The organism is Loigolactobacillus zhaoyuanensis (assembly GCF_003946385.1).
In the GTDB taxonomy this organism is placed as follows: Bacteria; Bacillota; Bacilli; order Lactobacillales; family Lactobacillaceae; genus Loigolactobacillus; species Loigolactobacillus zhaoyuanensis.
This window is the reverse complement of sequence record NZ_RHOE01000018.1, coordinates 1-43700: the sequence shown is the minus strand read 5'-3', so window position 1 is coordinate 43700 and position 43700 is coordinate 1. Positions and strand designations below refer to the sequence as shown.

At 46.2% G+C, this 43700-nt stretch carries 48 protein-coding genes and 1 other annotated feature; of the genes, 6 read left to right on the top strand and 42 right to left on the bottom strand.

What is annotated here, in order from left to right:
- Positions 1-102 precede the first annotated feature (102 nt).
- The 5 genes from EKM76_RS05655 to rpsP form a co-directional block, all read right to left on the bottom strand.
- Positions 103-972 (bottom strand): alpha/beta hydrolase, encoded by an 870-nt coding sequence (locus tag EKM76_RS05655; RefSeq protein ID WP_125549727.1) that lies wholly within the window; start codon positions 970-972, stop codon positions 103-105.
- A gap of 30 nt (positions 973-1002) precedes the next feature.
- Positions 1003-1740, bottom strand: a complete 738-nt coding sequence (gene trmD, locus EKM76_RS05650) for a tRNA (guanosine(37)-N1)-methyltransferase TrmD (protein ID WP_125549726.1) — start codon at positions 1738-1740, stop codon at positions 1003-1005.
- Positions 1730-2260 carry a ribosome maturation factor RimM gene (gene rimM / locus EKM76_RS05645; RefSeq protein ID WP_125549725.1) on the bottom strand — a complete coding sequence of 177 codons (531 nt, stop codon included), beginning with the start codon at positions 2258-2260 and terminating at the stop codon, positions 1730-1732. Before rimM ends, trmD begins: the two co-directional genes overlap by 11 nt.
- A gap of 219 nt (positions 2261-2479) precedes the next feature.
- Positions 2480-2719: a KH domain-containing protein gene (locus tag EKM76_RS05640; protein ID WP_164507605.1), complete on the bottom strand. Its 240-nt coding sequence runs from the start codon at positions 2717-2719 to the stop codon at positions 2480-2482.
- Positions 2720-2729: 10 nt separating this feature from the next.
- The gene (gene rpsP / locus EKM76_RS05635; protein WP_003680393.1) at positions 2730-3005 is read right to left on the bottom strand and encodes a 30S ribosomal protein S16; all 276 of its coding nucleotides are present in this window, start codon (positions 3003-3005) and stop codon (positions 2730-2732) included.
- A 273-nt stretch (positions 3006-3278) separates the two neighbouring features.
- Between rpsP and EKM76_RS05630 the strand changes: the two genes are divergently transcribed.
- Positions 3279-3482 (top strand): CsbD family protein, encoded by a 204-nt coding sequence (locus EKM76_RS05630; protein ID WP_125549724.1) that lies wholly within the window; start codon positions 3279-3281, stop codon positions 3480-3482.
- 30 nt (positions 3483-3512) lie between these two features.
- Here the strand turns inward: EKM76_RS05630 and ffh are convergent, their stop codons facing one another.
- Together ffh and EKM76_RS05620 are read right to left on the bottom strand one after the other, a co-directional pair.
- Complete coding sequence (ffh, locus tag EKM76_RS05625) at positions 3513-4949, bottom strand: signal recognition particle protein (protein WP_125549723.1); 1437 nt, start codon at positions 4947-4949, stop codon at positions 3513-3515.
- A gap of 33 nt (positions 4950-4982) precedes the next feature.
- Positions 4983-5324, bottom strand: coding sequence for a putative DNA-binding protein (locus EKM76_RS05620; RefSeq protein ID WP_125549722.1), 342 nt, complete (start codon positions 5322-5324; stop codon positions 4983-4985).
- Between the two features lie 207 nt (positions 5325-5531).
- Between EKM76_RS05620 and EKM76_RS05615 the strand changes: the two genes are divergently transcribed.
- Positions 5532-5858 (top strand): hypothetical protein, encoded by a 327-nt coding sequence (locus tag EKM76_RS05615; protein WP_125549721.1) that lies wholly within the window; start codon positions 5532-5534, stop codon positions 5856-5858.
- A gap of 35 nt (positions 5859-5893) precedes the next feature.
- Here EKM76_RS05615 and ftsY read toward each other — a convergent pair whose 3' ends face one another.
- The 9 genes from ftsY to EKM76_RS05570 form a co-directional block, all read right to left on the bottom strand.
- The gene (gene ftsY, locus EKM76_RS05610; RefSeq protein ID WP_125549720.1) at positions 5894-6910 is read right to left on the bottom strand and encodes a signal recognition particle-docking protein FtsY; all 1017 of its coding nucleotides are present in this window, start codon (positions 6908-6910) and stop codon (positions 5894-5896) included.
- Between the two features lie 30 nt (positions 6911-6940).
- Positions 6941-7750 carry a Cof-type HAD-IIB family hydrolase gene (locus EKM76_RS05605; protein ID WP_125549719.1) on the bottom strand — a complete coding sequence of 270 codons (810 nt, stop codon included), beginning with the start codon at positions 7748-7750 and terminating at the stop codon, positions 6941-6943.
- On the bottom strand, positions 7747-11304 hold the full coding sequence (gene smc / locus EKM76_RS05600; protein ID WP_125549718.1) for a chromosome segregation protein SMC: 3558 nt from the start codon (positions 11302-11304) through the stop codon (positions 7747-7749). The genes EKM76_RS05605 and smc overlap by 4 nt, the downstream gene beginning before the upstream one ends.
- A 235-nt stretch (positions 11305-11539) precedes the next feature.
- Positions 11540-12235: a ribonuclease III gene (gene rnc / locus EKM76_RS05595; protein WP_125549717.1), complete on the bottom strand. Its 696-nt coding sequence runs from the start codon at positions 12233-12235 to the stop codon at positions 11540-11542.
- 293 nt (positions 12236-12528) lie between these two features.
- Complete coding sequence (gene acpP / locus EKM76_RS05590; RefSeq protein ID WP_125549716.1) at positions 12529-12768, bottom strand: acyl carrier protein; 240 nt, start codon at positions 12766-12768, stop codon at positions 12529-12531.
- Positions 12769-12987: 219 nt separating this feature from the next.
- Positions 12988-14010 carry a phosphate acyltransferase PlsX gene (gene plsX, locus EKM76_RS05585; protein ID WP_125549715.1) on the bottom strand — a complete coding sequence of 341 codons (1023 nt, stop codon included), beginning with the start codon at positions 14008-14010 and terminating at the stop codon, positions 12988-12990.
- A 23-nt stretch (positions 14011-14033) separates the two neighbouring features.
- Positions 14034-16082: an ATP-dependent DNA helicase RecG gene (gene recG / locus EKM76_RS05580; protein WP_125549714.1), complete on the bottom strand. Its 2049-nt coding sequence runs from the start codon at positions 16080-16082 to the stop codon at positions 14034-14036.
- Between the two features lie 74 nt (positions 16083-16156).
- The gene (locus tag EKM76_RS05575) at positions 16157-17836 is read right to left on the bottom strand and encodes a DAK2 domain-containing protein (protein ID WP_125549713.1); all 1680 of its coding nucleotides are present in this window, start codon (positions 17834-17836) and stop codon (positions 16157-16159) included.
- 432 nt (positions 17837-18268) lie between these two features.
- A complete protein-coding gene (locus EKM76_RS05570; RefSeq protein ID WP_125549712.1) occupies positions 18269-18631 on the bottom strand; it encodes an Asp23/Gls24 family envelope stress response protein in 363 nt (120 codons plus the stop codon).
- A 222-nt stretch (positions 18632-18853) separates the two neighbouring features.
- Here EKM76_RS05570 and EKM76_RS05565 point away from each other — a divergent pair, with 222 nt between their 5' ends.
- Together EKM76_RS05565 and rpmB are read left to right on the top strand one after the other, a co-directional pair.
- Positions 18854-19372 carry a hypothetical protein gene (locus EKM76_RS05565; protein WP_125549711.1) on the top strand — a complete coding sequence of 173 codons (519 nt, stop codon included), beginning with the start codon at positions 18854-18856 and terminating at the stop codon, positions 19370-19372.
- Positions 19373-19580: 208 nt separating this feature from the next.
- The gene (gene rpmB / locus EKM76_RS05560) at positions 19581-19766 is read left to right on the top strand and encodes a 50S ribosomal protein L28 (RefSeq protein WP_125549710.1); all 186 of its coding nucleotides are present in this window, start codon (positions 19581-19583) and stop codon (positions 19764-19766) included.
- A gap of 53 nt (positions 19767-19819) precedes the next feature.
- Here the strand turns inward: rpmB and EKM76_RS05555 are convergent, their stop codons facing one another.
- The 12 genes from EKM76_RS05555 to EKM76_RS05500 form a co-directional block, all read right to left on the bottom strand.
- On the bottom strand, positions 19820-20464 hold the full coding sequence (locus EKM76_RS05555; protein WP_125549709.1) for a thiamine diphosphokinase: 645 nt from the start codon (positions 20462-20464) through the stop codon (positions 19820-19822).
- The gene (rpe, locus tag EKM76_RS05550; protein ID WP_164507604.1) at positions 20457-21116 is read right to left on the bottom strand and encodes a ribulose-phosphate 3-epimerase; all 660 of its coding nucleotides are present in this window, start codon (positions 21114-21116) and stop codon (positions 20457-20459) included. Before rpe ends, EKM76_RS05555 begins: the two co-directional genes overlap by 8 nt.
- Positions 21116-22021, bottom strand: a complete 906-nt coding sequence (gene rsgA / locus EKM76_RS05545; protein WP_125549707.1) for a ribosome small subunit-dependent GTPase A — start codon at positions 22019-22021, stop codon at positions 21116-21118. Before rsgA ends, rpe begins: the two co-directional genes overlap by 1 nt.
- A gap of 44 nt (positions 22022-22065) precedes the next feature.
- The gene (gene pknB / locus EKM76_RS05540; RefSeq protein WP_125549706.1) at positions 22066-23799 is read right to left on the bottom strand and encodes a Stk1 family PASTA domain-containing Ser/Thr kinase; all 1734 of its coding nucleotides are present in this window, start codon (positions 23797-23799) and stop codon (positions 22066-22068) included.
- Positions 23796-24542 carry a Stp1/IreP family PP2C-type Ser/Thr phosphatase gene (locus EKM76_RS05535; protein ID WP_125549705.1) on the bottom strand — a complete coding sequence of 249 codons (747 nt, stop codon included), beginning with the start codon at positions 24540-24542 and terminating at the stop codon, positions 23796-23798. The genes pknB and EKM76_RS05535 overlap by 4 nt, the downstream gene beginning before the upstream one ends.
- 5 nt (positions 24543-24547) lie before the next feature.
- The gene (gene rsmB, locus EKM76_RS05530) at positions 24548-25927 is read right to left on the bottom strand and encodes a 16S rRNA (cytosine(967)-C(5))-methyltransferase RsmB (protein WP_191986907.1); all 1380 of its coding nucleotides are present in this window, start codon (positions 25925-25927) and stop codon (positions 24548-24550) included.
- Complete coding sequence (gene fmt / locus EKM76_RS05525) at positions 25890-26837, bottom strand: methionyl-tRNA formyltransferase (protein ID WP_125549703.1); 948 nt, start codon at positions 26835-26837, stop codon at positions 25890-25892. Before fmt ends, rsmB begins: the two co-directional genes overlap by 38 nt.
- A gap of 112 nt (positions 26838-26949) precedes the next feature.
- Complete coding sequence (gene priA, locus EKM76_RS05520; protein ID WP_125549702.1) at positions 26950-29364, bottom strand: primosomal protein N'; 2415 nt, start codon at positions 29362-29364, stop codon at positions 26950-26952.
- Positions 29365-29507: 143 nt separating this feature from the next.
- Positions 29508-30707 carry a bifunctional phosphopantothenoylcysteine decarboxylase/phosphopantothenate--cysteine ligase CoaBC gene (gene coaBC, locus EKM76_RS05515; RefSeq protein ID WP_125549701.1) on the bottom strand — a complete coding sequence of 400 codons (1200 nt, stop codon included), beginning with the start codon at positions 30705-30707 and terminating at the stop codon, positions 29508-29510.
- 183 nt (positions 30708-30890) lie between these two features.
- Positions 30891-31151 carry a DNA-directed RNA polymerase subunit omega gene (rpoZ, locus tag EKM76_RS05510; protein ID WP_125549700.1) on the bottom strand — a complete coding sequence of 87 codons (261 nt, stop codon included), beginning with the start codon at positions 31149-31151 and terminating at the stop codon, positions 30891-30893.
- A complete protein-coding gene (gmk, locus tag EKM76_RS05505) occupies positions 31148-31768 on the bottom strand; it encodes a guanylate kinase (protein ID WP_125549699.1) in 621 nt (206 codons plus the stop codon). Before gmk ends, rpoZ begins: the two co-directional genes overlap by 4 nt.
- A 157-nt stretch (positions 31769-31925) precedes the next feature.
- A complete protein-coding gene (locus EKM76_RS05500; protein WP_125549698.1) occupies positions 31926-32153 on the bottom strand; it encodes a YdbC family protein in 228 nt (75 codons plus the stop codon).
- 153 nt (positions 32154-32306) lie between these two features.
- On the opposite strand from EKM76_RS05500, the gene EKM76_RS05495 reads away from it, so the two are divergent.
- Positions 32307-32651 carry a hypothetical protein gene (locus tag EKM76_RS05495; protein ID WP_125549697.1) on the top strand — a complete coding sequence of 115 codons (345 nt, stop codon included), beginning with the start codon at positions 32307-32309 and terminating at the stop codon, positions 32649-32651.
- Positions 32652-32687: 36 nt separating this feature from the next.
- Here the strand turns inward: EKM76_RS05495 and recN are convergent, their stop codons facing one another.
- The 14 genes from recN to rplU form a co-directional block, all read right to left on the bottom strand.
- Entirely contained in the window at positions 32688-34403 is a 1716-nt protein-coding gene (gene recN / locus EKM76_RS05490) for a DNA repair protein RecN (protein ID WP_125549696.1), read from the bottom strand.
- 68 nt (positions 34404-34471) lie between these two features.
- Entirely contained in the window at positions 34472-34927 is a 456-nt protein-coding gene (argR, locus tag EKM76_RS05485) for an arginine repressor (RefSeq protein ID WP_125549695.1), read from the bottom strand.
- Positions 34928-35036: 109 nt separating this feature from the next.
- On the bottom strand, positions 35037-35864 hold the full coding sequence (locus tag EKM76_RS05480) for a TlyA family RNA methyltransferase (protein WP_125549694.1): 828 nt from the start codon (positions 35862-35864) through the stop codon (positions 35037-35039).
- Positions 35865-35882: 18 nt separating this feature from the next.
- Positions 35883-36761 carry a polyprenyl synthetase family protein gene (locus tag EKM76_RS05475; RefSeq protein WP_125549693.1) on the bottom strand — a complete coding sequence of 293 codons (879 nt, stop codon included), beginning with the start codon at positions 36759-36761 and terminating at the stop codon, positions 35883-35885.
- Positions 36754-36987: an exodeoxyribonuclease VII small subunit gene (locus EKM76_RS05470; RefSeq protein ID WP_125549692.1), complete on the bottom strand. Its 234-nt coding sequence runs from the start codon at positions 36985-36987 to the stop codon at positions 36754-36756. The genes EKM76_RS05475 and EKM76_RS05470 overlap by 8 nt, the downstream gene beginning before the upstream one ends.
- Positions 36988-37004: 17 nt before the next feature.
- Positions 37005-38360 (bottom strand): exodeoxyribonuclease VII large subunit, encoded by a 1356-nt coding sequence (xseA, locus tag EKM76_RS05465; protein ID WP_125549691.1) that lies wholly within the window; start codon positions 38358-38360, stop codon positions 37005-37007.
- Positions 38353-39204 carry a bifunctional 5,10-methylenetetrahydrofolate dehydrogenase/5,10-methenyltetrahydrofolate cyclohydrolase gene (locus EKM76_RS05460; RefSeq protein ID WP_125549690.1) on the bottom strand — a complete coding sequence of 284 codons (852 nt, stop codon included), beginning with the start codon at positions 39202-39204 and terminating at the stop codon, positions 38353-38355. Before EKM76_RS05460 ends, xseA begins: the two co-directional genes overlap by 8 nt.
- Positions 39205-39285: 81 nt before the next feature.
- Positions 39286-39702 (bottom strand): transcription antitermination factor NusB, encoded by a 417-nt coding sequence (nusB, locus tag EKM76_RS05455; protein WP_125549689.1) that lies wholly within the window; start codon positions 39700-39702, stop codon positions 39286-39288.
- A complete protein-coding gene (locus EKM76_RS05450) occupies positions 39699-40130 on the bottom strand; it encodes an Asp23/Gls24 family envelope stress response protein (RefSeq protein ID WP_125549688.1) in 432 nt (143 codons plus the stop codon). The genes nusB and EKM76_RS05450 overlap by 4 nt, the downstream gene beginning before the upstream one ends.
- A gap of 21 nt (positions 40131-40151) precedes the next feature.
- Positions 40152-40709, bottom strand: a complete 558-nt coding sequence (efp, locus tag EKM76_RS05445; RefSeq protein WP_125549687.1) for an elongation factor P — start codon at positions 40707-40709, stop codon at positions 40152-40154.
- 135 nt (positions 40710-40844) lie between these two features.
- The gene (locus EKM76_RS05440; protein ID WP_125549686.1) at positions 40845-41921 is read right to left on the bottom strand and encodes an aminopeptidase P family protein; all 1077 of its coding nucleotides are present in this window, start codon (positions 41919-41921) and stop codon (positions 40845-40847) included.
- A gap of 140 nt (positions 41922-42061) precedes the next feature.
- Positions 42062-42355 carry a 50S ribosomal protein L27 gene (gene rpmA, locus EKM76_RS05435; protein ID WP_125549685.1) on the bottom strand — a complete coding sequence of 98 codons (294 nt, stop codon included), beginning with the start codon at positions 42353-42355 and terminating at the stop codon, positions 42062-42064.
- Between the two features lie 30 nt (positions 42356-42385).
- A complete protein-coding gene (locus EKM76_RS05430) occupies positions 42386-42718 on the bottom strand; it encodes a ribosomal-processing cysteine protease Prp (RefSeq protein ID WP_125549728.1) in 333 nt (110 codons plus the stop codon).
- A gap of 20 nt (positions 42719-42738) precedes the next feature.
- The gene (gene rplU, locus EKM76_RS05425) at positions 42739-43050 is read right to left on the bottom strand and encodes a 50S ribosomal protein L21 (protein WP_125549684.1); all 312 of its coding nucleotides are present in this window, start codon (positions 43048-43050) and stop codon (positions 42739-42741) included.
- A 10-nt stretch (positions 43051-43060) separates the two neighbouring features.
- Positions 43061-43133: a sequence feature (ribosomal protein L21 leader region), on the bottom strand.
- Positions 43134-43540: 407 nt separating this feature from the next.
- Between rplU and EKM76_RS05415 the strand changes: the two genes are divergently transcribed.
- Positions 43541-43700, top strand: a 160-nt coding sequence (locus EKM76_RS05415; RefSeq protein ID WP_164507603.1) for a helix-turn-helix domain-containing protein, incomplete at its 3' end; no start/stop codon positions are given.

Below are 43700 nucleotides of genomic sequence, written 5' to 3'. Positions count from 1 at the left end.
CGACCGCGGCACTTAACCAACGGCCACGTAAACTATTTGGTTATAAATCAGCCAATGAATTCATGGCTGAGCAGCTACTCGCATGACCACCACCTAGACCACTTATAAGTGAAGTTTAGCAAGTGTTGCACTTGATTTGACAATTCGGGGTGGGTTCTTTTTATCCGGCCATAAAAAATTACCTGCCATCCGTCGAACCTGTGGATTACGACGAACGATCAAATGATGACTGGCTAAAGGCCCGCGGACCAAAACTTGGCGATAAGTCGAGAAGCGATCACCTAAAACCGGTACCAGTGACTTACTTGAAACGTTAGTCACCCGTGAATCAGTGCCGTTGCCGATGTTACCCATAATGCTTAGCACATGTACGCCTGGTGGAAAGTCTTTTTTAGCACGCATCAAATCACGATAGGCACTATGGCGAAATTTAGGGCGTCCATTAGCCAATAGCCGATTTTGTAGCGTATCGCCACGACCTAAAGCACCGTCAGCCGGTACCGAGATCAAAACAGCCCGCTTTAAAATCAGCGGGTGCCGCTGTCCGTATGCGATCAGTAAATCTAGGTTCCCGCGGGAATGAGCAAGTGCGTTAAAACTATCGATATGGTAACGTTGCTTCAGCTGGGTTAACAAATGATTGAGCCAAATCGCATTTTGTTGCCACGACGCCTTATTTTGCGCAAAAACCACCTTGATCATGGGATGTTGTAGATCAGGCCGCCAATCGCCAAAATATTGAATATGATTGGCCTTAATAACTGCGGTTAATGCGTAATGGCCGTCGTCGCGCTGTTCAGCATGATCGATAAAGTGATTATAGGTCCGTTTGCCAGCACCAAACCCGGCAATTAATAATGTTGGCCGCTGATAATGCACCTCAGCCGTCGCTTTATTTTGTGTATCCGTATAGAATAGACCCACCATTAACAACATGATAAGCGCACTAACGTAAGTGATTCGGCGCTGCATACGCTCACCTCCATCCAGTCGTAAAATTGGCTAATTTTCCTCGGCCTTGACCTCGGCGAGTAATTTTTGTTGCTGTTCGGTCAGTGTCACTTGTTGCAATAAATCCGGCCGGCGCAAATAAGTACGCCGCAAAGATTCCTTTTCCTGCCATTGGGCGATCAATTGATGATTGCCGTTAGTCAGTACTGCCGGCACCGCCATGCCGTCAAAATCGGCCGGCCGCGTGTATTGCGGATGCTCCAGTAAGCCATCAGAAAACGAATCATTTTCCGCGGAACTTTCATTGCCTAAAACGCCCGGCAACAAGCGCACCGTCGTATCGATCACCACCATTGCGCCTAGCTCACCGCCAGTTAACACGTAATCACCAAGCGAAATCTCATCGGTGACTAAATTACGGATCCGTTCATCATAACCTTCGTAGTGACCACAAATAAAGACTAAATGCTCGCTGGTCGCCAAATCGGCGGCCACACTTTGATCAAACTTTTTACCAGCCGGATCAAGTAAGATCACTCGTTTAGGACCAGGTTGCTTCTGTTCTAAGGCCTTCATTGCCGCAAAAATCGGCTGCGGCTTTAGCAGCATCCCTTCGCCGCCACCATAGGGATAATCGTCAACGGTGTGGTGTTTAACGTCATCAGAATAAGCACGAAAGTCAGTTACTTCGATATCCAATAAGTGGCGTTCCTGCGCTTTGCCGATGATCGATTGTTCCAATACACCGGTAAACATGCCTGGAAACAAGCTTAGCACATCAATCCGCATCGTCGATCAACCCTTCCGGTAAGTCCACTGTTGCTTGTTGTGTCGCTAGATCAACGTCTAAAACGACTTGCTTAAGGTAAGGTAGCAGCCAATCTTTTTTACCTGGCCGCGCCACCACCCAAACATCATTGGCGCCTGGACTAAGGATTTCCTTAACGGTACCTAAATCAGCGTTAGTGGCTTGATCAACGATCTTTAAGCCAATAATGTCGCGATAATAATAGCCTTCATCAGGTGCTAATTCCTGCCGATCATCACCGGCCACCAAAACGGTTTGCCCTTTTATCGGTTCGACTGCCGTTAAATCAGGCAATTCAACAAACGACAATAAATTGAAATTTTTATGCCGCCGATGGGTTTTGATCGTTAAGGCTTGTAGCTTACCTGCTGGTTGGATGTAAAGTTTACCACCTGGCTGAAACCGTTCAGCGGGAAAATCAGTCGTTGCCATTACCCGGACTTCGCCGCGAATGCCGTGAGTATTGACGATTTTACCGACTGTATAATATTTTTCGCTCATGCGTGATCCTTTCTATTTGAAGCGTGTTTAATTTTTTGGGGTTGGAAACGTGTTTATAAAGACAGCCTTTTCCGCTCAACTACGTTTAAAAAACGAGTCATTACATGACCCTTATTATTAAACTAGGTTGATACTCAAAGCCTAACCGTCTTTATAAACACTCTTCAAAAGAAAAACGCCACATAAAACATTACTGTCTTATTGAGGCGTTTAGCTGTTTTATTCAATAATGTTGAGCCGCACACGTTTGTTACCAGGTACTTTTACACTATAAACGATCGTTCTGATCGCCTGTGCCACTCGCCCTTGTTTACCAATGATGCGACCAATATCTTCATGGTTGACGCGTAGATCGTATTCGCGAAACCGCTCTGTGTCCCGCGTTGTGATCTCGATATCATCAGGATAGGTGACAAGTGGCTGAACAATCGTCATAATTAGTTCTTTCACATCTGTCATCGCTTAATCCTTATTTCTTAGCAAATTTTGCTTCGTGCAACTTTTGCATGATACCATGATTGGATAAAATATTCCGTACTGTATCAGAAGGTTGCGCACCTTTTTGTAACCAATCAAGGATTGTTTCTTCTTCTAATTTAACTTCGGCGGGATTAACTAATGGGTTATATGTGCCGACGGTTTCGATGAAACGGCCATCACGAGGTGAACGTGAGTCTGCCACAACGATACGGTAGAATGGGCGCTTTTTAGAACCCATACGCTTTAAACGAATTTTAACTGCCATTTCTGCACCTCCTTAACTTATTCAACGCTAATAAATATACCAGTTATTTGGACTGTTGTAAAGGTTTTTTTCTTTACAGGCTTAAAATGCTATTATATCAGCTTTTACGCCCAATAAAAGTTCACTTACCACTAAATTTTAGCATTATTATTTTATCAAAATAACATCATAAATACCAATGTAAGCCAAGTAGCTGCATATTAGTCGCACTAAACTGCAGAACTTGCGATAATTAATTTAAGAACAAACCACACACGGAGAGGAGCCTAACTTATGGCAAGTAAACTAGATAAGCTAAAAGGCAAAGTAAAAGAAACAACCGGTAAAATCGTGGACAACGACGAACTGACCGCTAAAGGCCAAAAGCAACAGGATCAGGCCAAAGCCAAAGAAGCCGCAAAGCACCTGGCTGAAGATAAAACCCAAGACAAACGGGCAAAAATTCAAAAAGATGCCATTGATGACGCTAAAAAGTAAAGGAGTTGCCACTGGCAACTCCTTTTTATATTACTTACGGCGTTTGCGTGCTTGTTTAAGTCGTTTTTGTTTATCTTTCTTTTGCTTACGCACCATTGAGCCCATCGCCATTTTACCGAGTTTGCCGGACATGCCTTGACCAAACATTTGATCCATTCCGTCAAAGTTACCGTTGGACATCTTACTCATCATTTTACGCGATTCTTTAAATTGTTTGATCATCCGATTAACTTCTTGGATCGGCCGGCCAGCACCTGCTGCGATCCGGCGACGACGACTTGGATTCAATAAATCTGGATCAGTGCGTTCAGCTGGCGTCATTGAGGAAACGACCGCCTTCATGTGGCCCGTTTCTTTAGGCCCCATTTGAATTTGATCCAAACCAGGAACATTATTCATCCCCGGCATCATTTTCAAAATATCTTGGATCCCACCCATTTTTTGGACTTGATCCAATTGGTCGATAAAATCATTGAAGTCAAAGGTGTTCTCCTGCATTTTTTCGGCTAATTTATTGGCTTTTTCTTCGTCATAGTCAGTTTGAGCTTTTTCGATCAGCGTCAGCATGTCACCCATACCGAGAATTCGATCCGCCATCCGATCTGGATGGAACACATCTAAGTCAGTCAACTTTTCGCCTTGACCAGTGAATTTAATTGGCTTACCGGTAACGGCGCGAATTGAAAGTGCCGCCCCACCACGTGTATCGCCGTCTAATTTAGTTAAAACGACCCCCGTGATATCCAGTTGTTGATTGAAACTTTCAGCCACATTAACCGCATTTTGCCCCGTCATTGCGTCGACAGTCAGTAAAATTTCGCTAGGCTGTGCGAGTTCCTTAATATCAGCCAATTCCTGCATTAATTTCTCATCGATTTGTAAACGGCCGGCGGTATCAATGATCACGTAATCATTTTTATTTTCCACTGCTTGGGCTAATCCTTGGCGAACAATCTCGCGCGGATCAACATCGGTGCCTAATTCAAATACTGGCGCACCGACTTGTTGCGCCACAACTTGTAACTGCTCGATCGCCGCTGGCCGGTAAACATCGGCCGCGATAAATAAGGGCCGCGCTTGGTCATTTTCTTTCAAGCGATAAGCTAATTTGCCGGCGGTCGTCGTTTTACCAGCCCCTTGTAGCCCAACCATCATGATGATCGTCGGAATATGCGGTGACTTGTTGAGTGCCGTGGCTTCTTCGCCCATGACCTTGGTCAGTTCTTCATCAACGATTTTAACGATTTGTTGCGCTGGCGTTAAACTTTCCAGCACTTCTGAACCAATCGCCCGTTCACGCACTGTTTTAACAAAATCCTTAACTACGCCAAAGTTAACATCGGCTTCCAGCAACGCCAAACGAATTTCACGCATGGCTTCGCGAACATCAGTCTCCGAAATTTTACCTTTACGGCGTAATTTGCTCATTGCATTTTGTAAACGTTCAGTTAAACCCTCAAATGCCATTTATTTCACCCTCTAGTTTTTTTAGTGACCTAATTAGTCAGCTTCATCCTGCTCTAATTCATTGATCAACTGCATTAATTGCTGGTCCTGTGCGTAGTGTTGCTGCCCGTAAGCCAGTAAACGATCCGTTGCATTATTACGGACCTGAAAGTTTTGATAGAGCTGCAATTTTTGTTCATAATCTTCTAAAATTTTTTCTGTCCGTTTTATATTATCATAAACAGCCTGCCGACTAACATTGAATTCTTCAGCAATTTCCCCTAATGAATAATCATCGGCGTAATAAAGCTGCAGGTAATGATATTGTTTTTTAGTCAATAACGGCGCATAAAATTCAAATAACGAATTAACTCGATTATTTTTTTCGATTTCCATTTTAAACCTCAGTATTTCATTTTCTGCATACTTATTAAGCGTAACCTAAGCCGATTGTAAAATCAATTATCTTGAGACTGATTTTACTGTTATGTGTAAACATTAACAATTTTCACTGCTTTTTTAGCGATAATCTGCTAAAATAAAATTAATCGTACTACGTGGTTTTTTGGCCTCGTAGTAACGGCTTCAAAGGAGGTTATTTTAATGGTACCTGTTATTATTTATTGGGGCGCCGTTCTGGTATTAGCCATTTGGTTGATCTGGAACGTCGGTTTTTCACTCAAATATTTAGCTAATGGTGAGCGTGGTAATTTATGGGCGTTCATGTTGCTAAATATCTTTGCACTCATTGCTGGTTTATTAGTCGTTTGGGCTTATGGTGATAACGGCTTTATCAGTTGGGCCTTAGGTTCAGCTTCCAGTAAAGTCCCACAAACTGGTTGGCTCGGTATTAACAATTGGATCAACGTCGTTTTGATCGTTGTTCAATTCTTCCTTGGCCGTGTTCGCGCGCCAGAAGCAGCAAAATAGTAAGTAAAAAGATCGTGCCTGCGCACGATCTTTTTTTAATCGGTTTTTTCTGCCGTATCTTCCGGTTGGATCAAATCTTTGAACAAACCGTAAACAAACGCATTGGCGTCAAATGGTTGCAAGTCATCGATCTGTTCACCTAAGCCAACTAATTTAACTGGCACATCCAACTCGCTGCGGATCGCCAGCACGATCCCACCTTTAGCCGTACCGTCTAATTTCGTTAGCACGATCCCCGTTACATCAGTGGTTTCTTTAAACTGTTTAGCTTGGATCAACGCATTTTGGCCAGTGGTCGAATCCAGCACCAACAACACCTCTTGCGGCGCATCAGGAATCTCCCGGGTAATGACCCGCTTGATTTTCTCTAATTCATTCATTAAATTAACTTTATTCTGCAAACGGCCAGCCGTATCAACTAATAGCACGTCATCATGGTCACGCTTGGCCTTTTGTACCGCATCATAAACTACTGCTGCGGGATCACTTTGCGCTTTACCAGCCACAACTGGCACGTCAGCGCGCTCGCCCCAAACTTTCAATTGCTCGATCGCCCCAGCACGGAAAGTATCAGCGGCCGCCAGCACAACTTTTTTGCCTTCTTCTTTGTACTGATGCGCCAGCTTGCCGACCGTGGTGGTTTTACCCACACCGTTAACGCCGACAAATAGGATCACCGTTGGGCCGTCAGTGGCAAAATTAATCGTGTTATCCTCGTCAACGCCTTCAGCTTCGTAAATATTGACCAATTTTTCGACAATGGTCTGCGCCACTTCTTGCTGACTTTTTGCGTTCCGTAATTTAACTTCATCACGTAACTCATCGCTGATCTTGACCGCCATTTCATAGCCGACGTCGGCGCCGATCAAAGTCTCTTCCAGATCATCAAAGAAATCTTCATCCACCGTCCGGAAATTGGCAAATAATGCGTTCAACCGATCGCCAAATGTTTTGCGGCTTTTTTCTAAGCCTTTATCATACTTTTCTTCAGCAGCCGTTTCCTCTGGCTTAGCGCCACCAAATGCCTGCTTAATCTTATCAAATAAACCCATAGTCGCACTCCTCACTCAACAAATTCGGTTTTATAAATTGAAATAGTCTTGTAAAAAACGAGCCACACCATCTTGATCATTATTCACGGTCGTTATCCGTTCAGCGGCGGCCTTGATTTCTGGCACACCGTTGCTCATTGCTACGCCGACTCCGGCTGCTTGCAGCATCGACAGATCATTGAGTTGATCGCCAAACGCCATCAAATTCGCCCGCTGCCAGCCAAAACGCTGTAGCAACACATCTAGCGCAGTCGCCTTAGTTACCGTTGTGGGACTAAATTCCAACAAATTAGTGCGCGATGAAGCGACGTTAAAGGTCGTCGCTAATTGCGCCGGTAACTGTAGTTGGCCTTGCACTAACCGCTCATGGTCAGCGGCAACGACTGCCTTACTATAGTTTAAATCATTCGGTAAGCTAGTGAAAGTCTGGGGGATAAATTTTAAATTCGGATTCATTTGCTGATAGAGTGATGGTGCTAATTCAGTCAGTGGATAGACTTGTTCAAAGTCCAAAACATCCAGCGGCCAATTGACTTGCTGAGCAAACGCCACCAATGGCGTTAAGCTCTGTTTCGTCAAACTGTGCTGCGCCAAAATTTTTTTCGTCGCCACCTGTTGAACCAATGCGCCGTTAAAAGTCACCACGTAATTATTGACACCGGTGAGTTCTAATAGCGCCAGATAACGCCAGATTGCGTTGATCGGCCGGCCAGTACACAACACTAATTGTACATCCCGCGCCGCCAACTGCTGCAAAATCGTTATCGTTGCTGGTGCTAGTTCCTTGGCATCATTTAACAGTGTCCCATCCAGATCAAAAGCAATCATATGAATACTCATGCGTGCGCCTCCTGCTTATCCGTTGCTAATTCCACTGATACCATGTGCGAAACGCCTGATTCTTGCATTGCGACGCCAAACAACACATCCATCGCCATCATTGTCCCTTTGCGGTGCGTGATCACAACGAATTGCGTCTGTTGGTCGTAACGCTGCAAAAAGCGACCAAAGCGCTCGACATTAGCTTCATCCAATGCAGCTTCAACTTCATCTAAAATACATAACGGAACTGGCCGCACGTTAATGATTGCAAACAACAACGTAATCGCGGTCAGCGCCCGTTCACCACCAGATAATAAACTTAATTGTTGTAACTTTTTGCCTGGTGGCTGCGCGGTAATTTCAATGCCAGTGGTCAGTAGGTCAGCGGGGTTGGTTAAACTCAAGCTGGCTTGACCACCGCCAAACATTTGTGGGAAAATTTCTGCAAATGCTTTGGCCGTTGCGTCAAAGGTCGCTTTAAAGCGCAGGCTGACTTCCTGATCCATTTCCGTCATGGTGGTCGTCAATTGCTCACGGGCACTTAATAAGTCGCCTCGCTGCGCTAACAGGAACTCATAGCGTTGGCTGACACGCTCGTACTCGGCAATGGCGCCTAAATTGACCTCGCCTAGATCAGCTAACCCTAATTTAAGTAATTTTTGTTGCTGCTGCAATTTCGCTTGATCAGTGGTCAATGCTGCTACTTTTGCCGCCTCAAAACTCAAACTATAATCACTTTCCAACTGTGCCAAAGCTTGATTCAAACTTTCGTTCAGATTAGTTAGCGTAGTTTCGATTCGTTGTTGCGCGGCAGTTTGTTGTTGATAACCAGTTTGCGCATGCGCCAGTTGCTGCTCCTGCTGTTGCAAAGTAGCGGACAATTGCTCACGGGCAGCTTTGACCGACTTGATCTCAGCATCAATTTGCTTTAATTGCTTGGCCGCTCGTACTAAATCAGCCGCGTTGCTGGCGTGATCTTGCGTTTGCAAACTCAATTGTTGGGTCAATTGAGCGGCTTGCTGCTGATCACGGACAATTGCTGCCTGCAAGGTGCTTTGCTGTTCAACATGCTGTCGATTAGTCTGTTGGCGCTGCTTTTGTTTTTCCTGAGCCACAGCTAAATCAGTTTGCGCTTGTTGCCGCTGAGTGGCCGTAGCAGCCTGATTAGATTGCCAACTAGCCAACTGTGCCTGTTTAGCGGCTAGATCAGCCTGGATTTGTTTAATGGCCGCATCGATTTGTTTGGTTTGCTGCTGATTGGCCGTTTGTTTTTGTTGATGCTCAGCAACGGCATCCGATTGTTGTTGATTATCGAAATTAGCGGCGGTTTGTTCCCGATCTAATTGGGTTTGCTGCCGGGCTAAATCCTTTAAAACAGCCTGATTCTCTAATTCTTGTTGGGTCAGCTTTTTTAATTGTTGCTCAGCCGCCGTCGATTGTTGCGTCGCATCATCGATTTGCTGCTTTAGCGTCTGTAACGCTTGTTCCTTAGTCGCTAATTGTGCCTTCATTTTAGCCAATTGCGCCACTAGATCGCGTTGTTCTTGTTCGCGCACCAGCAAGCCATTTTGCTTGGTTTTACCGCCACCAGTCATTGCGCCCCCTGGATTAAGGATGTCGCCTTCCAAGGTCACAATGCGGACACGATGCTGCAAAATAGCCGCTAACTTGATCGCCGCTGCTAAATCAGTGGCGATAACGATGCGGCCGAGTAAATGGCGCATCACGTTAGCGTGGGCCGGCGCGAATTGAACAAGATCAGCGGCGACGCCAATAAAGCCAGGTTGGTCGGCTAGTTGCTGCTGTTGCATACTGCTTAGTTGTTGCGGCTGCATCACTGCCAATGGTAAAAAGGTGGCGCGGCCTAGATGCTGCTGTTTCAAATAGGCGATACTACGCTTACCCGCCGCTTCATCAGCCACGACCACGGCTTGTAATTGATTGCCTAAAATGGCCTCCAGTGCCTGATTGTATTTTGGCGGCACAGTCAGTAATTCCGCAACGGCACCGACCACGCCAGCTAGTTGGCCCTTGTGCTTGAGAATGCTACGCACACCAGCATAAAAGCCGCTGTAATCGTCCTTCATCTCCGCCAAACTAGCCTGCTTAGCTTCACCTTTTTGCATGATTGCTAATGCTTGGTACCACTGCTGCTGTTGCTGATCATATTGCTGCTGATTTTGTTGCAATTGCGTTTGTAATTTTTGTTGTTGTTGCTGAATTTGTTGCTGCGCTTGATCCAGCTTAGTCGCTGTTGCTTGCGCAGTCGTTCGTTGTTCAGCTAGCTCAGTTATCCGTTGCTTTAGTGCCGCGGCAGCAGCCTGCTGCTTTTGATCTTGTACCTGAGTTTGTTTTTGTTCGCGCTCTAAATAAACGGCCTCATTGTGCAACGTCGTTTGTTGTTGCAGCTGATCAATATATTGTTGGCGTAAGTCTTCCACAGCGCGTTTGATTGTTGCCTCATCGACTTGTTGTGCCTGGGTATAGTTTTTAACCAGCTGCTGTTTTTGCTGTAGATCTGTATCCGCCTGTTGTAGCGCCGTTTTTTCTGTGGCGATCACTTGCTGTAACTCATTTAATTGCTGTTGCTGTTTTTTTAGTTCTGCGGTGAGTTCGGCCAACTTATCTTGTGCCACCTGCCGCCGTTCACCAGCTAATTCAGCTTGGCCGGATAGTTCAGCTTGCTGCTTGGTGATCCGCAGCTGATCTTGCTGCAACGTATCCAGCCGCTGCGTGTTTTTTTGCTGCTGGGCTTTCTGCGCCGTGACTTTAGCTTGAAATTCAGTTTGATTGCGTTGGGCCAACACCACATTTTCTTGTGCAGTTTTTAAAGCTTGTTGCTGGGTCTGTTTTGTTGCCACTTTAGACTCGATCTGTCGCACTAATAATGTTTTGGTGATTTCATCTAACTGTTTCTTTTGCTGTAAGTAATCTTTAGCTAAGCTACTTTGTTCCTTTAACGGCTCAACCTGTTGCGCTAATTCAGCGATAATATCGGAAACACGGTGCAGATTATCGGCGGTGGCCAGTAACTGACTGTCAGCTTCTTTTTTACGTTGTTTATATTTGACGACACCGGCAGCTTCTTCAATTATACCGCGGCGATCCTCCGGTTTACTGTTAAAGATCGCGGCAATTTTTCCCTGTGAAATAATGGAAAAGGATTCTCGCCCAAGGCCAGAATCCATAAATAAATTAACGATATCCTTTAAGCGACAACTTTTTTGATTCAAATAAAAAGCCGAAGTCCCATCACGATACAAAACTCGCGTGACGCTGATCTGATCATAATCTGACTTCAACTGATGATCTTGATTATCAAATTCTAAAGTCACTTCGGCGCGGTTTAGTGGCTTACGCTCACTAGAGCCGGCAAAAATAATATCCGGCATTTTTCCGCCACGAAGGCTTTTAGCCGACTGTTCGCCTAAGGCCCAACGAATGGCCTCGGTAATATTACTTTTCCCGCTACCATTAGGGCCAACGATACCCGTAATCCCGTGATCAAATTTGATCACAGTTTTATCGGCGAAGGATTTGAAACCATTGATTTCTAATGTTTTAAGCTCCACACTGTTAGCTCCTTTTCGTTGATTATGTTATTTTGCTGAAGCAAAATAATTATTCTCAAGACGGATGTCTTTGCTATGCTTTAACTTGGCGAATTTTGCCTTAGTTAAATAGACAACGCCCGTAACCTCTAGCTTATTAGTGTTCTTAGCTAATAAGCTAACATTATTGTGAAGCAGTGCTCGCTACGTTGCAAAGTGCGCAACTAGTCGCACAGGCTCCTTTTCGTTGTTAAGGTTATTTTTGCTGCAGTTTACGCAATGCGACTTCCGCGGCAACTTGCTCGGCGGCTTTTTTCGTGTGGCCAGTCCCTTGACCTAATACTTGATCATGGGCCACCACTTCAACTGTAAACTGGGCATCATTGGCTGGGCCAGCTTCTGCAATTAAGCGATACGTGATCTCGACTTCACCATCTTTTTGCAAAAATTCTTGCAAGTTGGTTTTGTGATCCATCACGTATGAAAAGTCGCCGCGCTCAACTTTAGGAAAAACAACTTGGGCGACAAAACGCTGAACTGCAGCCTTGCCTTGATCTAAATACAACGAGCCAACAAAGCTTTCAAAAATATCACATAATAGCGAATTCCGATCACGGGCACCGTTTTTTTCTTCACCCTTACCAAGTTTGATGTAACGATCAAAGTGGCATTCACGAGCAAAAGCACTAAAACTATCCTCACAGACAATTGCCGCGCGTAACCGGGTCAATTTACCTTCAGGATAATTGGGGTACTTTTTATATAGATATTCGGAAACGGTCAATTCCATTACCGCATCACCGAGAAATTCGATTCGCTGGTAATCCTGCAGCTTTAGATTGGGATGCTCATTAACGTATGACGATTGCGTAAACGCCTCTGATAACAGATCAACGTTTTGGTAGACAATGCCAAATTTGGCACGTAACTCATTTAAAAATTCTTGCTCCACAACGGGGCTCCTTTCAAATTCACAATACAAAAACAGTAAGCAGTCTGGGTTTACGAACACGCGCTCAACTAATAACCGACTCGGTTGGATCTGGAAGTTATCGCTAGCTTAATTTTCACAATTGCGCCAACGTAAATACTTTCCAGGCCATCCCAGTCCCATTTAACACACCTGCGTATTATACAGGTTTTCATCATAAAAGACTAGCACCTGTCACGGCGAAATAAAGGCACATTACGGGTAAAAAAATAGATCAGCGCTATTCAACGGAATAACGCCGATCCATGATCTACTTATTGATGATTTTTAACGTAGTTCACAGCGTCGCCCACTGTGGCTAACTTTTCTGCATCTTCATCCGAAATCTCAGCACCAAATGTATCTTCTAGTTCTAAGATAAATTCGACAATGTCAATTGAGTCAGCGTTTAAATCTTTCTTAAAATCAAGCGTCATGCTGACCTTATCAGCTGATACCTCAAAGCGCTCCTCGATCAATTGCGCGATTTTATCGTAGATCTCCTGCTCAGACATCTAATCCCCCCTTGCTTGGTCGTGGTGACGACCAATAATTTTGCGCCGGACAAATCAAATTCGTCGCTGCTTATTTATTAATACACTTCAAATGTAGATTGCTGGTAGGCTGAATTTAGGCAGCGCTAAAACCGCGCCGCAGCCCTTTTCTGTACTAGTAATCACTTTTAAGGTTCAAATAGTAGTGTAATGGTTTTGTTCGTCGTTGTCTAGCCCAATTTAGTCGTTTTTTTCTGGCCGCTTAGCTAACTCGTTACGACTAAAATAATCAACTACATCTGCGACCACATTTTTTTCAAGCATATCATGAATTTGGCTGATCGTGTAATAGACGGCTTCCGGACTGGCGGTACCGTGCGTTTTCACCACTGGTGCCTTTAAACCGAGCAAAACCGCGCCACCATAGCGTGAATATTCAAATTTATCACGTAGCGAGCCTAAGCTGCCTTTAAGCAGCGCACCACCAAGTTTAGCCTTAATGCCGCCTTCCATGATCGTTTCTTTCAACAAATGCAGAATCGTCATTGAAGTGCCTTCAATGGTTTTTAACGCAGCGTTACCCGTGAAACCATCGGTAATGATCACGTCCGCTCGCCCATTCAACAGCTCGCGGGCCTCAATATTGCCAATAAAATTGAAATCTTTTTCAGCAGCGATCAATTGATAGGCTGCCTTATGCGTCAAATCCCCTTTGTCCGCTTCGGTACCATTATTCAATAAAGCTAGGCGTGGCCGTTCGATGCCGCGCATATTCTTGGCGTAGTAATTACCTAAAACAGCAAATTGATACAAGTTTTCTGGCTTGCTATCGGCATTGGCGCCAATATCCAAAATGTTAAACTGCCCGCCAGTGCGGAAGTCAGGCATTGTTGGCATTAAACCTGGTCGATCAATACCCTTGATACGGCCAATGATAAATAGGCCAGCCGCCAACAGCGCGCCCGTACTACCGGCAGAAAAAATTGCATCAGCTTCACCGGCTTTGACCGCTTGCGCAGCCACCACCATTGAGGCATCTTTTTTACGGCGGACAGCACGCACTGGTTCTTCGTCAGCCAGAATTTCTTCACTGGTTGCCACTACCGTTATCCGCTGTTCGTTTTTGAGTTCAGCCCGAACTTTGGCTTCATCGCCATAGAGCAAAAATTCAATGTCGGGAAATTGGTCGCGCGCTCGTTCAACACCAGCGACGATCGTAGTTGGGCCATTGTCGCCGCCCATGGCATCTACTGCAATTTTCATGACTTATTCCTCCGTTTTCTCGCTTAATCTAAATTCTGATAGTTTTGCTCCTGCGCGTCTAAATAGGCGGCTAGCACTTTATTCGCCGGCTGTTGCTGCCAATCTGCAGTCATGACCAACGTTTGTGCTTCAATTTGTGCAGCTTCTAACGCCCGGTAATCGGCCACTGGATCGGCCACCTTAAATTCAGGCATCCCCGATTGCTTTTCGCCGAGCACATCGCCAGGTCCGCGCAACTCGAGATCTTTCTGCGACACCTGGAAACCGTCATTGGTCGCCACCATCGTTTCCATCCGCTCGATCCCATTTTGATTTTTAGGATCAGCCACCAATATACAAAATGATGCGGCCTGACCACGACCAATACGACCACGCAACTGATGTAACTGCGACAAACCAAAACGATCCGCATCAAAGATCAACATCGCCGTCGCATTCGGCACATCGACACCAACTTCGATCACTGTCGTCGCCACCAAAACTTGAAATTGGTTCGCTTTAAACGCCTGCATCACTTGATCTTTTTCATCGTTCTTCAATTGACCATGCAGTAATCCGACTTGGTAGGTCGGCGCAAAAGCAGCTTGCATTTTTGTGAAAACGGCCTGGGCATTTTTTAGATCCATACTTTCAGATTCCTCGATCAACGGCGTCACAATATACGCCTGGCTGCCTTTAGCCAGTTCCGTTTCGATAAAACTTAGCGCATTCGCCACTTGATTGCTGCGAACCCAGCTGGTTTTGATCGGGATCCGCCCGGCTGGTAACTCATCAATGGTCGATACATCCATTTCACCAAACGCCGTGATCGCCAAAGTCCGTGGAATTGGCGTCGCGGTCATCGCTAAAATATCTGGCCGATAACCCTTTTGCCGCAGCACCCGGCGCTGGTTCACGCCAAAACGGTGCTGTTCGTCGGTGATGGCTAACCCTAGCTTGGCAAAGTCGACGCCCGTTTGGATCAACGCGTGGGTCCCGATGATCATATCGATTTTTCCAGCGGCCAAATCGCTAAGGATCGCTTGGCGCGCTTTGCCTTTGATCGACCCAGTTAATAATGCCACCTGGACATCAAAATCAGCAAATAATTGTTGTAGGTTTTTATAATGCTGCTCGGCTAATATTTCGGTAGGCGCCATCAAAGCAGTTTGATAACCCGCCGTGATCGCCGCGTACATGACCAGCGCCGCGACGATCGTTTTACCACTACCAACGTCACCTTGCAAAAGCCGATTCATGTGCTGCGGGCTTTTTAGATCGCGACAAATTTCGTTGACCACCCGTTTTTGAGCTTTGGTCAATTCAAACGGTAAAGTCTGAATGAAGGCGCGCAATTTTTGATTATCATAATGTATAGCCAAACCTTGTTCTGGCGCCTGCTCACGCTTTTTCAACAGTTGGATCGCCATTTGGAATAAGAAAAATTCTTCAAAAATCGCGGTCCGCCGTGCAGCGTCAGCCTCAGCTTGCGTTTTGGGAAAATGCATCCCGTGGATCACTTGCTGTTCTGTGACCAGCCGATACTTGGTGATCAAAGCTGGCGGTAGCACGTCGACGATCAAATCAGCGTAATCATCATAAGCCGCGCGAATTAATTTAACTAAGGTCGTCTGATGAATACTTTTGGAAACACTATAGATCGAAGCAAACTCAGGACTGACATCGTTTTTGATCGCTAAGACTTTCATGCCGGTCATGCTTTTGCGCTTAGCATCCCATTTGCCATAAACGGCAACTTCAGCGCCGGTGTCAAATTTATCCTTAAGCCATGGTTGATTGAAAAAAGTCACCACAATTGCGGCGTGGTCGATCAATAAGCGCACGTTGAGCCGATTTTTGCCGCGGCCAAAGCGACTCACAACTGGCGGCGCCACCACGATCCCTTTTAAGGTCACTTTTTCTTGATCGATCACTTCATCAAGCGCTTTGACCTTTAAATCGTCGTAGCGAAACGGGAAATAATGCAATAGATCATTGATCGTTTCAATTTTCAGCTCATGCAACGCTTGTAATTTTTTGGGACCGACGCCGGGCAGCACTGCCACTGAATCAAGTAAACTTTTACTGGTCATTTCCCTACACCACCTTTATGCCACACAATAAACAAACAAGCTGCGGCACTTACCCCAGCTTGTTACTAAATAAATTACTCAACAGAAACTAAATAAGGATAAACTGGCTGGCCGCCATCATGTAATTCAACTTCAAGCTCGTCATCCGCAGCCATTACTGCATCGGCAATCGTTTGCGCTTCCTGCCGAGTGCCGCCTTCACCGATCAAAATCGTGACGATCTCACTGTCTTCATTCAGCATCGCTTTGATCATATTGATCGTGGCTTGTGCCCGTGTAGTGTCAGTCACCTTGATTTTACCGTCAATGATCCCCATATAGTCATCGCGCTTGATCGCCAAGCCATCAATGGTCGTGTCGCGAATCGATTGCGTGACTTGCCCACTGACTACATCGTTCAAGCCAGCCGTCATTTGTTCCTGATTATCCGTTAAGGAGTTGTCCGGGTTAAATGACAATAGCGCCGTCATCCCTTGCGAAATCGTCTTACTAGGCACAATTTCGACTGGAATATCCGCAACTTTGGCTGCTTCCTGCGCCGCTAAAATAATGTTGCCGTTATTCGGTAAAATAATCGCTTTTTTAGCGTTAGCCGCCGTAATGGCATCAACAATGTCTTGCGTGCTTGGATTCATCGTTTGACCACCATTTAAGATCGTGGTTGCGCCTAGACTCTTGAATAGCGTGCCGACACCTTTACCAGAAGCAATCGCGATGATGCCGTAATCAACTGGTTCCTGATTTTCAGCATTTTCCGCTTCGTTGGCTTGGTCCTGTTCTAAAATAGTTTCGTGCTGCAAACGCATGTTATCAATTTTAATTTTCAACATGGAGCCGTATTGACGGCCGTAAGCTAAAACGGTACCTGGATGTTCTGTATGCACATGGACTTTAACAACTTCATCGTCGTTAACCACTAATAGTGAATCGCCGATCCCATCTAAATGGTTACGGAACGCTTCATAATCAAAAGTCGCCGTCGCACCAGCTTCGCCTAAGCCGACCATCATTTCTGTACAGTAACCGAAAGTAATATCCTCGGTGGCTAACTGACTCTGAACGCTTTGGTGATGCATCGCATTAACCATTTCGTCCATTTCTGAATCATCAGGTTGGTAAGTATCATCCGCGACCACGTCACCGGATAAGCCTTCTAAAAAGCCTTCATAAATGAAAACTAAGCCTTGACCACCCGAATCAACAACGCCGACTTCTTTTAAAACAGGTAATAGATCAGGCGTTTTCGCCAGCGCTTTTTTAGCGGCGGTCACCACTGCCTGCAAAATAACTACCGCATCAGTGGTTTCCTTACTTTGCTTATTAGCTGCCCGCGCTGCTTCACGTGCCACCGTCAAAATAGTTCCCTCAACGGGCTTCATCACTGCCTTATAGGCCGTCTCGACGCCGCTCATCAATGCTGCCGTCAAATCTTGAGCGGTCAGTACCTCTTTACCGGCAACGCTACTAGCAAAGCCGCGGAAAACTTGCGATGTGATCACGCCAGAATTACCGCGGGCACCCATTAATAGTCCTTTGGCCAATGACTGTGCCAATTCACCAACGGATTTAGCGTTGGATTCATTCACTGCCTTGGCACCACTACCAAAAGATAGACTCATATTTGTTCCCGTGTCACCATCGGGCACTGGGAAAACATTCAATGAATTAACAAACTCGGCGTTTTTAGTCAGCCGGTGGGCGCCGATCCGCACCATATCTTGAAATTTCGCTGCCGTTATTTCTGTTACTTCCAAAACTGATCCTCCTCTACTTCACGAACAGGGTTTATTAATTAACTTAGAACCGTTAATTAATTTCTATGTTGCGGGCGATGTCCATTCTTGTGGCAAAAACCGTGCCGCAAGAAGCATGGCTCTACTTCACGAACAAGGGTTTATTAATTAACTTAGAACCGTTAATTAATTTTTATGTTGCGGGCGATGTCCATTCAACTATAGCGAAGACCGCTAAGTTGAAACATGGCTCTACTTCACGAACAAGGGTTATTCATTCTCTTAAGTTGGCCTATATTCGTAGTCACCTGATAGCGTGCAAAAAAAGGCACTTCGCTGCTGGAACCTAGCCTAACTAGATAGAAGCATCTGCCCTTTTTAGTCCATTTTTGCGTCTAATTTTAGTTAAATTATATTTTTAATTGTGTACTTGAATCCATTTAGTTGCCTAGTTTAGTCGGCTAACACGCGGACACCTTGAACTAAGACGTTGACCGAATTAGCCGTGACGCCTAGCATGGTCTCCAAATTGTACTTCACTTTAGCTTGGACGTTGCGGCAAACCTCAGAGATCTTAGTGCCGTAACCAACAATAATATAAACATCGATGGCGACACCGTTATCTTCTTGGCGCACAACGACGCCACGTGCGTAATTTTCTTTGCGTAAAATATCGTTTAAGTTATCGCGTATTTGATTTTTGCTTGCCATTCCGATAATGCCATAAACATCCGTTGCCGCGCCACCGACAACTGTAGCAATTACCGCGTTAGCAATATCGATCGTACCGTATTGGGTTTTAATGTGCACAGCCATTAAAAGAACCTCCTCATTTTTACTCTGGGCATGTGTGCCGACTGGCATTCAAATCAAATCAGCACCACGTCATTAAAAAAACTTCTACACGCCATTCTATCATAGCCGGAAACCATTGAAAAGTTATCCTCGGCCTGTCCTTATTATTTTACCATTAAATTGCGTATTTATTGCATCACTACCACCTTTGCTTTTATGCTAAAAGTAAACGGAGGTACTCTTATGACTACTATCACATTGATCGTCGGTAGTAAAAAGTATCAAGCAACCGCCGACTACACGGCCACAGAAAACGTGACTCACTATCCCTTTACCACTGCAGCCTTCATTCCGACGCCGCTAAGTTTAGCGGCTAAGCCGTATCGTCGCCTAATGGCTTACTTGCTGGGTCAACCACAGATCGAAGCCAAGCTGCGCCATTTAGAACGAAATTTCACACCGCGGCAATTATTACGCCACTTTAAACAGCATAATATTTATTTTGCTTTAGCTCGTGAAACTGTTGAATTACACGACTTCATTGCCCAACACCCGAATGATCAAATCAAGTTACTTTTATTGGGCAAAAAAGCTTGGCGCTGTGCGGCCGAATTTGCCCAGCAGCCGCAATTAGAGATCCTCCAGTTTCCTGATCCCGGCAAAAAAGATAGTTTCTGGCGCAGTTTAGATTGTCGTGCTGATTCTGAGCTTACTTCGACCATTACCATGCAGAAATTAGTTCAGCCAAAGATCCGCCTATAAGCGTTGTTAATTTTGTGCTGACGGTCAATTTAGAACTTGATTTATGACATTTAAATCATAAATTAGCCGCAACTGGCCCAATTATTTACTTGCTGTCAAGCAAATTTACTTGAAAGAAAAGTATTGCAATCGCGGGCTCATTATGATAAATTATATCAGGTAAGTATTAACGAGCAGCATGTAAAAATGCTTAAGGGAGGACTAGAACATGGCTAAAGATTTCATTACCGGCAAAGGGACAACCTTCGGTAACAAGCGTTCACACGCGTTAAACCATAGCCGTCGTAGCTGGAAAGCAAACTTGCAAAAAGTGCGCATCCTAGTTGATGGCAAACCAAAACGTGTATGGATCTCTGCACGGACATTAAAATCCGGTAAGGTTACGCGCGTTTAATTAAATTAGACGATAAGAAAAGAGCTTAGGCGATCGCCTAGGCTCTTTTTGTTTTAGTCATGACTTTGAACCACTGCGACTACCCCAGTTCGAAAACTAAAGGTGGCACTTTTTTTAGTAAATTGATTACTGGCAAACATAATTGGCTGCGAAAAATCTGCATCCCTTAATTGATACTTCGTGTCATAAAGCGTCAAGCCAGTGACCGCAGTCATTGGTGCAAACGCCAAATAATGCTGGCCGCTTTCCTGGGTGATCGTATGGACCCCTGGTAAAAACAGCCGGAAACTATTTTGCCGATCAAGTAGCCGCACGCGCTGACAATCAGCCAGAAAACGCGGTTGCAATAACATGAATAAATTGTCTAATAAATGATCTAAACGGCCGCCAGTCGCACCATATAACGTCACGCGGGTAGCTTTTAATTCGTTCAACGCGATCGCTAACGCAAGCTCCGTGTCGGTCTCATCCTTGTCGGCAACCGCATAACGAATATCAGTGACTTGGTTTTGCAACAACGTTAATTCCGCTGGCGCCAATGAGTCAAAATCGCCCACAGCAATTTGTGGCGTGATGCCTAATTTTAATAAACGCAATGCACCACGATCTGCCGCCAACCAATGAGCGGCTTTTTTTTGTGGTAAGTCTGCCGGCCATGATGCGGGCGGCCCACCAGCTAATAAATTAAACTCAGTCATTGCTAGCGGCGATATTGCGTAAAGTCTGAATTTGTTGCGCTGGATCAGCTGCACCATAAACGTATGAACCCGCAACAAAGACATCTGTCCCTGCGTCAGAACAAGCCTTTACCGTCTCATTGCTGATCCCACCATCGACTTCGATTTCAAACTGATAGTCGTTGGTTTGGCGTAATTGGTCTAGGCGCTTAACCTTGCTTAACATAGCTGGCAAAAATTCTTGACCACCAAAACCAGGATTGACCGTCATCACTAACACTTGGTCGACTAACGGCAAAACATTTTTGATCATTTCTAATGGTGTCCCCGGATTGACCACTACGCCAGCTTTAACGCCTGCTGCCTTGACCATTTGCAAAGCACGGTAGATGTGCGGTGTACTTTCAACGTGCAACGTTAAAATATCCGCGCCGGCTTTGGCAAAATCAGCCACAAAACGTTCAGGTGCTTCGATCATCAAATGACAATCCAGCACTAATTTAGTTACTGGCCGCAATGCTGCCACCATGCTGGGGCCAAAAGTAATATTCGGTACAAACTGCCCATCCATGATATCAACGTGTAAATAATCCGCGCCACCGTTCTCGACGACTTGGACATCATGGGCCAAGTTAGCAAAGTCCGCATTTAAAATTGAAGGTGCAATTTTCATTATTTTTTGCCTCGCTTTCCGTTATATTTAGGTTTTTCCGCTTTTTTCTCGCTGCGAAATTGTAAATAGTTTTCGTAGCGACTAGCCATGATCTGACCAGCTTCGACTTGCTGTTTGACCGCACATCCAGGTTCTTGATCATGCTGACAAGCCCGAAAGCGACAATCCACTGCTGCCGCCACAAACTCAGGAAATAATTGCGGTAATTCAGTTAACTCGAATTCACTTAAGTTTAGCGAAGAAAAGCCAGGCGTATCTGCCACTAAGCCGCCAAATAACGGCAATAATTCAACGTGGCGCGTCGTGTGTTTACCTCGACTCAGACTTTCTGATACAGCGGCCGTTTTTAACTGTAATTCCGGATCGATATGATTCAGTAAAGTTGATTTACCGGCACCAGATTGGCCCATAAAGACAGTCAATTGATCAGCAAAATGAGTCGTCAGTTGTTGGACTTGTGCAGAAGCAAAAGGATCAGCTCCGAAAAACACCGGATAACCGAGCCCTTCATAGTAAGCCACAATTGGCGCCAAAGCTTCGCGCGCAGCGGCGGTCAATAAATCACCTTTAGTGAAATAAATCAACGGCCGAATATTTTTCTGTTCCAAAGTCATCAAAAAACGATCCAACAAATTACTGGAAAAATTAGGCTTAACGCAAGACGTCACCACGACTGCCTGATCAACATTGACCACTTGTGGCCGCACCAAAGCATTTTTACGCGGTAATAGCTCTAAAACGTAGCCTTCCGCTTGATTGGTGCTTTCAAATTCAACGTAATCGCCAACCAACGGCGTTAAGTTGCGTTTACGGAAATTACCACGACCACGCGTTTGAAACGTTTGCTGATCTGAATAAACATAATAAAAGCCACTTAGCGCTTTACGGATCTGTCCTTGTGCCAAACTTTCGCCTCCAAATCTTATTGACTAAACTAAATGCTGCGCCATCAATCTGGCGCGCCATCCGCTTGACTCCCCCGGGAAAGTACGACCGTTATTTTAGCATCCCGGGCAACGGCAGTGCCAGCGGCTGGTGATTGCGACATCACCGCACCCGCTTGTACCGCAGATGAATAATCATATTTCGTATTCAAAGTGAACCCCATGCTGCCGGCATATTGCTGCACACTGGCCTGTGACCAATTTGTCATGTCGAGCAAACTAAACCCACTGGCACCGACGCTGACGGTCAATGTGATCCGCTTACCTTTTGGAATCACGCGGGTGCCGGCATCTAAGCTTTGTTGAACGATCCGCCCGTTAGCATAACTCCGCGAAATGATCGTTGTGCGCTTAACTTTAAAGCCGGCTTTTTTTAGTTGGGCCGCCACCGTTGCATAGCTACGCTCGGTATAATCTTTGACAACATATTCTTGTTTGCCGGTGCTGATCTGCATTTTAACCACAGAACGGTGCTTCGCTTTTTTGCTTTTCGCCGGTGTCGTTTGGATCACGCGGCCAGCTTGAACTTGATCACTACTTTTTTTAGTGGTCGCGCCAACCTTAAATTGCGCCGCAATCAAAGTCGATTCAGCTTTACTTTGGGTCATGCCGGTCACATTAGGAACTGCAACGGGCCGCAACTGGTTAACCACGAAATAGCCACCAATAATGATCAGTGCTGCGACTAATAAACCGGCGATCATGATCCAAGGGTGGGGCCGTTTTTGTTTCTGCGCTTGTAAATTTTTATCAGACGGTGGCGTCGTTGCTGCAGATGTTGGTGCAGCCGCAGTGCTGGTAGCTGCCGACGTTGGTGCCGCTGAACTCGTATTAAACTGTTCTGGATCAATGCGCGGCAATATTTTAGTTTCTTCATTATTGACTTGGGAAACAAACTTAGGTTCACCGACCCGTAACGGCGATAGCGTTGTTTTTAGATCCGCAGTCATTGCCGCAACTGATTCATAACGTTCACTTGGTTCTTTAGCCGTTGCCCGCAGCACAACATTTTCCAATGCTTGCGGGATACCGGCATCAATTTTGCGCACCGAAGGGATTTCATTTTGAAAGTGTTTTAAGGCAATACTCACTGCCGTTTCGCCTTCAAACGGCACCTTACCAGTCAGCATTTCGTACAAAATGATCCCCAACGAATAGATATCGGACTGTTTCGTAGCAATACTACCGCGCGCTTGCTCCGGCGACAAATAATGCACCGAGCCCAGCATTGAATTCGTTTGCGTGATCGAATTTTCTGATAGCGCCACTGCGATCCCAAAATCAGTGATCTTCAAATGCCCTGATGGCGCGACTAAAATATTTTGTGGCTTCAAATCGCGATGGATAATGCCATGTGCATGCGCTTGTTGGACTGCCGCTAAAATTTCGGTCATCATCCGCACAACTTCCGCATATGAAATTGGAAAATGCGCAGCGATATAGCCTTTCAGATCAGCGCCAGAAACGTACTCCATAACAATATACTGTAAGCCGTTATCTTCACCCACGTCATACACAGACACAATGTTGGGGTGAACAAGTTCAGTCGCTGCTAATTCTTCGCGCTGAAAACGCCGGATCGTATCGGGATCATTTTGCAGATCTAACCGCAACACCTTGATTGCAACTTCACGATTAAGAATTAAATCTTGCGCCAAATAAACGTTGGCCATGCCACCTTCGCCGACTGGACGGATCACGCGATAGCGACCGCCTAATTTATATCCTGCTTCCATCATTGTGCGGCCACCCCACGATCCTCATATAGTAGTAACGCCGTAATATTATCCAGGCCGCCAGCGGCATTAGCCTGATCAATTAGGGCTTGGCACTTTAATTCTAATGAACGCGGACTGGCTAAGATATCACTGATCTCGGCATCGGTCACCATATTGGTCAAGCCATCGGAACACAACAAGATGTAATCACCATGTTGGGCGCGGCGAACGACCACATCGGCATCCGCCTGTTCAGAAACGCCTAACGTCCGCGTGATAATGTTTTTTTGCGGATGGTGGCGCGCCGCCTCGGCACTGATCTGACCATGCTTAACCAATTCGTTGACCAGCGAATGATCTTCGGTCAGCTGACTTAACTTAGCATTTTGGTAGAGATACGCCCGACTATCCCCGATATTAGCGATAATATACTCATTTTGGTAATAGATCGCCGCAACAAAAGTGGTGCCCATCCCCGACAGATCAGGGTACTGTTGCGACTTATTTAAAATATGTTCATTTTCTTTCTGTAATTCTGCTACCAACCACGAAATGATCGGTTCGATCTTATCAAACTCGGTCTGCTCAAAATCATAGCCAATATGTAAAACGGCCATGGCTGAAGCCACGTCACCACCCAAGTGACCACCCATACCGTCCGCAACGATCGCGAATTGGACCCCAGCTATATTTTGATAGACGCTTACATAATCTTCGTTGTTGGCTCGCCGTTGGCCAACATCCGTCCGGTAAGCGAATTTCATCCCTGTTACCTCATTTTCCGTTTCAGATTGCAAATGAAGAAGCCGTCAGTCCCATAATCATCTGGATATAAGCGCAAATATGGCGTAGTCGCCACTTTAAGCTCTTTATCCGTATGCACTGGGATCAGCTCGAACTCCGCATGTTTTGCGAGAAACTGCTGGATCACATCCTGATTTTCTTCATTAACAATTGTACACGTACTATAGGTTAAAATGCCACCAAGTTTGACTTTAATCGCGACACTTTCTAGAATTTCTAATTGAATTTTCTGCAAATTCAGCAAATCTTCTGGTTGGCGGGCGTATTTGATCTCTGGTTTCCGGCGCATTAGGCCTAGCCCAGAGCAAGGCGCATCGACTAATACCCGATCAAATGACTTGTTAGCCACCACGTCACGAATTTTACGGGCATCAAAAGCGCGTGCCGTAACAACATCCGCCACGTGCAATCGTTTAGCATTATCTTTGATCAGCTTAACTTTATGGGGGTGCAAGTCAAAAGCCTCGACGTGACCGCCAGCTTCTGCTGATAAATAACTGGCGATGTGGGTAGTCTTGCCTCCAGGCGCAGCGCAAGCATCCAATACTTGATGCTGTGGTTCGATCTGCATACTGGCAGCCACTAACATTGAGCTCTCATCTTGGACCGTATACTGTCCGTAGGCAAAAGCGGTGGTCCCCGCTAAAAAGCCACCCCGACGGACTAAGCCGACCGGCGAAATTTCACTAGGTTCAGTGTCTAAATCAAGCTCCGCCAATTCAGATTGAACTTCAGCCACCGTTGCGATCGCAGTGTTGACCCGAATTGAAGCCGCTGCTGGTTGATTGATCGTTGTCAAAATAGCCTGCGTCTTCTCCAAACCTAATTGGTCAGTTAGCTTTGCGACTAGCCATTGGGGCACGCTGGCGCTGATACTTAACTGAGTCAGTGGATCACTGATCGTGGTCAGCTGCGGGACACCCTTGCGTTCAATTTGGCGTAAAATCGCCGTCATTAAGCCGGCGACACCACTATTACCCATTTTTTTGGCAATTTCGGTGGCCTCGTAGAAAATAGCGCGATTAGGGATCTTATCCAAATAAACCATTTGGTAGACGGCGACCCGTAAGTTTTGTCGGGCCCAGCGCTCTAAGCGTTGCGGCTTTTTGATAAATGGCTTTAAATAAAAATCCAAGGTTAATTGGCGCTGGATCACGCCGTAAACCAAATTGGTCAGTAAACTGGCGTCAGCTGGCTGCAATTGTTCTTTTTCAATCGTTTGATCCAATGTAATGTTGGCGTAACTGCCAGAATCGGCAACGCGGTCTAATAATTTAACCGCTAAATATCGCGGTGAATGCTTAATGTTAGTCTTCAATGAGTGGTTGCCCTTCCTTAAGGCCATGTCCCTGGCCGTTTAAATACGCTGTGATGGTCATTTTTGCCTTACCGGCTGGTTGAATTTCATCAATGTAAAGCACTTTGTGGTCCGCTGTAGCCACACCTAATTGATGCTTACTGAGCACCGCCACATGGCCAGCGGCTAAATTAGTTGACTCAGCGCTTGGCTGTACTTGCCACAGCTTCGTCCGTTGTCCAGCAATTTTAACAAACGCCCCTGGTTGTGGCCGTAGTGCGCGCACTTTAAAATCGATCGCCTTGGCGGACATATCTAGTGTCACTTGTTCTTCGCCAGGTTTAATCGTAGGTGAAAAAGTGACTTGGCTTTCATCCTGTGGTTGGGGCGTGATCTTGCCGGCTAGTAAATCAGGCAAAGTCGCTAACAACAGCTTTTCGCCGACTTGGCTCAGCTTGGCGAACAAAGTGCCGTTATCGTCGGCAGCGGTGATCGGCAACTTAGCTTGACGTAAAATATCGCCGGCATCCATTTTCATGACCATATTCATGATCGTCACGCCAGTTTCAGTCTCGCCATTTAGTAAGGCGTACTGAATCGGCGCGCCGCCACGATACTTGGGTAATAATGACGCGTGCACGTTAATGGCAGCAATTTTAGCAGCCGCCAGCACCTTTTTAGGTAAAAACTGGCCAAAAGCTGCGGTGACGATCAAATCTGGTGCTAACGCCACCACTTGGTCTGCTTCTGGGCTACCGCTTAATTTTTCCGGCTGCAAAACAGGGACCTGGTGGGCTACTGCCACTTTTTTTACTGGTGAAGGCGTTAAAACGTGCTTCCGCCCAACTGGCCGATCCGGCTGAGTCACGACTGCTAGTACTTGATAGTCGTTAGTGAGTAAACTTTCCAAAATTGGCGCCGAAAACTCAGGCGTCCCCATAAATACGATTGAAGTCATAGACTCCCCCTCTTTCTGTCTTTTACTGAATGGGCTGAAAAAGGAGCAAAAATCACCCTTTTTTCGGTCCGTTTATCCTAAATTTATGACAATAAGCCAATAAAAACATGTTTTAAATAAAACTTAGCGGCTCGCGGTCGATCGAAATTTGAATGCCATTACGAGCCTGATTTTCTTGCATGATCTGGGTCAGTATTTTTTCTAATTGTGGTTCGTGCTTATATTTGATCACCATTTGGTAGTAGTAGCGCTTATTGACCCGCGCAATCGCCCGTGGTGTTGGTCCTAACAAGACGGCTTGCGGTGACAACGCCGGCTTGACCTGATTCATCAACTGAAAAATCTTTTTCGCCGCTTCATTTTCTTCTTCGTGGCTAGCCGTCACCAAAATAGTGTAATAATACGGCGGGTACCCGGCTTGATGGCGTAACGTCATCTCGCGTTGGTAAAAGCCTTCATAATCATGATGGCGCGCCAACCGAATCGCGTAGTGCTCAGGATTATAGGTTTGCACGATCACTTCACCTTTTTTATCCGCCCGCCCAGCACGGCCACTTACTTGGGTCAATAATTGAAAAGTCCGTTCACTGGCACGAAAGTCCGGCAAGCCTAAAGCAGTATCGGCATTCAGCACGCCGACTAAGGTGACGTCAGGAAAATCAAGCCCTTTGGCGATCATTTGCGTGCCCAACAAAATATCTGCCTGGTGGTTACCAAATTGGCGCAGAATTTTGGCGTGGGCGCCTTTACGTCGTGTAGTATCCACATCCATCCGCAAAATGCGCGCCTCCGGTAGCAAAACTTTTAGCTCACTTTCAACTTTTTGCGTGCCCGTACCATAATAACGGATCTTACGGCTTTGACAATTGGCACAAACCTGGGGGATCGCCTCTTCATGACCACAATAATGACATTTCATTGAGTGCGTGTCCATATGCAAAGTCAATGAAATATCACAATTCGGGCATTTAAGCACAAAACCACAGTCACGACACATGACAAATGATGAAAAGCCACGCCGATTAAGCATCAACACACTTTGCTCTTGATGGAGCAGGCGCTTGTGTAATTCCTGCAATAATAGACTAGAGAAATTGTCCTCTTTGGTCTGCTTCAATTCGTCTTTCATATCGACCACCGTCACTTCTGGTAGTGGTTGATGATTGGCGCGTTCTTTCAACCGAATCAGCTGATAGACACCTTTTTGTGCCCGTGACCGTGACTCTAATGACGGCGTAGCGCTACCTAGAACAACTGGGCAATGATGATACCTCGCGCGCCACAAAGCCACATCTCGCGCATGGTAGCGCGGCATATCGTCTTGTTTGTAGCTACTTTCATGTTCTTCATCCATAATGATCAAACCTAAATTAGTCAGCGGTGCAAACACAGCTGAACGTGCACCGACCACCACTTGGGCCTCGCCACGCTCAATTCGACGCCACTCATCATAACGTTCACCGTTGGACAAGCCACTATGCAGTACGGCAACGTGGGCGCCAAATCGACCTTTTACCCGCGTGACCATTTGTGGCGTTAAGCCGATCTCCGGCACTAACATCAACGCCGTCTGGCCCTTGGCGATCGCAGCTTGGATCGACTGTAAATAGATCTCGGTTTTGCCGCTGCCAGTCACACCTTCCACCAAAAAAACTTTGGCTTGTTGCTGCTGGCCCGCGGTTGTAATTTGCTCAACAGCGGTCGCCTGCTCTGCCGTTAGCGTCAACGGCTGCGTCCGGGGCGCGGTGGCCAATTCGGCGTAAGGATCACGATACGTTTCTAAGTCAACGATCCGCAGCCAACCTTTATCAGCACCCGTATGCATATGGGCTAAGGTCAACTGCGTTTCGGCCGTGATCTGGGGCAAACTTAACGGCGCCGTAGTAGTTGCGTGGGCACTTAAATAAGCTAATAAATCGTGCTGTCGCTTGGCGTTAGCCGGTACTTTTGCTGCCGCTGCCGTATATTCAGCAACCGATAATAGCGGCTGAATTGCCTTGATCGTTTTAATTTTGGCCCGATCATGCACTTGATAATCGACTTCAACCAAATTTTGCCGCTGTAATTTTAATAATTGTTTGATCGTTTCTGGCGCAAGATCCGCAAAATCAAGTTCCGCCTGACCATTAAAAATGGCAGCCGTCGCCGGTGTTGCGGCCCCCGTTAAGCGAACTTTTTTAGTATAACTTGCCTTCATCATGCTGGGTAGCATAGTTTGCATACAACTAATTTGAAAGGCAAAGGTCCATTGTGCCAGCCATTTAGCCAGTGCTAACAATTCTGTATTCAATACCGGCTGCAGATCGAGTACTTGGGCGATCGTTTTTAGCTCCCCTGCGTAATCTGGCGGTGTATCGCTGGTACCGACCACAAATCCCTGCACTTGCCGACTACCTTTACCAAAAGGAACCACGACCCGGATCCCGACTTGTAGCTGATCTTGCCACACTAGCGGAATGGCGTAGTCATAAGGCCGATTTGTTTGTAAAGTTGGCACATCAACAATAATTTGAGCAAATTGAGCCATGACTGACCACCTTTCTTTTAGAGCGTTTTTGCAAAAACGCTCATGGCTTGAGCATTAACCTGGCTCACTTAATTAGCTGCGTCAGCAGATAATTTGGCGAGCGTCGCTAAGCGGAAAACTAGGCTTTGACAAACCCATTTTCACTAAAGCTGTTTCAGCGCGATCTGTAAGATCTGCTGCGCGATCACTGCTTTGCTAGCTAACGCCAGTTGCTGTGGCGCTTGATCAGGTTGCAAAATCGTGACTTCGTTGGTGTCGTGATTGAACCCAGCCTGCGCTTGGGAAACGTCATTGGCCACGATCATATCTGCCTGCTTAGCCGCTAATTTCTTCTGTGCATACGTCAGTAGATTCTGTGTTTCTGCGGCAAAGCCGATCAAAAATTGCTGCTGTTTTAACTGCCCTAATTCAGCTAAAATATCCGCGTTTTTAGTTAAAGTCAACGTGTAATCAGTCGCGGTTTTTTTGATTTTATTTTCGGCCACTGCTGCTGGACGAAAATCCGCCACCGCTGCCGCCATTACCACAATTTTGGCCGTTGCGTAGCGCTGCAATAAGGCTGCGCGCATGGCGGCAGCAGAATCAACGCCAACATAGGTCACGCCTGCCGGTACACTTAGCGCAGTCGGCGCACTGATCAAGGTCACTTGGGCACCTAGATCACGTGCGGCCGTTGCTATTGCGTACCCCATTTTACCTGATGAATCGTTGGTTAAATAACGGACGGGGTCCAACCGTTCGCGCGTGCCGCCAGCAGTGACCAAAACTGATTGGCCATGTAGCGGTAAACTAGTGTCAGTTGCCGCCAAATTGGCCGTCACTGCCGCGACGATCTGCTCAGGCTCCGGGAAGCGCCCTTTACCACTGTAACCTTCCGCCAAAAAGCCGGTAACAGGTTCGATCACTTGGATCCCATCGGCGTGCAAAGTCGCTATATTGCGCTGGGTCGCCGGATTTTGCCACATATGCACATTCATCGCTGGGGCCACAAATTTAGGTGCAGTCGTGGCTAACAAAGCCGTACTGGCAAAATCATCGGCTATCCCGTTAGCTATTTTAGCGATCAGATCCGCCGTGGCGGGAGCAACCAAGGCGATCTCCGTCCAATCGGCTAGTTCAACATGGGCCACCTGATCAGGCGCTAGCTGGGCGAAACGATCCGTATAGACAGCGTGCTTGCTCAAGGTTTGAAAAGTCAGTGGCGTGACAAAAGCTTGCGCGCCTTCGGTTTCCACCACCCGCACTGTTGCGCCTTGGCGGATCAACTCACGAACTAAATAAGCTGCCTTATAGGCTGCGATCCCGCCACTCACGTACAGAGCCACATGTTTCCCGGTTAACAAATTAATTTCCTCCCCATTGCCGCAATAATCTTAATATAGTTATTGTAGCAGAAAAGCCGCGGTAAAACAGCGCCCAAGCCAACAAGCCGCGCAACTATTTATCCGGGGTATAGAAAAAGAGCTCATGGGCACAAATTCACCTGAACTCTTCACCAACGATCTTTGCTTTAATGGCCTAGCCACTTAATTTTCGTGTTTATCTTCTTGGTCCATTTCTTCTGCTTCACGTTCAGTCATCAAGGAAGTTGGATCAACGATCACTTCGCCATCCGCAATTTCTTCTAGCGCCTGACCAACGGTTTGTGGTGAACGGTAATCGCCATCAGGTAACAACTTAATGCCACCTGCTTCAATTTCGTGCGCCCGCTTAGCTGACAGAACTGCTAATGAATAGCGTGAATCTACTTTGTCCAATAATTTATCGATCGATGGGTATAAAATCATTTTTCGACAACTCCTATCATTTTTTCATACTGGGAAATTACTCGCGGTACGCGCAGGTGTTCACTTTCAATAATGTTCTCGATTCGTTTGACGGCGTTAGCGACAGTATCGTTGACCACTGCATAATCATATTGCCGCATCATTTTGATTTCGTCAACTGCTTTACGCATTCGTTTATCGATGGTTTGTTGATCTTCAGAACCACGACCGGTGATCCGCTGTTTTAGCGATGACAGATCAGGTGGCGTCAGGAAAATGAAAACCCCATCGGGACACTTTTTCCGGACTTGCATGGCGCCGTTGACTTCGATCTCCAAGAAAACGTCCTTACCTGCATCCAGTGTTTGGTTAACGTACTTCAGCGGTGTGCCATAGTAATTATCAACGTACTGTGCATACTCTAACATACCATCATTAGCAATTTCTTGCTGGAAATCAGCCTTACTACTGAAATAATAATCAACGCCATTAACTTCACCTGGACGTGGTTGGCGCGTGGTCATTGAGATCGAATAAACAAAATCGCGCTGCTGATTATGAAACATTGCCTTACGTACAGTTCCTTTGCCGACACCTGAAGGGCCAGATAAAACGATTAACATCCCGCGTGTTGCCATCGGTTAATTCTCCTTCTGCTCTGAATAAATTTTAATTTCTATTGTGCACTTTTTTCAGTCATTTTTCAAGTCTAGCCGCTGAATCAACACGCTTATCAGCTGATTTATCATGTAGATCAGTTATTAGCCCTGCTGTCCCAACCGCTTTACCGCGCTTTTAATCGCTGACCATCCCCGTCAACAATTGCCGTAACTGATCGATTTCTTCATTGGTCAAGGTGATGCCTTTGCCCATTTTACTGTGGTCCGGCGACCAATCACGTAGATCAAATTTTGCTGGACGATCATTCCAGCTGACTAAATTTAATTCGCGGGTCCAGCCGCTTTTGCTGGTACTCAGGACACCAACCGTTTCTTCAATTGTAAATTGCAATGGTGCTGCCATTTAGATTTGCCTCCTATACCGTTTAGTGTTATCTTTCTATTCTAGCATATCTACAGCACCACTAAGTTAGCAAATTATTTAGAAAAAAGCATTGCAATTTAGAACGGTTGTTCGTATAATAAAAATACAAACAAATGTTCGGAGGCAAAAAACATGGAATTTAACCAAACTAATTTAAAACAACTTGGCACACAGTTACAAACATCTTATCAAAAGATCGTTGATTTCGAAGCTCCAGCGACGCCATCACAGTCATCTGTTGCCTTGCCACAAATGCCGCAATTTCAAATCGAACAATTTATCGCCCAAGCCCTCAACAAACAACTTGACGTCACCGTCCAATTTAACGACTTCGATCACGGTGGTCAAACCCAGATCCGTGGTCACTTCCAACGTCGTCAGTCTAAAACAATTATCTTTACCGCCGACGATCATAAACTAGTTCACCTAGTTACAACAAATGCGATCCGCTATATTGCGCTGTCCGCAGTCGCTTAAAAAGGCTTAAAAGTTAAACTTTCAAGCCTTTTTTGTTTACTTCGAAATTTTCGTTTGCCGTAAACGTTGTTTTTCAACGACTGCCAGATCCAATAATTCTTTGGCGTGCTCGCGGGTCAATTTAGTGATCGCTGTCCCCGATAACATCCGCGCCAATTCATCAATGCGCTGCGCCGGTTCTAAGCGCGTCAACGTGGTTTTAGTCCGTTGGCCGCTGATCTGCTTACGAATAAAGAAGTGCTGATCACTCATTGCCGCAACTTGAGGCAAATGGGTGATACATAAAACTTGTGAAAACCGGGCGATCGCTGAAATTTTATCGGCGATTGCTTGCGCCACGCGGCCGCTAACGCCGGTATCCACTTCATCAAAAATAATGCTGGTGATGCCTTGGCTGCGGGTAAAAATTGTTTTTAACGCCAGCATCATCCGCGAAAGCTCACCACCCGAGGCGATTTTTGCTAATGGTCCAGCTGCTTCACCAGGATTAGTTTGAATATAAAACTCGATATCATCCAATCCAGTTGAATAAAAATGCGTTGCCGGCGCGGTTTTAAAATCGACTGAGAAAACGGTTTTTTCCATATATAACGCTGCTAATTGTTGATGGATCGCCTGACTTAACTTTTTAGCTCCTTGATGGCGGGTTTTGGATAGTTGCTGGCCTAACGCTAATAACTGTTTTTTGGCAACCGTTACTTGTTCGGCCAACTGATCCTCGTTATCCTCAGTCGCTTCCATTTGCTCCAACTCGGCCTTGATCTTAGCGTAATAGTTAAGAATTTGTGCCGTACTATCACCATATTTGCGTTTTAGCTGTTGGATCACTTCCAAGCGCTTTTCGATCTCATCGAGCCGCCCTTCGTCCCACTCCATCAAATCAGCCTGGCGCAATAGGTCAGAAGCGGCGTCCTGCAAGGTATAATAAGCGGTCTGCACGCTGTCGGCCAATTCCTGATACGCCGTATCCAACGTGGTGATCTGCTGCAACTCATTCATTGCCGCACCTAAATTATCCATCGTTCCCGCTTCGTCACCGGCGATCGCGGCGTAACTATTTTTTAAAGCGGCTGTGATCCGCTGAAAATTACCTAAGCGCGCGCGTTCACTTTCTAACTGACTTTCCTCATCTGGTTTTAGCTGCGCAGCATCAATTTCATCAACTTGAAAGCGCAACATATCTAGACGTTGCGCCCACTCTTTAGCGTGCGCCATCCGTTCCTGATAAGTTTTATTGAGGCGCGTATATTCGGTGTACGCCACTGAATACGCCTGTCGTTGCGGGCCAACTTTTTCTTTGTAAAATTCGTCTAAAAGTGCCAAATGTTTTTCTGGGTGCATCAACTCTTGATGCTCATTTTGGCCATGGATATCAACGATCGTTTCGCCAATTTCCTTTAATGTAGTCGTGTTGACCAGCTGGCCATTGATCCGGCAAACGTTGCGCCCAGTCCGATATAGATCGCGTTGCAATAAAATATCGGCGTCGGCGTGTTCAATGCCGTAATGGTCCAACGCGGCAAAAGTGGCTGAATTTTCCGGTAACCTAAATAAACCCTGTAAGCGCATTTTACTGGCGCCTTTGCGGATGAATTCTTGGGAACCACGTCCGCCGGCCAAGATGCCGACCGCATCGATAATGATCGACTTGCCGGCCCCGGTTTCACCAGTCAAAACCGTCATGCCTGATTGAAAGGCAATATTCAACTTTTCGATGATCGCAAAATCGCGAATATCCAATTCTTGTAGCACAAACATCCTCCTTGTCTCTACTCCACAAACAGCAACTAGAATTCGATTGCTAAAAACAAAGAACCTGCTTAACGCTCAAGCAAGTTCGTCAATGTTTGATATAGATCTTGTGCGGCGGCTGGTGTTTTGGCAATGATCAAGACGGTATCATCGCCGCCGATCGTACCAAAAGTATCCGCAAATTCCATTTGATCGATCAAGGTCGCGATCGCCGTCCCATTGCCTGGCAGTGCCTTTAAGACGATAAAATAGTCTTGGACAGCCATTGAAACGTAGGCATCGTACAACACACGCTTTAATTTTTTTTCAGTATCGACCGTTTGTTGGGCGGGCAAGCTATAGCGATAGCCGCCACTCGGTGACGGCACCTTAATTAACTGCATGTCCTTGATATCACGGGAGATCGTTGCCTGAGTCACGTTCACGTCGGCCGCCTCGAGTAACGCCACAAAATCCTCTTGTTTCTGAATATCGTGTTCATTCATCAATTGTTTGATCATGCGTTGACGCTCAGATTTTCGCATACCGTCACCTTACTTTCCACATTCTAACTTCATAATAGCGTATTCGCTACCAAAATTAAAGCGTTATCTGTAAGTTTATGCATAATTATATACAGTTATACGGTGTAACTTAGTCTTTAGCGCCGTTCAACGATTGGTAGGCCGCCTTTAAAGTGGCGGCGATCGAAACGTTAGGTGCCATTTGGCCTTCAGCGTCTAAATTCAACCGTAAATGAGTGATAAATTCGATGTTGCCCTCGCCACCTTTGATCGGCGAAAAATCAAGGTTAAGCACGTCGTAGTGATGGGCCACCGCAAAGTCTAAAATCGTTTCTAGCACTGCTTGATGGACTTTAGCGTCGCGGACGATCCCGCCTTTACCGACGTTTTCTGGGCCGGCTTCAAATTGTGGCTTGATCAAAGCGACCACATCGCCACCTGGCTGTAAAATCGTCGCCAAATTAGGCAAAATTAGCCGCAACGAAATAAAGGACACATCAATTGACGCAAAACTAGGCTGACCCTCAGTAAAGTCGGCTAATTTACTGTAGCGAAAATTAGTTTGCTCCATCACGGTCACTCGCGGATCTTCGCGTAATTTCCAGACCAATTGATTGGTGCCCACATCCAACGCGTAACTGCGGGCAGCACCATTTTGCAGCATAACATCGGTGAAGCCACCCGTTGATGAGCCAATATCTAACACTGTTTTATCGGTGACATCCAGTTTAAAAGCAGTCAGCGCTTTGGCTAGTTTCAAGCCACCGCGGCTGACGTACGGCATGTGTTTACCTTTTAAATGTAAAATGGTGTCGTTGGGGATCTTGCTGCCGGGCTTGTCATAGCGCTGATTGTTGGTATCGTAAACTTCGCCAGCCATAACGGCCCGTTTAGCTTGTTCGCGCGAGTCAAAAAAGCCTTGTTGCTGCAGCAAAACATCGATTCGTTCTTTTTTCATTAATTCATTCAACCTCCGTTAATTGGCCAACTCAGTTAAGAACTCCGCCAATAAACTAATATCGGTTGAAGCCACTAACGGATCCAATGCCTGTCGCGCAGCCGTTAGTTCAGTCTGTAAGGCGTCTTGTGCGCCAGCTAAACCTAACAAGCCAGGATAAGTATTTTTGTTAGCAGATCGATCCTGATGAACTGGCTTGCCTAATTCAGCGGCTGTACTGGTAACGTCTAAAATGTCGTCTTTGATCTGGAAAGCTAGGCCTAAATGCGTGGCGTAATCGCTGAGCGCGGCTGTTCGCTGCGTGTTCAGCTGGCAGATCGTGGCGCCCATCAATAAGGACGCTTGGATCAAAGCACCAGTTTTGCGTTGATGCAATGCTTTAAGCTCAGCTAAGGTCAGCGTTTGTTGTTCCCCTTGGATATCGGCTGCTTGACCAGCGACCATATTTAGCGGTCCAGCACCGACGGCCAGTAAGTGGACTAACTTAACCTTAAGTGGATCCGCCAGTGGGCAATCGCTAAGCCATTGAAACGCCAACGGCTGCAAGCCATCCCCGGCTAAAATAGCCATTGCTTCGCCAAATTTTTTGTGGCTAGTCGCTTGACCGCGGCGTAGATCATCGTTATCCATTGCCGGTAGATCGTCATGGATCAACGAATAAGTATGGATCAACTCGATTGCTGCCGCAGCCGGTAAACTTTGGGGGATCAGGTCAGCTTGAAAAGTTTGCAGCACGGCCAATAATAACATTGGCCGTAGCCGTTTACCGCCAGCCATTACGGAATAGGTCATTGCCGCTTGCAAAGTTGGTTGCTTGACGTCATGCTGTAATTTCAGCGCCAACAAGTTATCCAGCGCCGGCACTAATTCGGTCCGGAAAGCTGCTAATTTAATCATCAGCGTCAGTTCCTTTTTCTTCAAATGGGACTTCAGTGCCATTTTCGGCCATCATTTTGGTCAGCGTTTTTTCTGCGTTGGTCAGCGTGTCCTGCAATGTTTTGCTGAGCGTGACCCCTTTTTGAAATTCAGTTAGCGCTTGTTCCAAAGGAATATCGCCTTGTTCAAGGTTCGTTACGATCGTATTTAACGCCGTAAGGTTTTGCTCAAAGGTTGGTTCTGCCATTAAAACGGCCTCCATTCTTATTTGTTCTGCTGCTGTGACGTCACGGCGATCACTTTAGTGGTGATCACGGCATCGGTGACGTGCAAGGCGACTTCAGCTTGCGGCTGGAAGTCGGTTGCGGTTTTAAGTACATTACCGGCGTCATCAGTGACGTAGCTGTAACCACGACCCATGATCTTCAGCGGACTCAGGTAATCCAATGACTGGATCTGCTGCTGCACCGTTTGTCGTTTAACTTTAAAGTAGCGCTGCAACGCGGTGGTCAGTTGTTGCTGCAACCGGGTCACGTCGCGCTGGCCTTGCTGCAGGCGTGGCTGTAATTGATGTTGCTGCAAATGACTTTCCGCCAGTAGCGCCTGCTGACGCTTAACCTGGATCACTTGTTTGAAGCTAGTTTGTAAACGACGATTCAATTGATCGACGTTTTGCAAATAGCCATCATACAAGCGTTGTGGTTGCCGGAAAACATAAGATTGGCGTAAGCGTTCCACTTGTTTTTTCGCTAAATTAGTTCGATTCTGCATCGCTTGAACTAAGCGAACTTGTTGCTGCTGTAACTTGACTAGCTCGTCGCTTAACACCGGCACCGCTAATTCTGCGGCGGCCGTCGGTGTGGCGGCGCGAACATCGGCCACTAGATCAGCGATCGTGGTATCAGTTTCGTGACCAACTGATGAGATCACCGGTACTTGGCTCGCCGTGATCGCCCGCGCCACGATCTCTTCGTTAAAGGGCCACAGATCCTCGATCGAGCCACCACCACGACCAACGATCAACGTATCAAAATCACCAATTTGGTTGACTTGTTCGATTTTAGCGACAATATCCGCGGCAGCATTATTGCCTTGGACCACTGTGGGAAACAAGACCAGCTGCGCAATTGGGAAGCGGCGCCGGGTCGTGGTGATGATATCACGGATCACTGCACCGCTGGGACTAGTCACCACCGCAATTCGTTTTGGAAAACGAACGAGCGGCTGCTTCGGCTCATTGAACAACCCTTCCTGCGCCAGTTTCTTTTTTAATTGCTCATAGGCTTGGTAGAAGGCACCGACACCATCAGGCTCCATCCGCTCAACGTAGATTTGATAACTGCCGCTCGGCTCATACAGCGAGATCCGGCCGACGATCAAGACTTTCATGCCTTCTTCCGGCGTGAATTTTACTTTATCAAACGCCGAACGAAACATGATCGCATTGATCTTAGCGTGATCGTCTTTCAAACTGAAATACTGATGCGCGTGCGGTCGCAAACGGAAATTAGAAATTTCACCCGTTAAATAGACCCGCTCCAAATAAGGATCGCGTTCAAACTTAGCGCGCAAATATTTAGTCAGCGTTGTGACCGATAAATAATCTGTTTGTTCAACCATGTTTTGTCTGACTCCTTGCAAATTGCACCGTTTGGTAAAGTAGCATCAAGCTCGTCATTGGCCCAACCCCACCGGGAACTGGCGTGATCGCGCCAGCTTTAGCGGCAACGGCAGCGTAGTCCACATCACCGACTAATTGACCGTTTGCCAAGCGATTCATGCCGACGTCGATCACCACGGCGCCGGGTTTGACCGCACTAGCGTCAATAAAATTAGCGTGGCCCACGGCGACCACTAAAATATCGGCCTGACTGGTTAACTCCGCTAAATTTTCTGTATAGCTATGGGCAATGGTGATCGTGGCGTCACGATTCAACAGTAACGCTGCTAACGGCCGGCCAACCACCACACTACGGCCAACCACCACCACGTTTTTATGCTGGACCGATAATTGATAATGATCTAACAATTTCAAAATACCGTACGGCGTGTTGGGAATTGCGTGTGGCTGCCCGCCAAATAAATAACCTAAATTCAACGGATGAACGCCATCCACGTCCTTAGCTGGATCCAACGCCAAAATCGCTTTCGAGCTGTCGATTTGCGCTGGTAGCGGCATTTCGAGCATGATCGCGTGCACGCGCGGATCTTGATTAAGCTGCTGCACCACGATGATCAATTCTTCCGTGGTGGTCGTCGCTGGTAAAATAGTCGTCAGCAAACGCAAGCCAAATTTAGCGGCCCTTTTTTGCTTGCTGTGCAGATAAACTAGGCTGGCTGGATCTTCACCGACTAATACTGCCGCCAAAGTTGGCGTTACACCGTCCGCCTTTAGCGCAGCAATTTGTACTTGTAATTCCTGTGTTAGCGCTTGTGACGCAATTTTTCCATCTAATATGGTCACCCAAAATCGCTCGCTTTCTAAAAAAGCTGGACCCACAACCTAAGTCATGTTGCCCAGCCTTAATTATTTTGGTCGACAACCTTAAACCAATTCGTGTTGACGCACAATTGCCGATAAAACGCCATTAATGAATTTACGTGACCGCTCATCACTGTATTTCTTAGCCAGTTCTAGTGCTTCGTTGACGGCAACTTTAGCTGGCACTTCAGGAACTTCTAACATTTCATAAACGGCTACCCGTAAAATGATCAAGTCAGTTTTCGCCAGGCGCGTTAATGACCAATTAGCGCTTAAATGCTCGCTGATGGCTGCATCCAATTGGGTCGTCTGCTCACGCACACCAGCAACTAGGCTCAATAAATATTCTGGCAACGCAACCTCTTCACCTGGTGTTGCCGCTAACGACTCCATTAAAGCCTGTGTATCTACGTCCGGATTAGCATTGATCGCAAATAAGGTTTGAAAAGCGATCTCGCGGGTCTCATATCGATTAATCACTCGTCTTCACCATCTTCAGCAAATAAATTATTGGGGTCAACCGCATTGACCAACTTTTCTGGGATCACACCGACCACGTGAATATTGACCGCCGATAGGTCTAGATCGGTCATAAATAATAATTGTTCCTTAATGGTATCTTGCATTTTTAAGGCGACTTGGGGCACCGAAACGCCATAATTCAAATAAGCGTAGATGTCCGCCTGAATCTGACCTTCACTGACGGTTAGCTTAACGCCTTTACCGCGGTCCTCACGACCTAATAATTGACTGATACTTGAGGATAAAGTGCCCCGCATTTTGTAAACACCATCAACTTGGCTAGCCGCGATCCCTAAAATAATTTCAATTACTTCAGGGGCGATCTCGATCTGACCAAGGGTTGGTTCGGTTTGACTATCTAAAACGATGTTCGTATCTTCAGCCATTGTGTAACCTCCTTATAATAACTAAGCGCGTGAAATGTATGAACCATCCTGCGTATTAATAATTAATTTAGCACCATTATTGATGAAAAATGGTACCTGAACGACGAGCCCAGTTTGCATCGTGGCGGGCTTAGGGCTGCTAGATTGCGTTGCCCCACGGATCCCCGGCTCAGTATCCGCAACTTCCAACTCAACGGTGTTCGGCAGTTCGACGCCTAAAGTTTCGCCACCATACATGATCACACTAACGATCATGTTTTCGGTCAAATAGTTAAGTTCATCCTTGATCTGGTCGCCAGCTAGCGATAATTGTTCATAAGTATTCATATCCATAAAGACGTAGTTGTCGCCATCTTGATACAAATACTGCATTTTTTTATTATCAATTTGTGCTTTACCGACTTTTTTACCCGCCGCAAAGGTTTTTTCTTGAACCGCGCCGGTGCGTAAGTTCTTTAATTTTGAACGGACAAAGGCACTGCCTTTGCCGGGCTTAACGTGTTGGAATTCAACGACCCGCCATAGTTCACCATCAACTTCAATTGTCACACCAGTTTTAAAATCATTTACAGAAATCACTCGTTCAGTTCCTCCTCATACAAACTACAATTATTGCATCCTAAAGATCATCCGGCGCGCATTGCCAAAGCTATCATGGCTACGCGCAAAAGCGTCAACTAACTATAGCAAGTTCAACCGTTAGTTGGCAAGCTTTTATACAATAATCAATTCTTTTTTCGGCGCTGTATTTAAGACCTGATTACCCAATGGCATGATCAACAGATCGTCTTCGATCCGCACACCGCCTAAACCAAGCAAATAAATACCTGGTTCATCGGTGATGATATTACCATCGACCAAGGTCATGTCTTTTGAATTCGGTGTTGCCATTGGTCCTTCATGAATCTCTAAACCAATGCCGTGCCCAGTGCCATGCCCAAAATAATCACCATAACCGGCAGCGGTAATGACTTGCCGGGCCACGTGGTCATATTGATGCCCCGTTAACCCTGCACGTGCATTCTTGATCACTTGTTCTTGGGCCGCCAAAACGACCTGATAAATGTGCTTCAATTCGGTATCGGGCTCGCCAACTGCGAAAGTTCGCGTCACGTCCGACGTGTAGCCTTGATAGTAACACCCGAAATCAAGAGTCACCATCTCGTGCGGCGCGATCGCCTTATCCGTCGCCACTCCATGGGGCATTGCCGAACGGGGGCCACTGGCGACGATCGTTTCAAAAGAAACCCCGCTAGCACCTAATTTGCGCATATAAAAATCAAGTTCATTGGCCACTTGGCGCTCAGTCATGCCTGGGTGGACCGTATTTAAAATATGCTGATAAGCTTGATCGGCAATGGCTGCGGCCTCACGGATCAAGCCGATCTCATCGGCGTCCTTCACTTCGCGGAGTTGTTCGATCAACCCAGAAGTGGGTACCAACCCTACATCAAACATATCGGCTAGATCATCATAAGTATTAAATGAAACATGATCCGCTTCAAATCCTAAAGTCGTTAATTGTAACTCTTCTAATAAGTGACTAATTTCAGCAAACAGTGTGCCTTTATTTTCCACGATCGCAAACCCTTGTGGCGCTACTTGTTGGTAGGCTTGCTGGCTGTAACGTGAATCGGTAACGAAAAACGCACTTGTGCGCGTAATTAATCCGGCACCGGTTGTTCCTGTGAAGCCAGTCAAGTAACGTAAATTGGCTGGATCAGTGATCATTAGGCCATCTAACTGAATAGTGGCCAGTTTATCCCGTAAAGCTGCTAATCTTTGTGCCATCGTTTGCCTCTTTTCTTGCTGCTTCAACTTCTAGGCGCAAACTAGTTTAATTCCTATTATAGCAAAAAAAACGATTAAACAAAATGGCACAAAAAAAGTTCAGGACTCAACGTTGCTGGGTCCCGAACTTAGTTTATTACTTATTTAGCTGCAGCTTCAGCAGGGTAAACAGAAACTTGCTTTTTCTTTTTACCTAAACGTTCGAAACGTACAACGCCATCAGTTAAGGCATATAACGTATCGTCGCCACCGATACCGACATTGACACCGGGATGAACCTTTGTGCCACGTTGCCGATAGAGGATCGAGCCACCTGTAACAGTTTGACCGTCGGCACGTTTGCTACCCAAACGACGACCTGCGGAATCACGACCGTTAGAAGTTGAACCGCCCCCCTTATGATGGGAGAAGAATTGTAGATCCATTTTCAACATATCCGTGCACCTCCTTATGCTTTTGACTTTTTATTTTTTAATTGAGACATAATCAGAATAATTTTCAGCAATACTTTCCAAACTCAGCAATAAAGTCGCTAAAATAACTTGCGCCGTCTTAGCTTGTTCAGTGCTGATCTGTTGGGGTAAGCGACATTCTAAGTGACCACCGTTAACCGAATCAGCCTTGACCTTTGGCTTGACCGCCGCGATCTGCTCGATTCCGTTAACCGCACCAATAGCAACTGCCGAAACAGCCGCACATACGATATCACTACCGTAAGGACCTGAATCCGCATGCCCAGTTAGGCGAAAATAATGGATCACACCTGCCTGGTCCCGTTCAAATTGCGCTTGGATCATATAACTCACCTATTCTGTCATTATGCGTTAACTGCGCTGATCAATACACGTGTGTATGGTTGGCGATGGCCTACTTTGTTATGGCTATGTTTCTTGGCTTTATACTTGTAAGTAACAACTTTCTTTTCCTTACCTTGTTTTTCAACCGTGCCAGTAACGGTAGCACCTGCTACAGTTGGTGTGCCGATCTTTGTGTCACCTTCACCGCCAACTAAGACAACGTCGTCAAAAGTAACTTCGTCGCCTTCTTGAGCATCCAACTTTTCGATCCAGATCTTTTGACCTGCTTCAACCTTAAGTTGTTTACCACCAGTTTTAATAATTGCGTACATATGCTGCACCTCCTCGTCTTAGACTCGCCGAAAACAAGTGCGGTTACCCGACTTAAACTTGTTTCGAGCGGTTGTATCTGTGGCAGCCACAATTACAACGTTAATATCATACCAATAATCGCAGTAAGTTGCAAACTATTTTTCTCGGTAACAAAAAAATCATTATCCCTACACGCTCGTGTAAAGGTAATGACCTGAGTTTGATGCCTCGAGTGGGGTTCGAACCCACGACCTACGGTTTAGAAGACCGTTGCTCTATCCAGCTGAGCTATCGGGACAATAACAGTCATCATTATAAAGGAAAGCCTAGCGTGGTGTCAATACCAACTACATTTAGGCTCATCAATTTTTCTATAGCTAATACGCCAAAATAAAAAAGCCGAGTTTACAATTGAAGTGCAACACCCAATGAACTAGACCAACTATAGACAAAAAGGCCATGAAGACCTATTCTTATAATCGCCAAGAAAATAAGAGAGTAGGTGCCTTCATGACCCAATACCAGAGTACCATGTCTAGCCATTATCGACAACTACAATTTGATGAGCGTGGTCAAATCGAGGTCTTGCATAACCAAGGCTTATCTATCCGTATGATTGCCGAGATCGTCCGCCGCAGTCCCAGCACCATCAGTCGCGAATTACGGCGCG

What these genes read in the sequence shown, in the direction of transcription:
- EKM76_RS05570 (WP_125549712.1), bottom strand. Translation starts at nt 18,631, where the DNA reads ATGGCTGTGCACATTAAAACCCAATACGGTACGATCGATATTGCTAAC.
- pknB (WP_125549706.1), bottom strand. Translation starts at nt 23,799, where the DNA reads ATGATGGAAGCAGGATATAAATTAGGCGGTCGCTATCGCGTGATCCGT.
- EKM76_RS05620 (WP_125549722.1), bottom strand. Translation starts at nt 5,324, where the DNA reads ATGGAAATCGAAAAAAATAATCGAGTTAATTCGTTATTTGAATTTTAT.
- rpe (WP_164507604.1), bottom strand. Translation starts at nt 21,116, where the DNA reads ATGAAAATTGCACCTTCAATTTTAAATGCGGACTTTGCTAACTTGGCC.
- priA (WP_125549702.1), bottom strand. Translation starts at nt 29,364, where the DNA reads ATGGCTCAATTTGCTCAAATTATTGTTGATGTGCCAACTTTACAAACA.
- rpsP (WP_003680393.1), bottom strand. Translation starts at nt 3,005, where the DNA reads ATGGCAGTTAAAATTCGTTTAAAGCGTATGGGTTCTAAAAAGCGCCCA.
- EKM76_RS05615 (WP_125549721.1), top strand. Translation starts at nt 5,532, where the DNA reads ATGGTACCTGTTATTATTTATTGGGGCGCCGTTCTGGTATTAGCCATT.
- recG (WP_125549714.1), bottom strand. Translation starts at nt 16,082, where the DNA reads ATGACCAGTAAAAGTTTACTTGATTCAGTGGCAGTGCTGCCCGGCGTC.
- EKM76_RS05630 (WP_125549724.1), top strand. Translation starts at nt 3,279, where the DNA reads ATGGCAAGTAAACTAGATAAGCTAAAAGGCAAAGTAAAAGAAACAACC.
- EKM76_RS05450 (WP_125549688.1), bottom strand. Translation starts at nt 40,130, where the DNA reads ATGGCTGAAGATACGAACATCGTTTTAGATAGTCAAACCGAACCAACC.
- EKM76_RS05535 (WP_125549705.1), bottom strand. Translation starts at nt 24,542, where the DNA reads ATGAAATTCGCTTACCGGACGGATGTTGGCCAACGGCGAGCCAACAAC.
- rimM (WP_125549725.1), bottom strand. Translation starts at nt 2,260, where the DNA reads ATGAGCGAAAAATATTATACAGTCGGTAAAATCGTCAATACTCACGGC.
- EKM76_RS05470 (WP_125549692.1), bottom strand. Translation starts at nt 36,987, where the DNA reads ATGGCAGAACCAACCTTTGAGCAAAACCTTACGGCGTTAAATACGATC.
- fmt (WP_125549703.1), bottom strand. Translation starts at nt 26,837, where the DNA reads ATGACTTCAATCGTATTTATGGGGACGCCTGAGTTTTCGGCGCCAATT.
- EKM76_RS05440 (WP_125549686.1), bottom strand. Translation starts at nt 41,921, where the DNA reads ATGGCACAAAGATTAGCAGCTTTACGGGATAAACTGGCCACTATTCAG.
- ffh (WP_125549723.1), bottom strand. Translation starts at nt 4,949, where the DNA reads ATGGCATTTGAGGGTTTAACTGAACGTTTACAAAATGCAATGAGCAAA.
- EKM76_RS05480 (WP_125549694.1), bottom strand. Translation starts at nt 35,864, where the DNA reads ATGAAAAAAGAACGAATCGATGTTTTGCTGCAGCAACAAGGCTTTTTT.
- rsmB (WP_191986907.1), bottom strand. Translation starts at nt 25,927, where the DNA reads ATGGCCTTAAGGAAGGGCAACCACTCATTGAAGACTAACATTAAGCAT.
- EKM76_RS05655 (WP_125549727.1), bottom strand. Translation starts at nt 972, where the DNA reads ATGCAGCGCCGAATCACTTACGTTAGTGCGCTTATCATGTTGTTAATG.
- EKM76_RS05500 (WP_125549698.1), bottom strand. Translation starts at nt 32,153, where the DNA reads ATGGCAGCACCATTGCAATTTACAATTGAAGAAACGGTTGGTGTCCTG.
- ftsY (WP_125549720.1), bottom strand. Translation starts at nt 6,910, where the DNA reads ATGGGTTTATTTGATAAGATTAAGCAGGCATTTGGTGGCGCTAAGCCA.
- gmk (WP_125549699.1), bottom strand. Translation starts at nt 31,768, where the DNA reads ATGGCAACACGCGGGATGTTAATCGTTTTATCTGGCCCTTCAGGTGTC.
- EKM76_RS05640 (WP_164507605.1), bottom strand. Translation starts at nt 2,719, where the DNA reads ATGACAGATGTGAAAGAACTAATTATGACGATTGTTCAGCCACTTGTC.
- EKM76_RS05430 (WP_125549728.1), bottom strand. Translation starts at nt 42,718, where the DNA reads ATGATCCAAGCGCAATTTGAACGGGACCAGGCAGGTGTGATCCATTAT.
- EKM76_RS05605 (WP_125549719.1), bottom strand. Translation starts at nt 7,750, where the DNA reads ATGAGTATTCATATGATTGCTTTTGATCTGGATGGGACACTGTTAAAT.
- rpmB (WP_125549710.1), top strand. Translation starts at nt 19,581, where the DNA reads ATGGCTAAAGATTTCATTACCGGCAAAGGGACAACCTTCGGTAACAAG.
- rplU (WP_125549684.1), bottom strand. Translation starts at nt 43,050, where the DNA reads ATGTACGCAATTATTAAAACTGGTGGTAAACAACTTAAGGTTGAAGCA.
- EKM76_RS05475 (WP_125549693.1), bottom strand. Translation starts at nt 36,761, where the DNA reads ATGATTAAATTAGCAGCTTTCCGGACCGAATTAGTGCCGGCGCTGGAT.
- EKM76_RS05555 (WP_125549709.1), bottom strand. Translation starts at nt 20,464, where the DNA reads ATGACTGAGTTTAATTTATTAGCTGGTGGGCCGCCCGCATCATGGCCG.
- xseA (WP_125549691.1), bottom strand. Translation starts at nt 38,360, where the DNA reads ATGGTTGAACAAACAGATTATTTATCGGTCACAACGCTGACTAAATAT.
- rpmA (WP_125549685.1), bottom strand. Translation starts at nt 42,355, where the DNA reads ATGTTGAAAATGGATCTACAATTCTTCTCCCATCATAAGGGGGGCGGT.
- EKM76_RS05565 (WP_125549711.1), top strand. Translation starts at nt 18,854, where the DNA reads ATGACTACTATCACATTGATCGTCGGTAGTAAAAAGTATCAAGCAACC.
- EKM76_RS05495 (WP_125549697.1), top strand. Translation starts at nt 32,307, where the DNA reads ATGGAATTTAACCAAACTAATTTAAAACAACTTGGCACACAGTTACAA.
- plsX (WP_125549715.1), bottom strand. Translation starts at nt 14,010, where the DNA reads ATGAAAATTGCAGTAGATGCCATGGGCGGCGACAATGGCCCAACTACG.
- trmD (WP_125549726.1), bottom strand. Translation starts at nt 1,740, where the DNA reads ATGCGGATTGATGTGCTAAGCTTGTTTCCAGGCATGTTTACCGGTGTA.
- rpoZ (WP_125549700.1), bottom strand. Translation starts at nt 31,151, where the DNA reads ATGATTTTATACCCATCGATCGATAAATTATTGGACAAAGTAGATTCA.
- argR (WP_125549695.1), bottom strand. Translation starts at nt 34,927, where the DNA reads ATGCGAAAATCTGAGCGTCAACGCATGATCAAACAATTGATGAATGAA.
- acpP (WP_125549716.1), bottom strand. Translation starts at nt 12,768, where the DNA reads ATGTCTGAGCAGGAGATCTACGATAAAATCGCGCAATTGATCGAGGAG.